62 protein-coding genes and 1 pseudogene (2 of these 63 only partly in view) are annotated in these 54,268 nt (G+C 68.3%); 34 read left to right on the forward strand and 29 right to left on the reverse strand.

Annotated features, from left to right (window positions below; genetic code table 11):
* Positions 1-31, forward strand: the final stretch of a protein-coding gene (locus OVA02_RS17440; protein ID WP_157485248.1) for a hypothetical protein. It extends 563 nt beyond the left edge of the window; 31 of the gene's 594 nt are visible here — the last part of the coding sequence; its start codon lies beyond the left edge, outside the window; its stop codon occupies positions 29-31.
* A gap of 160 nt (positions 32-191) precedes the next feature.
* A complete protein-coding gene (locus tag OVA02_RS17445; protein ID WP_200922565.1) occupies positions 192-521 on the forward strand; it encodes a hypothetical protein in 330 nt (109 codons plus the stop codon).
* Between the two features lie 508 nt (positions 522-1,029).
* Here OVA02_RS17445 and OVA02_RS17450 read toward each other — a convergent pair.
* Positions 1,030-1,593 carry a hypothetical protein gene (locus OVA02_RS17450; protein WP_056044652.1) on the reverse strand — a complete coding sequence of 188 codons (564 nt, stop codon included), beginning with the start codon at positions 1,591-1,593 and terminating at the stop codon, positions 1,030-1,032.
* Positions 1,594-1,686: 93 nt separating this feature from the next.
* Here OVA02_RS17450 and OVA02_RS17455 point away from each other — a divergent pair, with 93 nt between their 5' ends.
* From OVA02_RS17455 to OVA02_RS17480, 6 genes are all read left to right on the forward strand, one after another.
* A complete protein-coding gene (locus OVA02_RS17455) occupies positions 1,687-2,589 on the forward strand; it encodes a phosphotransferase (RefSeq protein WP_157485250.1) in 903 nt (300 codons plus the stop codon).
* A gap of 416 nt (positions 2,590-3,005) precedes the next feature.
* Positions 3,006-3,275: a hypothetical protein gene (locus OVA02_RS17460; RefSeq protein WP_157485252.1), complete on the forward strand. Its 270-nt coding sequence runs from the start codon at positions 3,006-3,008 to the stop codon at positions 3,273-3,275.
* A 70-nt stretch (positions 3,276-3,345) separates the two neighbouring features.
* Positions 3,346-4,527: an IS30 family transposase gene (locus OVA02_RS17465; RefSeq protein WP_056050004.1), complete on the forward strand. Its 1,182-nt coding sequence runs from the start codon at positions 3,346-3,348 to the stop codon at positions 4,525-4,527.
* Positions 4,528-4,588: 61 nt separating this feature from the next.
* On the forward strand, positions 4,589-4,858 hold the full coding sequence (locus OVA02_RS17470; protein ID WP_157485578.1) for a hypothetical protein: 270 nt from the start codon (positions 4,589-4,591) through the stop codon (positions 4,856-4,858).
* Between the two features lie 45 nt (positions 4,859-4,903).
* Positions 4,904-5,200 carry a hypothetical protein gene (locus tag OVA02_RS17475; RefSeq protein ID WP_157485577.1) on the forward strand — a complete coding sequence of 99 codons (297 nt, stop codon included), beginning with the start codon at positions 4,904-4,906 and terminating at the stop codon, positions 5,198-5,200.
* Positions 5,197-5,448, forward strand: a complete 252-nt coding sequence (locus OVA02_RS17480; RefSeq protein WP_056049947.1) for a hypothetical protein — start codon at positions 5,197-5,199, stop codon at positions 5,446-5,448. The genes OVA02_RS17475 and OVA02_RS17480 overlap by 4 nt, the downstream gene beginning before the upstream one ends.
* A 72-nt stretch (positions 5,449-5,520) precedes the next feature.
* On the opposite strand, the gene OVA02_RS17485 is transcribed toward OVA02_RS17480, so the two are convergent.
* The 3 genes from OVA02_RS17485 to OVA02_RS17495 form a co-directional block, all read right to left on the reverse strand.
* Entirely contained in the window at positions 5,521-5,937 is a 417-nt protein-coding gene (locus OVA02_RS17485; protein WP_082460662.1) for an NUDIX domain-containing protein, read from the reverse strand.
* 623 nt (positions 5,938-6,560) lie between these two features.
* Complete coding sequence (locus OVA02_RS17490; protein WP_056049945.1) at positions 6,561-7,169, reverse strand: uridine kinase family protein; 609 nt, start codon at positions 7,167-7,169, stop codon at positions 6,561-6,563.
* Between the two features lie 51 nt (positions 7,170-7,220).
* A complete protein-coding gene (locus tag OVA02_RS17495) occupies positions 7,221-8,123 on the reverse strand; it encodes a hypothetical protein (protein ID WP_157485576.1) in 903 nt (300 codons plus the stop codon).
* Positions 8,124-8,260: 137 nt separating this feature from the next.
* Between OVA02_RS17495 and OVA02_RS17500 the strand changes: the two genes are divergently transcribed.
* From OVA02_RS17500 to OVA02_RS17510, 3 genes are all read left to right on the forward strand, one after another.
* Positions 8,261-8,923 carry a DUF2625 family protein gene (locus OVA02_RS17500; protein ID WP_267658932.1) on the forward strand — a complete coding sequence of 221 codons (663 nt, stop codon included), beginning with the start codon at positions 8,261-8,263 and terminating at the stop codon, positions 8,921-8,923.
* Between the two features lie 574 nt (positions 8,924-9,497).
* Complete coding sequence (locus tag OVA02_RS17505; protein WP_159825157.1) at positions 9,498-9,896, forward strand: hypothetical protein; 399 nt, start codon at positions 9,498-9,500, stop codon at positions 9,894-9,896.
* Positions 9,897-9,982: 86 nt separating this feature from the next.
* Positions 9,983-10,267, forward strand: a complete 285-nt coding sequence (locus OVA02_RS17510; RefSeq protein WP_056049953.1) for a putative quinol monooxygenase — start codon at positions 9,983-9,985, stop codon at positions 10,265-10,267.
* A 506-nt stretch (positions 10,268-10,773) separates the two neighbouring features.
* Here OVA02_RS17510 and OVA02_RS17515 read toward each other — a convergent pair.
* Positions 10,774-11,148: a hypothetical protein gene (locus OVA02_RS17515; protein ID WP_157485575.1), complete on the reverse strand. Its 375-nt coding sequence runs from the start codon at positions 11,146-11,148 to the stop codon at positions 10,774-10,776.
* Between the two features lie 151 nt (positions 11,149-11,299).
* On the opposite strand from OVA02_RS17515, the gene OVA02_RS17520 reads away from it, so the two are divergent.
* From OVA02_RS17520 to OVA02_RS17535, 4 genes are all read left to right on the forward strand, one after another.
* Positions 11,300-11,779 carry a tetratricopeptide repeat protein gene (locus OVA02_RS17520; protein ID WP_056049938.1) on the forward strand — a complete coding sequence of 160 codons (480 nt, stop codon included), beginning with the start codon at positions 11,300-11,302 and terminating at the stop codon, positions 11,777-11,779.
* A 15-nt stretch (positions 11,780-11,794) separates the two neighbouring features.
* A complete protein-coding gene (locus OVA02_RS17525; protein WP_056049935.1) occupies positions 11,795-12,055 on the forward strand; it encodes a hypothetical protein in 261 nt (86 codons plus the stop codon).
* 78 nt (positions 12,056-12,133) lie between these two features.
* Positions 12,134-12,397, forward strand: coding sequence for a hypothetical protein (locus OVA02_RS17530; protein ID WP_157485574.1), 264 nt, complete (start codon positions 12,134-12,136; stop codon positions 12,395-12,397).
* A 317-nt stretch (positions 12,398-12,714) separates the two neighbouring features.
* Positions 12,715-13,104, forward strand: a complete 390-nt coding sequence (locus OVA02_RS17535) for a hypothetical protein (protein ID WP_267658933.1) — start codon at positions 12,715-12,717, stop codon at positions 13,102-13,104.
* A gap of 126 nt (positions 13,105-13,230) precedes the next feature.
* On the opposite strand, the gene OVA02_RS17540 is transcribed toward OVA02_RS17535, so the two are convergent.
* The 3 genes from OVA02_RS17540 to OVA02_RS17550 all read right to left on the reverse strand — a co-directional run bounded on the left by OVA02_RS17540 (position 13,231) and on the right by OVA02_RS17550 (position 15,000).
* Complete coding sequence (locus OVA02_RS17540) at positions 13,231-13,470, reverse strand: hypothetical protein (protein ID WP_056049929.1); 240 nt, start codon at positions 13,468-13,470, stop codon at positions 13,231-13,233.
* A 317-nt stretch (positions 13,471-13,787) separates the two neighbouring features.
* Positions 13,788-14,111 (reverse strand): hypothetical protein, encoded by a 324-nt coding sequence (locus OVA02_RS17545; protein WP_157485573.1) that lies wholly within the window; start codon positions 14,109-14,111, stop codon positions 13,788-13,790.
* A gap of 133 nt (positions 14,112-14,244) precedes the next feature.
* Positions 14,245-15,000, reverse strand: a complete 756-nt coding sequence (locus tag OVA02_RS17550) for a hypothetical protein (protein WP_157485572.1) — start codon at positions 14,998-15,000, stop codon at positions 14,245-14,247.
* A 328-nt stretch (positions 15,001-15,328) separates the two neighbouring features.
* On the opposite strand from OVA02_RS17550, the gene OVA02_RS17555 reads away from it, so the two are divergent.
* Positions 15,329-15,733, forward strand: coding sequence for a hypothetical protein (locus tag OVA02_RS17555; RefSeq protein ID WP_157485571.1), 405 nt, complete (start codon positions 15,329-15,331; stop codon positions 15,731-15,733).
* A gap of 480 nt (positions 15,734-16,213) precedes the next feature.
* Here the strand turns inward: OVA02_RS17555 and OVA02_RS17560 are convergent, their stop codons facing one another.
* The 3 genes from OVA02_RS17560 to OVA02_RS17570 all read right to left on the reverse strand — a co-directional run bounded on the left by OVA02_RS17560 (position 16,214) and on the right by OVA02_RS17570 (position 18,184).
* Positions 16,214-16,546: a transcriptional regulator gene (locus tag OVA02_RS17560; protein WP_056049920.1), complete on the reverse strand. Its 333-nt coding sequence runs from the start codon at positions 16,544-16,546 to the stop codon at positions 16,214-16,216.
* Positions 16,536-16,994 carry a hypothetical protein gene (locus OVA02_RS17565; RefSeq protein ID WP_082460660.1) on the reverse strand — a complete coding sequence of 153 codons (459 nt, stop codon included), beginning with the start codon at positions 16,992-16,994 and terminating at the stop codon, positions 16,536-16,538. Before OVA02_RS17565 ends, OVA02_RS17560 begins: the two co-directional genes overlap by 11 nt.
* Positions 16,995-17,335: 341 nt before the next feature.
* Positions 17,336-18,184, reverse strand: a complete 849-nt coding sequence (locus OVA02_RS17570) for an SDR family oxidoreductase (protein ID WP_043595604.1) — start codon at positions 18,182-18,184, stop codon at positions 17,336-17,338.
* Between the two features lie 65 nt (positions 18,185-18,249).
* Here OVA02_RS17570 and OVA02_RS17575 point away from each other — a divergent pair, with 65 nt between their 5' ends.
* From OVA02_RS17575 to OVA02_RS17590, 4 genes are all read left to right on the forward strand, one after another.
* Positions 18,250-18,603 (forward strand): winged helix-turn-helix transcriptional regulator, encoded by a 354-nt coding sequence (locus OVA02_RS17575; protein ID WP_043595645.1) that lies wholly within the window; start codon positions 18,250-18,252, stop codon positions 18,601-18,603.
* Between the two features lie 84 nt (positions 18,604-18,687).
* Positions 18,688-19,218: a TetR/AcrR family transcriptional regulator gene (locus tag OVA02_RS17580; RefSeq protein WP_157485535.1), complete on the forward strand. Its 531-nt coding sequence runs from the start codon at positions 18,688-18,690 to the stop codon at positions 19,216-19,218.
* A complete protein-coding gene (locus OVA02_RS17585) occupies positions 19,215-19,883 on the forward strand; it encodes a GAP family protein (protein ID WP_043595608.1) in 669 nt (222 codons plus the stop codon). Before OVA02_RS17580 ends, OVA02_RS17585 begins: the two co-directional genes overlap by 4 nt.
* 34 nt (positions 19,884-19,917) lie before the next feature.
* Positions 19,918-20,559 (forward strand): MFS transporter, encoded by a 642-nt coding sequence (locus OVA02_RS17590; RefSeq protein WP_255349709.1) that lies wholly within the window; start codon positions 19,918-19,920, stop codon positions 20,557-20,559.
* Here OVA02_RS17590 and OVA02_RS17595 read toward each other — a convergent pair.
* On the reverse strand, positions 20,546-21,145 hold the full coding sequence (locus OVA02_RS17595) for a TetR family transcriptional regulator (protein ID WP_157485537.1): 600 nt from the start codon (positions 21,143-21,145) through the stop codon (positions 20,546-20,548). The genes OVA02_RS17590 and OVA02_RS17595 overlap by 14 nt on opposite strands.
* A gap of 103 nt (positions 21,146-21,248) precedes the next feature.
* Here OVA02_RS17595 and OVA02_RS17600 point away from each other — a divergent pair, with 103 nt between their 5' ends.
* Positions 21,249-22,163: an SDR family NAD(P)-dependent oxidoreductase gene (locus tag OVA02_RS17600; protein ID WP_056049332.1), complete on the forward strand. Its 915-nt coding sequence runs from the start codon at positions 21,249-21,251 to the stop codon at positions 22,161-22,163.
* A gap of 1,285 nt (positions 22,164-23,448) precedes the next feature.
* Here OVA02_RS17600 and OVA02_RS17605 read toward each other — a convergent pair.
* Both OVA02_RS17605 and OVA02_RS17610 read right to left on the reverse strand, forming a co-directional pair.
* Positions 23,449-24,036, reverse strand: a complete 588-nt coding sequence (locus tag OVA02_RS17605; protein ID WP_267658934.1) for a hypothetical protein — start codon at positions 24,034-24,036, stop codon at positions 23,449-23,451.
* A gap of 205 nt (positions 24,037-24,241) precedes the next feature.
* The gene (locus OVA02_RS17610) at positions 24,242-24,811 is read right to left on the reverse strand and encodes a recombinase family protein (protein WP_056049339.1); all 570 of its coding nucleotides are present in this window, start codon (positions 24,809-24,811) and stop codon (positions 24,242-24,244) included.
* A gap of 362 nt (positions 24,812-25,173) precedes the next feature.
* Between OVA02_RS17610 and OVA02_RS17615 the strand changes: the two genes are divergently transcribed.
* The 4 genes and pseudogenes from OVA02_RS17615 (at position 25,174) to OVA02_RS17630 (ending at position 28,440) form a co-directional block, all read left to right on the forward strand.
* Positions 25,174-26,061 carry a hypothetical protein gene (locus OVA02_RS17615; protein ID WP_267658935.1) on the forward strand — a complete coding sequence of 296 codons (888 nt, stop codon included), beginning with the start codon at positions 25,174-25,176 and terminating at the stop codon, positions 26,059-26,061.
* Positions 26,062-26,278: 217 nt separating this feature from the next.
* Positions 26,279-27,022 carry a hypothetical protein gene (locus tag OVA02_RS17620; RefSeq protein ID WP_267658936.1) on the forward strand — a complete coding sequence of 248 codons (744 nt, stop codon included), beginning with the start codon at positions 26,279-26,281 and terminating at the stop codon, positions 27,020-27,022.
* Between the two features lie 481 nt (positions 27,023-27,503).
* Positions 27,504-28,126, forward strand: a pseudogene (locus OVA02_RS17625) (recombinase family protein).
* A gap of 53 nt (positions 28,127-28,179) precedes the next feature.
* The gene (locus tag OVA02_RS17630; protein WP_267658937.1) at positions 28,180-28,440 is read left to right on the forward strand and encodes a hypothetical protein; all 261 of its coding nucleotides are present in this window, start codon (positions 28,180-28,182) and stop codon (positions 28,438-28,440) included.
* 32 nt (positions 28,441-28,472) lie between these two features.
* On the opposite strand, the gene OVA02_RS17635 is transcribed toward OVA02_RS17630, so the two are convergent.
* Positions 28,473-28,811 (reverse strand): DUF2274 domain-containing protein, encoded by a 339-nt coding sequence (locus OVA02_RS17635; RefSeq protein WP_267658938.1) that lies wholly within the window; start codon positions 28,809-28,811, stop codon positions 28,473-28,475.
* A 154-nt stretch (positions 28,812-28,965) separates the two neighbouring features.
* Positions 28,966-29,796, reverse strand: a complete 831-nt coding sequence (locus tag OVA02_RS17640; protein ID WP_267658939.1) for a cation-transporting ATPase — start codon at positions 29,794-29,796, stop codon at positions 28,966-28,968.
* Positions 29,797-29,971: 175 nt separating this feature from the next.
* On the opposite strand from OVA02_RS17640, the gene OVA02_RS17645 reads away from it, so the two are divergent.
* Positions 29,972-31,027, forward strand: a complete 1,056-nt coding sequence (locus tag OVA02_RS17645) for a hypothetical protein (protein ID WP_056049351.1) — start codon at positions 29,972-29,974, stop codon at positions 31,025-31,027.
* A gap of 38 nt (positions 31,028-31,065) precedes the next feature.
* Complete coding sequence (locus OVA02_RS17650; protein WP_056049353.1) at positions 31,066-31,938, forward strand: endo alpha-1,4 polygalactosaminidase; 873 nt, start codon at positions 31,066-31,068, stop codon at positions 31,936-31,938.
* A 16-nt stretch (positions 31,939-31,954) separates the two neighbouring features.
* Here OVA02_RS17650 and OVA02_RS17655 read toward each other — a convergent pair whose 3' ends face one another.
* Genes OVA02_RS17655 through OVA02_RS17665 form a run of 3 tightly spaced genes read right to left on the reverse strand, consistent with a single transcriptional unit; the run spans position 31,955 to position 35,471 of the window.
* A complete protein-coding gene (locus OVA02_RS17655) occupies positions 31,955-32,800 on the reverse strand; it encodes a transglutaminase family protein (protein WP_056049355.1) in 846 nt (281 codons plus the stop codon).
* Complete coding sequence (locus OVA02_RS17660; RefSeq protein ID WP_056049358.1) at positions 32,797-33,723, reverse strand: alpha-E domain-containing protein; 927 nt, start codon at positions 33,721-33,723, stop codon at positions 32,797-32,799. The genes OVA02_RS17655 and OVA02_RS17660 overlap by 4 nt, the downstream gene beginning before the upstream one ends.
* Entirely contained in the window at positions 33,717-35,471 is a 1,755-nt protein-coding gene (locus tag OVA02_RS17665) for a circularly permuted type 2 ATP-grasp protein (protein WP_056049361.1), read from the reverse strand. Before OVA02_RS17665 ends, OVA02_RS17660 begins: the two co-directional genes overlap by 7 nt.
* Before the next feature lie 196 nt (positions 35,472-35,667).
* Between OVA02_RS17665 and OVA02_RS17670 the strand changes: the two genes are divergently transcribed.
* The 4 genes from OVA02_RS17670 (at position 35,668) to OVA02_RS17685 (ending at position 39,978) form a co-directional block, all read left to right on the forward strand.
* Positions 35,668-35,880: a hypothetical protein gene (locus OVA02_RS17670; RefSeq protein ID WP_056049364.1), complete on the forward strand. Its 213-nt coding sequence runs from the start codon at positions 35,668-35,670 to the stop codon at positions 35,878-35,880.
* Between the two features lie 147 nt (positions 35,881-36,027).
* Entirely contained in the window at positions 36,028-36,297 is a 270-nt protein-coding gene (locus OVA02_RS17675) for a GlsB/YeaQ/YmgE family stress response membrane protein (RefSeq protein WP_043595797.1), read from the forward strand.
* Positions 36,298-36,402: 105 nt separating this feature from the next.
* The gene (locus OVA02_RS17680) at positions 36,403-37,143 is read left to right on the forward strand and encodes an aminoglycoside 3'-phosphotransferase (RefSeq protein WP_267658940.1); all 741 of its coding nucleotides are present in this window, start codon (positions 36,403-36,405) and stop codon (positions 37,141-37,143) included.
* 120 nt (positions 37,144-37,263) lie between these two features.
* Positions 37,264-39,978: a phosphoenolpyruvate carboxylase gene (locus OVA02_RS17685; RefSeq protein ID WP_420709614.1), complete on the forward strand. Its 2,715-nt coding sequence runs from the start codon at positions 37,264-37,266 to the stop codon at positions 39,976-39,978.
* Positions 39,979-40,057: 79 nt separating this feature from the next.
* Here the strand turns inward: OVA02_RS17685 and OVA02_RS17690 are convergent, their stop codons facing one another.
* The 4 genes from OVA02_RS17690 to OVA02_RS17705 form a co-directional block, all read right to left on the reverse strand.
* Entirely contained in the window at positions 40,058-41,020 is a 963-nt protein-coding gene (locus OVA02_RS17690) for an SDR family NAD(P)-dependent oxidoreductase (protein WP_123572107.1), read from the reverse strand.
* A gap of 69 nt (positions 41,021-41,089) precedes the next feature.
* Entirely contained in the window at positions 41,090-41,716 is a 627-nt protein-coding gene (locus OVA02_RS17695; protein ID WP_123572106.1) for a CDP-alcohol phosphatidyltransferase family protein, read from the reverse strand.
* A gap of 174 nt (positions 41,717-41,890) precedes the next feature.
* Positions 41,891-42,325: a DNA methylase gene (locus tag OVA02_RS17700; protein WP_123572105.1), complete on the reverse strand. Its 435-nt coding sequence runs from the start codon at positions 42,323-42,325 to the stop codon at positions 41,891-41,893.
* Between the two features lie 202 nt (positions 42,326-42,527).
* Entirely contained in the window at positions 42,528-43,613 is a 1,086-nt protein-coding gene (locus OVA02_RS17705; RefSeq protein WP_267659722.1) for an alkene reductase, read from the reverse strand.
* A 504-nt stretch (positions 43,614-44,117) separates the two neighbouring features.
* Between OVA02_RS17705 and OVA02_RS17710 the strand changes: the two genes are divergently transcribed.
* Positions 44,118-44,708 carry a TetR/AcrR family transcriptional regulator gene (locus OVA02_RS17710; RefSeq protein ID WP_056049377.1) on the forward strand — a complete coding sequence of 197 codons (591 nt, stop codon included), beginning with the start codon at positions 44,118-44,120 and terminating at the stop codon, positions 44,706-44,708.
* 33 nt (positions 44,709-44,741) lie between these two features.
* Here OVA02_RS17710 and OVA02_RS17715 read toward each other — a convergent pair whose 3' ends face one another.
* On the reverse strand, positions 44,742-45,617 hold the full coding sequence (locus OVA02_RS17715; protein ID WP_200922617.1) for an NAD(P)-dependent oxidoreductase: 876 nt from the start codon (positions 45,615-45,617) through the stop codon (positions 44,742-44,744).
* 39 nt (positions 45,618-45,656) lie between these two features.
* Complete coding sequence (locus OVA02_RS17720; protein ID WP_056049380.1) at positions 45,657-46,406, reverse strand: lysophospholipid acyltransferase family protein; 750 nt, start codon at positions 46,404-46,406, stop codon at positions 45,657-45,659.
* A 404-nt stretch (positions 46,407-46,810) separates the two neighbouring features.
* Between OVA02_RS17720 and OVA02_RS17725 the strand changes: the two genes are divergently transcribed.
* Positions 46,811-47,269, forward strand: a complete 459-nt coding sequence (locus OVA02_RS17725) for a hypothetical protein (protein WP_157485546.1) — start codon at positions 46,811-46,813, stop codon at positions 47,267-47,269.
* Here the strand turns inward: OVA02_RS17725 and recQ are convergent.
* The 4 genes from recQ to OVA02_RS17745 form a co-directional block, all read right to left on the reverse strand.
* Positions 47,230-49,338: a DNA helicase RecQ gene (gene recQ, locus OVA02_RS17730; protein ID WP_082460624.1), complete on the reverse strand. Its 2,109-nt coding sequence runs from the start codon at positions 49,336-49,338 to the stop codon at positions 47,230-47,232. The genes OVA02_RS17725 and recQ overlap by 40 nt on opposite strands.
* A gap of 31 nt (positions 49,339-49,369) precedes the next feature.
* A complete protein-coding gene (locus OVA02_RS17735; protein WP_056049386.1) occupies positions 49,370-50,365 on the reverse strand; it encodes a type II CAAX endopeptidase family protein in 996 nt (331 codons plus the stop codon).
* 145 nt (positions 50,366-50,510) lie between these two features.
* Positions 50,511-52,799 carry a bifunctional metallophosphatase/5'-nucleotidase gene (locus OVA02_RS17740; protein ID WP_056049390.1) on the reverse strand — a complete coding sequence of 763 codons (2,289 nt, stop codon included), beginning with the start codon at positions 52,797-52,799 and terminating at the stop codon, positions 50,511-50,513.
* Between the two features lie 196 nt (positions 52,800-52,995).
* Positions 52,996-53,415 (reverse strand): GNAT family acetyltransferase, encoded by a 420-nt coding sequence (locus OVA02_RS17745; protein WP_056049393.1) that lies wholly within the window; start codon positions 53,413-53,415, stop codon positions 52,996-52,998.
* A 129-nt stretch (positions 53,416-53,544) separates the two neighbouring features.
* On the opposite strand from OVA02_RS17745, the gene OVA02_RS17750 reads away from it, so the two are divergent.
* A protein-coding gene (locus OVA02_RS17750; RefSeq protein ID WP_056049397.1) for a shikimate dehydrogenase crosses the window boundary here: on the forward strand, positions 53,545-54,268 show its 5' portion. The gene runs 152 nt beyond the window's last position; only the first 724 of its 876 coding nucleotides appear in the window; it begins with the start codon at positions 53,545-53,547; the stop codon falls past the right edge of the window.

Genomic DNA, 54,268 nt, shown 5'->3' on the forward strand with positions numbered 1-54,268 from the left:
GGGCAGACCTGACTTCTGGTGGAAGAAGTAGCTGACCGCCCCCGAACACCAACTCCCGTGGAGTCCATGGATGTGCCAGTCAGTGCTTAAGCGACTGCCCGGCCGGCGATCGACTAACGGGCACCAGCTTCGACTCCGCTAACGTGCCGACACGAGCCACGGAAGGAGCACCCTTGAGAGTCACAGTCGAAGTGGGCGATTGGGAGCACGAATGTTGCGGCCCGGCGATCGAACGCAACGATGTAGTCGACCTGGGCTGTCTTCGTTGGCGGGACGCGGACGGACAAGTGCGGTTGATCGAGACCCACCACGACTCCCCCATCGAAACTCGTATCCGCGGTCGGGTCGTGGACATCCTCGTGCTCGCTGAGGATGGCTCCGCGACACCAATTCTTCGCGTTCCCAGCGGCGCGGCCCTGCGCGGATTTGACGACGAGGACGACGGGCACCTCGAGACACCGTGGTCGGGCGAACTCGTCAACGAGCGCAACAGGCGCTTCCTCGTGACAGTGAAGTCGTAGAGGCGAGAAATCACTCTCACTCCACGCCGCACCGCAGGAACGAATCGATCCAATGAACGATCCCCTATCGGGCACTCCGCAGTCTGATTGACGGTGCGAACGCGCTCCGGAGATCCGATTGAATACGCACATGCCCCGGTCGATGTCTCCCTCTGAGCGACGTGCCGTATCAGCCGCCTGGTACCCCTCGCCGCAGGTGCAGCCTTGAACACGTCAGAAACGGCCGCCCTGATAGTCGCGTCGCTGCTAATCGTGGTCGGGCTGCTCCTCGCGATCTTTCACCTGCCCTTTTCGAGACGGGTCAAAAGTGAGCGCGAACGGCTGGGAGTCCACATTGGCTCTGAAAGCCATCCGACCATGATTCTCTGCGTAGGTCTCATATTTGTGGCCATCTCTGTCGTGATCCTGGTCGGCACGTTCACTGACGCGTTCTCCGGGTCACCTCGCGTCTAGGGCAGCCCAGTCACCGATCGTCTATCGGGACGCTGCCCCCAGATCGTGTTCGGCCCTATGGAACGTCTTCTTCAAATGCCAGGAGGGACCAGGGCTCCAGGCCGCGGGTCGCCAGGACCGCTTCAGGGAGCGCCCGGGGCGTGCCAAACTCGCGGGCTGCGTAGTCCAGCAGGTTCGTGCCGAAGACGATGACATCCGTCTGGACGACGGAGAAGACCGGGGCCCCTGGGCCGAACGGCGCGGCCGGCAGATAACGGTGGCCGTACAGAGGTACGAGCTGCGGCCATGTGGTGACCTGTTGCTTCACGACCTCGAAGCGCGCTTCGACGGAGTCGGGGCGTTGACCCCACGACGCCGGCCAGAAGACGTTGTTCTCGACATCGAACAAGACGCCCTCGAAAGGCGCTCGGATCGCATCGCGGACACGCTTGTCTGCCCTCGCCCGCCAGTCGTACCAGCCATCAGCCACGGGCAGCGCGAGGGCGAGGAGCTCGCGGTGATCGGGGGCAAAACGGACGCCGTATCGGCGTTCAGCACGACGCAACTCAGCCTCGGAAAGCCCTGCCTCGAGGGCGACACGTCGTTCTCGAAGGAGCTCGACGACCTCGGCAGCAGACACGTCGTCAGCATAGATGCGACCTGTTCGACAGACGATCCCCTATTGGGCGGTCACGTCCGTGTAAGGGTGGGGCTGCCGCGGAAAGGAATGATCATGGCCAGGACGACATGGGCAGAAGCACCGCACACCTTGCGGCGCGCCGTCGAGGATGCACTCGGCGCCGAGGTCACGGAGGCCGTCAGTCAAACCGGCGGCTTCTCCTCCGGGAGTGCTGATCGCCTAGTCCTTGCCGACGGCCGCCGTGTCTTCGCAAAGTCCGTCGAACGTGCCCGCAACGTCGGCACCTACGAGCTGCATCGGCGGGAAGCAGCAATCGTCCGGGACCTTCCCACGTCGGTGTCCGCACCCCGCCTTGTCGGGACCCTCGAGCAAGACGACTGGATCGTCGTGGCTTACGAGGACATCGACGGCCGCCAGCCAGGGGTGGACGACACCACGCTCGTCCTCGATGCGCTCGGAACGCTGCCCCGCATCGAGACGCCCTCGCAGTTGCCCCGACTCTCGGACGAGCTGACATCGGACGCTGCGAGCTGGAACCGTTTGACCACGTCGGGAGCAGTGAACGAACTCGATCCTTGGGTCGGTGCGCACATCGACCGGCTCCGCCACGTCGCCGCACAACTTCCCAGGGCAGCCGAGGGAGATCACCTCGTGCACCTGGACTGCCGTGCCGACAACCTCCTCATCGACGAAAGATCACGGGTGTGGCTGGTCGACTGGCCCTGGGCCAGTGTCGGAGCATCCTGGTTCGACTCGGTCACATACCTCCTCGATGTCTTGGTCAACGACGGGGACGCAGACGTCGAAAAGCATCTCGATCACCCTTCTCTCCGAGGTGTGCCGGCAGAGGCCGTCGATGCGGTCCTTGCTGGACTTGCTGGCTCATGGGTCGAGCAACTCCAGGTACCGGCACCCGAGGACATGCCGAACCTGAGGGACTTTCAGCGGCAGGAAGCCGATGCAGCTCTCCTATGGTTGAGGCGCCGCTGGGCTTGAGACGCGCCCGCAGCGCGATCCCTTACCGGACATTGCCTAGCGGCAGCCCGACGCTGCGCCTACCCTGATGACGTGCCCAAGGAGAGCTTTTGGCTGCAGCCCGGTCCGGCGAGCAGGTGTGCCAAGGCGGCGGTTGTATGGGGAGTGCTGGCCGCGCTCTTGCTCACACTCGCTGTCTTCGTGCTTGTTTCCGTGGGTGGAGTTTCATGGTGGAACCAGCTCGGCCTAGTCGCACCGCCCGTTCTGACGGCGGCTCTGGCACTCATCTACGGCGTCAGCTACCGAGCGCACCGTGCGCGGCAGTCGCGGGGCGAGTAGCAAGCCGTCTCGAGAGCCCATCGGCTATCGGGACGCAGCTTTTATGCCTCATGGTTGAATCGGGCTATGAACCTTCTCGAAGCCGGGGACCTCTCGCGATGAAGGGGCGTCAGCCATCAAACGCGAAGCCCGACGGTTCCATCGCTGCCGCCGGAAACGTCGTCATCTGCACGGGCATCGTGATCGCGATCCCCATCTACGTACTGACGACTGGCATGCAAGGTACTGACCTGCTCATAGCCGGCGCGGCCTTCGTCATGGGTATTGCGATGCTCGTTGGATTCGTTCGCACTCTGATGAAGCGCAGAGCAACCGCGCAAAAAGATGGCGGCGCCAACAAGCCAGAGAACGAACGCGAGCAGCTCTAGCTCGCGTCCGATAAACAATCCTTGGGTTCAGGTGGTCGTTGCAACACCACCGTGAATCGGAGTGCTGCAGATGGGATCGAGGCTGGAACAACGTGCCCGGGAGGCTTGGTTCTGGGAGCTACTCGGACAGGGCTTGAGCAGGCCGGCTGCTTGCGATGCTGTCGGCGTGCATCCGCGTCAGGGCTACCGATGGTTCAAAGCCGCTCAAGGGAAGAATCCGTTCGAGCGCGCCGCCCGGTCGGGCCGGTACTTGAGCGAGGAGGAACGGCTCAAGATCGCTGACCTCCACCTCGGCGGCGCAGGCGTCCGCCGGATCGCGGCCGAGCTCGGTCGGGCGCCCTCGACGATCAGTAGGGAGCTCACCCGGAACAGCTCACGCGGCGGCGCTTACCGCCCCTACGCCGCCCAGAAGCGATCCCGGGAACGGGCGCGGCGCCCGAAGCCCCGGAAGCTGGACCGGGTCGAGCTTGCCCTGCAGGTCGAGCTTCGGCTGGTGCGGAACTGGTCCCCGGAGCAGATCCGTGATGACCTGGTCAGGTCCTTCCCTGACCGGCCGGAGATGCACGTGTCCCACGAGACGATCTACCAAACCCTGTTCGTCCAGGGGCGCGGGCACCTGCGCGCTGACCTGCATAAACACCTCCGCACCGGCAGGGCGATCCGCCGACACCGGGGCGAGGCCAGGCGGGCGTCGTGGTCGAAGATCCGCGACATGGTCCTGATCAGCGAACGCCCTGCCGAGGTGGAAGACCGCGCCGTTCCCGGGCACTGGGAAGGAGACCTCATCGTCGGCACGAACGCCCGGAGCGCCATCGGAACGTTGGTTGAGCGGACCACCCGTTACGTGATGCTGCTGCACCTGCCAGACGGGCACAGCGCCGACGCCGTCCGCGACGCCATGATCCCCACGATCAAGACCCTGCCCGAACACCTGCGCCGGTCGTTGACCTGGGACCAGGGCACGGAGCTTGCCCGGCACAAAGACATCACCCTCGCCACTGACCTCGCTATCTACTTCTGCGACCCCCACAAGCCCTGGCAGCGCGGCTCGAACGAGAACACCAATGGGCTTCTCCGGCAGTACTTCCCGAAGTCCACCGACCTCACTGTTCACAGCCCGGAACGACTCCTCGAAGTCGCCACAGAACTCAACGGCAGACCCCGCAAAACCCTCGACTTCCGGACACCGGCAGAAGCGTTCCAGGAGCTACTCTCGGACCCGAAACAACCACCCGTTGCAACGACCCCCTGAAACCGCCATCCCCTATCGGGCGGGACGCATAGAGACCCAACCTTCAGCCTATGGTGCCTTTATGTCATCCCGAAGCAGCCAACGGATCTACCTTTTCTGCGCCGTCGGTTTTGCGGTTGGCATACTCCTGCTGGTTCTTGTGGATGGCGCAGCTCTCACCCTTGCAGCACTACCTCTTGGTCTCTCGATCGGTATCGCGCTGCGCACCTGGTGGACGCGCCACGGCTGGAATCCGGGCATCACCATCACGGAAGACGTAGCCGAAGGCGAAGTACTTAGAAACGAGGGCGACAGCGTCGACGGGACTACCCGAAAGCCAAGAGGCCGCTGAGCGATCGGCTATCGGGCATCCCCGGCGACGTCCTAGCCTGATCAAGTGATCAACCCGTCGACACCCGATACGGAACGCCGGTCTGTCTGGACGGTAGGACATCTCTACGCAGCAACCGTCTCCAGATATGAGGAGGTCGCGTTTCCACGTGTGTTCGGTGTCTACTCGACGGAGAAGCTGGCGAACGAGGCAGTTGAACGGGCTCGGCTCCAGCCCGGCTTTGACGGCCATCTTGGGCCGGTAGATTTCGACGAGGGCCTGACCGTGTTCCAGTACGACCTCGACGACGTCGTCTGGCGTGGCGGCTTCTTCTCCTATGACGCCGAGGGCCGAGAAGAATGAAGCTTTTCTCCGTCACACACCTCCGACCCCGCGGACAGCACACCGAATGGCCCTTGGTCGACCTCAAACAGATCGGCTACTTCACCTCGGAGACTGAAGCACGTCGCGCAATCAGGAGCCTCCGCCTCGATCCCGGCTTCCGACGGTTTCTCGACCAGTTCCGCATCGAAATCGTCGACGTGGACGTGGATCTGTACGAAACAGGCTTTAACCACGAGGCCGACCGAGGACTTGTGCCGGTCGACTGACGCCACTGCCGGGACCGCCCGAGGGCCGATCGTCTATCGGGACAGTGGGCGTGCACGATGGCGCGACCCGGATCACCCCTGTCGACGAGAGTCGTCGAGCTCTGCGAGGAACACGCGGTACGAGTCGTGGGCGAGGTCCAGACGCAGAGCGTCCGCAGGCGAGAACCACCTCACTTCGTCATGCTCCTCAGGAGCACAGTTCGTCGGATACCCCTCCCACTCCGTGATCAACCACAGATCAAGCACCATCCCACCCGGAACGTCAGGTCGTTCTCTCACCTGCATGTCTGGCGATCCCCTCACCACAGCCACGACACCGATCTCTTCCCGGAGCTCACGCACAAGCGCATCGGCCGCACGTTCACCAGGCTCGAGATGACCACCCGGGAAATCCCAACAGCTGGGGTACCAAGACTTGTCGGCACGCCTTCGCGCAAGGAGCAGGCCCCTCGGACCCGAAAGGGCCCCCACAGCAACGTGATGCGACATGACGTCGAGACTGCCATGCCCACCGTCCCCACACGGACGCCAAGAAGGGACGCGACACCACTGAGGCCGAACTGTCCCCTCAACGGATGCTTCGTCACGACAACTGGAGCACAGAGATCAACCCCTATCGTCTGAGGACGCGGGCCAGCTGCCAGCCCTAACGAGACGGCGATCCGCTCGAGGACGTTCGTAGCGAAGGAGGAGTACGAGCGCGAACCCCACGCCGGTGATTGCTGCGGCAACAGGGAGCCAGACTGGCAACAACAACTGAGGAACCATGAGCATCCGGACCAACAGCCACGTCACGAATCCACCGGTGATGGCCCCCATCACCAGGCGAAGACGCGGACGAGTGCGCCGAGGGTCCAACGCGCGGACCACGATAAGGCCCGCACAGGTTGCTCCCAACGCGAAAACAGCGCCGACGAGAGCCGTGACTGCTCCTACGAGAAGAAGAATGAGCCCGGGTTCGGGCGAGAGACCACCGCGCAGCGCCGCCGAAACGAGCCACGAAGCGATACCCAAGACGGCCCCCGACGAGGCCGCCTCACCGAGAAGCCAACCCCACGCTTGCCGCATCCGGGCCCTTGGACATCCGCCGAACATGAGCCAGGTTCATCACCCTACGTAACCTCAGTGAACCGCTGACCGATCCCCGAATCAGACGATGCGTACAGCGTCTCTGCGCGCTCTCGCGGCAAGAATTCCTGGGCGAAGTCGCGATCGTTCGGAGCCCAGACGTCGGTCCACAGCGCCTCGTGGCGTCGGCCTAGCTCCCTGTCGCGGGCCATGCCGCGGCCGACGGCGACGTCGAGCTCGACATCGCACCAGACCGTGACGTCGAGGGAAGGCAGGGCCTCAGGGTGGAAAAGGCCGATGAGATCGACGACGAGGATCTCGGCGCGAGGAACCGGCTCCGGAGCGCCGAGGGCCCCTACCGCCCAGTCATACCGTCGGAACTCGCCCTGCTGCTCGCCGCGGAAGGGCTCCAAGACACTCGAAACGAGACGTTGCCGATCCACTCCGTCCCAGTCCGCAGAGCGGAGGTGAGAGCGTGCAGGATCGAGAAAGTCGTCACCGCGCATCCTCACGGCGCCAGGCAGGGCCTCGACCATGCGGTGCGCAAGCGTGGACTTCCCTGACCCGCAGAAGCCCGAGATACCGACCACAATGGGGCAGCCCGCCGACCCGGCCCTGAGTGCGACATGCTCCACGACTTCGCCCTGATCCATGCAACGACCCTACGAGGTCGCCCCGGTGGTCGATCGTCTATCGGGACACCTTCATCCTGCCGGTCCGAGCTCGGCGCACCTGACCGAGTGTTCTGCTGCCAACATAAAGCCGCCGACGGGTACCGGCCCTTCGGACCTTCTCCAGTCCCATGCAGAAGCGCCGGCCGCTCGATGGGATGCGACCACAGCCCGGTCACGGTCCGCGAGCAGCTGACGCCCCTCTGGCGAGCGAGGTGGCATCAGTTCCGCGAGGCGGTAAAGAGCACGTTCATGCTCGACCTCTACGCCCGCCCGCGCGGCGGCAACCCGGGCCGTCGCTCCCCCCGATACCGCGAGGCGGCGCCGGTGACCCCGTGACCACATTGCCAATGCCGATCCCGCAAGCACGAGGAGCATCAACGACCACGTGCCGAGCCACGGCGCGATGTGCTCGTTGACTGCCGTGCCTTCATCGAACACACCGATGACCGCAGACGGCATCGACAGCGCCGCCGCCCCTCCGAGCAGGTATGGCGGCCGCGACCGATCTGCCGCCATGACCCCGATGAAAGCGCCGAGCAGCGCCACCCCAGCCCACGCAGCGGCCCAGATGTCGAGAGGATGCGGGATGGGGGCCGTAATGTTCGAGAACGGGACAGCCCGCGGCTGATACCTGCCACCACTCAGGTTTTCGAAGACCAAGAACGTTGCGAGGAGAGAGACGGCACCGGGAATACCTCGCACATTCAGCCAGCGGACCGAGCGAACGTCTCTGACTTTGTCCGCATCCCCTGGTTGGAGCCGCTGCTCAATGATCCTCGACGTCGTGGTCCCGTACTCGTCGATGACTCCAACAACACGCTGGGACAGATCCGGGTGCTCCGAGAGGACGCTCCGTTCGGCAGCCGCCGCCATCTCGTCCCTGCTACGGAATTTCGATCTCCGCAGCGGGGGCGATTCCTCGGGGACCGTCATGCGTCCATCATCCAGCACACACGCTCGCGAGATGGGACCACGTTCAAGCCATCGAGTAGGCCGGCAGGCGATCCCCTACCGGGCAGATCTTCTGGGTCTGCATCCGGTAAACCCTGGCTATGGCTCAAACTATGACCATGGGGAACACTGGGGACAATGCGTGGGCAGAACTTAGCGACCTCATCTCAGCATCACCCCTTGATGTCGCCGTTCTGCCACGGGACGCAAATGCGCGTACGGCGTCAGCGCTGGAACTTGGGCCGAGCTCATACCTTGGCGCCCTCGCTCGAGAAACATCGGGCCTGCTCATCGATCACGGCTGGTTACGAATCCTCGGCGGCAGCTCCTCAAATGGAGGGCTACCCGGTCTGGATCAAGCCAGCGCCGGCACACCAGGACTCCTCGTCGTTGCCTACGACGTACTCGGCGGAGCATTTGCCCTGGACGGCGGCGCATTCGGCAAAGGCGACGGCTCCGTCCACCACTTCTCAGTGGACAACCTGACCTGGGAAGACCTCGAAATCGGCCACGCGCAGTTCGTGACGACAATGCTCGCAGGGGCTATCACGAAGTTCTACGAGACGCTCCGATGGCCACGATGGCAAGACGACCTCGCCGCCTTGAACCTGGCCGACGGCTTGCATCTCTACCCTCCACCCTTCACCACAGAGGGAAAGGACGTCGCCACCGTCAGTAAGGGGACGGTACCGATGAGGGAACTCATCGGCGTACACAGCACCTTCATGGACCAGCTCGGATCCGGTCAAGGCGTCCCCGACCCATGGTCCGCGGCCACGTGACCGTTCCGACAGGCCATCCCCTACCGGGCGCCGTCCACGAGTCGGTTAAGTCGATCGACCAGTTGTGCCATTCGGGGCGGTCCGAGTCGAAGGACGAGCGACTCAGAGAACCAGCGCATCCAGACCGCCTCGACATCTTGGGTCGTGACGGCGCCGGCCTTAAGAAGAATGCGAACCAGGTCGATTGCCTCCATCTCGTACTCATCCGGCGGAGCACCCTCCGGCGAACCAGGCTCGAGACCATACGGGTCGACATCGCTGAGAACAGCCAAGACACCAGCGAGGGTCTGCCTGTAGGTGACTGTCCCCGCTCTCATGCCCCAATGATGCCTGGGCCGCCTCGACCGGTGACCGATCCCCTATCGGGCACTGCTTCGTGGGCTGGCTCCGTGGAGCAACGCAACGTGAAGCAGACGGTCCCTCCTGGGGTTGACGGATGCTCGAAGCCGGTACGTGCATCGCGGTATGGCACGCTGACCTGGTGCCTCCACTGCGCCCCGCCCGACCACGTGGACCCTTCTTCTTCCGACTACAGCGCTGGGGTCAACTGGCCGCGTATGTCTCTTGCATTGCCTTGGCGGCGTTCTTCATCGTCATCTCCGCATTCGCCGCGCATGATCGAGGTGAGCCCAAGATTTGGGGCACGTTCACGGAGGAGAGACGGGAATTGGCCGGCCGCCGTGGCGGTGACGTCATCATCGGCCGGTGGATTTCCGCTGACGCGCACGTAACGCTTGACGACGTCGTCTTGACAGGTTCCACCGGGCCGGACGGACACGCCTATGCCTACGCCCAGCCCACCGCCTACCTCGGCCCCAACGAAACAGTCAACGATGGCCAGTCCGAATGGGTGGGTTACGTCCTTCCACCGGTGTTCGCAGTGCTGTCGATCGCATTCCTTGTCCTTTTGCTCTGGGCCTGGGGCGACCTCGCTGCCGTGGCGTCTTGGCTCCGAGGGCTTCGACGGACTTAGCCTGCGTCACGGCGGTTGAGGACCCCACGGTTCGTCCTAGATGTCGATCCTCTATCGGACGGTCGAGAGCGCCGTACGGTGTGTACATGACCGAGGTACATCTCAGTGGCCACCTGATCTGCGGGACCGAGGAAGAGGCGCGGATCGTCAGCTTCCACCTGCCGACTCACGTCGAACTCACGCGAGCCGAAGTCGGCTGCCTCGCCTTTGATGTCACGCCGACTATTGACCCTCTGGTCTGGGTTGTTGCGGAGCGATTCGAGGATCAGCACGTCTTCGAGTTGCACCAACAACGAGTCGCAGGCAGTGACTGGGGTCGGGCCACGGTCGGGATCACACGCCGCTACTCGATTGTGGGCCTCTCCCACTGAGCCATCGCCTATCGGGCACCCCGTAACCCACTTGGTAGCTCTGCTTCCGCTAGAAAGAGTGATGCCTGTTCATCCCGTCCAGCGAGACTTCGACTTCACGAGCACCGTCGCTCCCGACGACTTGGCCCGCCGCGTCTCCGATCACTTTCACGGCGCCTCTCGCCAGGCCACGACCAACGGTCACGTCGGTAGCGTGAACCTAGGGTCTCGGCTTGCCTACCGACTCTTTGGCGCCCTCATGAAAGCTGGCAAGAAGCGGCTGCCCGTGATCGTGACCTGGTCGGTCACAGACGATGGTTCCGGTAGTCAGCTACACGTCTCGATGAAGAGCGACGAAGGCGACTACGCCTCTGCCACGCGATGGCACTATCAAGCGTACGAGGCGCGCTTTGCCCAACTCGAGAGAGATGTCCGACGCCGCTTTGCTTAGGGTGCTCCGTCCGGAACTCGTTGGCTTAACAGGCACTCATTCTTCGAGCTGAACACGACGGGGGCGCGTGTCGTCATCAGAACCGCACGGCCCAAAACACGGTCAGTACGGCTGATGCGGCAGCAGGCCAGTAGAGCCCTATTGCACGCATCTTTGTCCGAGCTACCAGCGCAGCGCCAAAGATGAGCAGCGTCAGAAGAGTCATCGTGATCAGGACCACCCTTGGGCGCCATAGCTCAGGAGGGGCGTCATCGGCGCTGATGTTGGGTGTCAGATCCAGCGAATACGGGAACCACATCCACGACGCGAACAACACGCCAAGAGTCCAGACGAGGCACCAGGACAGGGTCATGACGACAACCCAGGCGCTGGGCATCCCGATCGTCGACCTGCGGGAACTGGCTGCCTTGGCCACCGCCGCACTCCCCACCTCGATCGTCGTCTTGCCCACCCCTAAGAGTGGACTGTAGAGGCAATCCAGACGGCCGGACCACGATCCCCTATCGGGACGCCCATTCGAGATCTGCACGCATCGGCAAAAACGGAATGATGGGAGCACGGCGACGACGTCGAGACTTCACGCAAGCAAAGGAGCTGTCCAAGTGATCACGGGCGCCTACGTACTGGACTTCATCAATCTCGGCAACGACGCCATGGACGCGGATGACCTTGCTACCGCCGAGAAGTACTTTCGAGCCGCCGCAGCAGCGGGGAACGGCGACGCCCACTTCAATCTCGGCAACCTCCTCACGCAACAGGGCCAGCTCGAGGGCGCCGCAGAACAACTGAGCCGAGCCTGGGCCATGGGGGTGCTCGACGCAGCGCTGAACCTCGGACTCGTCCTCCAGACGCTCCACCGCAACGACGAAGCGGAGGCTGCCTTCAGAAACGGCTGGAAGGCCGGCGATGAAGGTGCCGGCCACGAACTCGCGTGGTCTCTGCACGAGAAGGGTGACAGGGATGCCGCTCGGCAGGTGTTTCGGAAGATGTCACGCGAGAAGAGCTACCTCGGTCGCCAGGCAGCCGGCGTCCTCGGCACATGGGCCGAGGTGAACGGGAAACGCAACAAGAAGACCCTCTAGCGGCTCAAACGTGGGTTGTGGGCCTACCAGGACGCCGCCCCGGCGCTTGCGGCCATCCTCACGGAACGGGGCGACTTCGAGAAGGCACGTGATCTGCTCGAAGAGCACATCGCCTACTCCCCTCGGGCATCGGTGCGCTTGGGCAATCTCCTGATGGATCACTTCAAAGATTGCCAAGGCGCAGAGGCAGCTTTCCTGATCGGCGTTGCTGCCGGCGATGCCCACGCCAAGGACAACCTGGACAAGCTACGAGCCTCGCCTAACGGCGCCGACTGACTCGAAGAATGTCCTGTCGCCGATCCTCTATCGGAACAATATTCGATGCCGGATCACGTCGTGGGACATGCTCGTCCTATGAGCAACGAAGAAGGACTGCCGCATGCTCGCGCCGTCGACGCAACTGCAGTGACTGAACACCCGACGCCATGGCTGCCGGCAAGAACCGTTCTCCTCAACCTCGTCTTGATCTTCGTCGGCGGTGGGCTCTTCTGGTTCCTCATCGACCGCTTCCAAGCGCCCCTGTGGCTTGCCCTTATCGCCTACGCCGTCATCTTCACAGTGGGATCACTCGCCATGCGCTTCATTCGAAACGCCCGAGTTGATCGCATTCATAAGTAAAGTCGATGGTCAAGCCACGCGATTCGGTGAGCGATCCCCTATCAGGCAGTCAGAAACGATCGTTCATGGAGCAATCAGAAGCATGCTCATCCATAAACCTGCTTGACCGACAATTTTCGTATGTCGATTAATTCTTGGGGCGAGTCGCTTGGGCCTGTCTTCTGATCAGTGTTGCCACCGGAGTCGCTGTACTCGGTCGAGCCATTGATGTCCATGGCTGGCGACACGGTGTCGTGGTGCATGATTGCCAACTAGGCCACAAGCCAAGGGGAGTCATGTCTCGACGCGTTCGACTTGTCGTTGCCCTGCTTGCCTTCGTGGCAAGCACCTTCGGACTGAGCGCGTGCAGTAGGGACACCTTCGAAGAGCGATTTGCCTCACAACTGCTCATTGCGAGTGACATTGGTCTTGACGACTCCGACTCCGTTGCTGCAGTTTCCGGCACGGGAGGCGGCCCAACGCCAACAACTCTGCAGTACTTCCTCGAAGGAACGGACGTGGGAGAAGAAGTAGCTCAGGGCCTCACCGATGCCGGGTTCACGGCAGACGACTCTCTCAACCAGGTCTGGGAACGAGAAAAGGGCGGCTTGCACCAATTAGTCGTTCTAACTCCTTACTCGTCCGGCGAATCCTTCGCGATCGAAAGAGGGACGTCAGATGAGCGCTACGTAGCAAGCGAGGACGGTATCCGCGTCACTATCGCGTAACCCGTTCTGGGGGCAGTAGCCCCCGTCCCAGCTTCCGTAGGGACAACGGGGAATTCGACCTCTGACTTATGGGCGCGTCCGGAAGCTGATCCCCTACCGGGCGATAGGCCGCACGGAACCAGCTCTTCACTCGTCGAGGGGAACCGAGGCATAAGCAAGCAAGCGCAGATAGCTGGAAAGCCTCAGAAGGAAGAGGAAGATGACTACCCCGATTGCAGCTCCACCGAGGAGTATCCACGCTTGCGTGGCGAAGGCCATGACAGTCATGAGTGCCGTCATCAGTCCGGTGCCGTATGCGCACAACAGGGCTATCTCGCGGGGAATCATGCCCCACACCCTCTGGTCCTCGAGGAGGGTGATGCTCACGGTTTTGTCCTTTGGTCGGGAAAGGTCAAGTCTGTCCCGACACTCGCTCGGGGGGCACCGATAGTCCGAATGACGATCGGCTGTTGGGACAGCTGCTCAGTCAGAGTCGGAACGCTCGTGTGGCGCTGCAAGGCCGTCTCGGCGCTCGAGAACACTACGAAGGGGCACGCCCCAGCGCGCTTTTACCCTCGGGTACGGCATGGAGCCAAGGCTGTCACGTCGGCCCCACCGCTTGCCGGCCCACTCGTCCCGATGTATCTCCACCAACAGCTGTGCCTCTAGCCATTGCGCTGCCAAATCAGCGAGAGCCTCAGGACCTAAAAAAGGCCCTCGACGGTAAGGTCACGGTCTGGATCGACGCCGTGAGCATCCCCGACGTAGGCGCGGTCGCCCCATGAACCGTGGAGCCATGGCGCCCGGTCATCTCGGTGGTGACACAACACCCACAGAGTCGTTATGAGCCCCGAGAGACCCGGAACACGAATTGAAACGGCTACCGGGTCGCCCATCGTCTCCACGGAGGTCTGCGACGGTTGAATGTCTGTTGTCCAGGTGCGTGCTGCTGCCCGGAGGCGTTGCAAGTAGGCGGTCGCAAAGGCGTCTTCCAAGAAGAACTCACCCTCGTCGAAGTAGTCGACCATCACAGCTCACCTGCCCCTCCGTGGACCACTTTGGCAGCAACGCCCCCTTCCGATGCCGCCGACACAAGCCAAAAGCTTTGTCCTTCAACCCAGTCTGGCCGGATGGCGATCCCCTATCGGGACAGGCGGAAATTCACGGTTGCCGGAGTGTCGTTCGAGCCGCCACCTGCAGGTCCTCACACCGTGCGAAGACCTGTGAGATGGGCTTCCAAGCCAGGTAATCCTGATCAGTGCAACGAAGATTAAGGCGCACGAGCGACCCCGCACCGAGATCCGCCACGGACCATGAGACCTTAATTGGATCACCACCTCGTTCCCGCGGGCGACGCCTCGACCATCTCCACGGCAGACCGCGGGTACGGCCTCTTGAGGCCTCTGTCGGCAGCAGATCTCGGTCCGGCTGCGGGAAAAGTTTTCCCAACCGACGTTCTGCTTGCCAGGCCGCATGCCCCGTCGAGATCTCGAGCGACGCCTCGACGCTGACGCCACGGGCAGGTGTGCTTCGGTACGACATCTGCGCGGCATGGCTCTCGATGTCCGTCATGGCTCGATCCAGTGCCTCCCTCACTGCAAGATCGGCCACGTGCGGGGCGACCCAGGAGGACATGAGCGCAGGGTCCCGACGCGTCGCGTTGTGAACGGCAGCAGAAAGCCATCGGCATTCGCGAACGGTCACCCGGAACCAAGACTCCTCATGCCCCGGTTCCTCGTCAGCCGCGGCGACGACAGCAGACCAGTCGAGATGGCGAGCTCGAACCAGATCCAGACGCCACAGTGGAGAAGTATCGCGAGGCGAACCTTGCTCGGCCAGAGCCTCCATGTCATTAGCGGCCGCCTCGGCCTCAAGGACTTCGAGCGGCATGACCGATGCGAACTCCCAGTCGTCCATTGCTTCGACTGTGTCCCGCAAGCATGCTGCGCACGCTGCTAGGTCCTGCCGAGAAAATGCAACCAAAAGGTCATCGGAGCGGTCGCCCACGTTCCGGCCAGGCGCAAAACCGCTCAGCATCTCCAGGGCTTCTTCACGACCGACGCTCCGCACGGCTCGAGCATTGCAGCAGAGCACACTAAGAGCCGCCGGCACGCCGTCACTGGCATGGCGGCGTAGCCGTGCTCGCAACAATGTGGCCGGTCGACGACCCCCTATCGGGCACCTCATCACCAACCGCGGCAGTCAGGCCTGATTCGAAGAGACGTCGCTCAATTAGAGTCGGCTCATGCTTCTCTGGCCTGGATCTCGACCGGAACTGCCACTGCCAGCTGGCACGGGTCCTGACCTCTACCGCTTAGCCCACCCGACGTACCCGGGGAAGACCGTCGGATGGTTGTCCGTCAGCCCCTACTGGGAATGGGACCTGGAGGGCCCTTGGTGGAAGCGCAGCTGGGGGTCACCGAGAGTCGTCGGGGACCTGTCCATTGATTACACCGAAGACACTCGCCTCATCTATCCCGATGACCCCGAGGTCTGGACATTTGTCAGCAGCGCCTGGCCGCTTGAGCCCGACGACTTGGCAATGCTCAAGGTAGGGACGTTCTTTTGGCACGACACGACCTTCAGGGCCGAGCTCGTCGACCCCAACGTCGAGAGCGAGACCTGGTCCGACCACTGGTACGTCCCCTGAGCCGGCAATGCTCGCTACTTCGACCCACTGCTAGCCGCTCAAACCAGGACGGCCGCGCGCAGCACGGACCCGGCAGACGATCGTCTATAGGGCACCCTTGGTCAGGGCCAACGCACTACTAGATGCAACATAGCCAGCATCAACTGCCCGAATCGCAGAAGAACTTTTCTGTGGAGTGGCGCTGCGCGCTCTAGCTCTCGGGCCGTCGGCCGCACGAACAACGCAGGAGGCACGCTGTTCCAGCACGTCTCTCGACCAGGGACCTGCTGCGCGTGGTCCTCCTCGTACTGGCACTCCCCACAGGCCACCGGCGCCTCGAGGGTCGAACCCCCGTGCTCTTCCCAGGGGTGCTCGCAGTCCGGGCATGACGTCTCTCGCAGCCGCCGCCGCACGGCACGGCCGGAAACGCCTGCGGGATTGCTCATGGAGCGAGTATGCCCGTCTCGCGATGCGCCCTGGAGCCGATCGGCTATCGGGCAGTCAACGGTCGGTTGCCGTAGCGCTCAGGTCCTTGGCTGATGCGAGGTCCTGCAGGGCAGCGAGGTGCCCGTCGATTGCGACCCGGCCCGCGGGTGTGAGCGAGATGCGGGTGGTTCGACGCGCGTCGCGCCTGGTCGTGGAAGCTTCTTTTGTCGTGCTCATGTATCCGAGTTCCGTGAGCGCGCGGACGGTCTTGGACAGGTTCGCGTCGCTCAGCCCGAGAGTCATGGCGAGGACCGAGAAATCGATGTGGTCGACGGGGCGGAGAAGAGCGCACAGGCGGAGCCTCGTTGGAGCATGGATCGATTCGTCAAATTGTGCGCTAGACGCCACGCCGTAGCTCCTGGCCGTAGAAGTGGTCGTAGACGTATCCGCCCGGGAACATGGTGAGGAAGCTCACCGCGCCGGCCGTCAACGCCCAGGCAGTCGAGTCCGCATGCACGGCGAGGCCGGAAACGAAAACCATCGTGAGCACCACGATGCCCATCACGACGAGGACGATCAACGATCTGGGGCCAGGAACCCTATTGGTGGAGATTCCCGTCGTGAGCACGAAGGCCCGCTCGAGGCCGACGAGCCCGAGGCAAGCGAAAGCTATGACAACGAAGACCCACACGCCTCCAGCAAGGGGAGCCAGGGCTATCGCCGCCGTGAACAGCGCCAGCCCCGGGTAATACCAGCGTGGTGAACGCGTCCTTCGCGCCAGTTCGAGCCTGTCACCCTCGAGACCCCGCAGGGCATCGCGAGCAGAGGCAGGACTCTGACCATGATTGCTTTCCATGTGGACAAGCTATTCACTTAACCACGTGGAAAGCAAGGGTCTGCTTGCGGACCCCCTTGACGCTCTGCCACTTGCCCCCTGACCGATCCTTCACCGGGCACTAGATGCTCGGCCGACATACGGCTACGTTGCGAGGGCAGCCCAGACCCCCGCTGTGAATGGCGGGGTTCCTGGGTTCGCCCGGGTTCCCCGTCATGGATCCCCTATCGGGCATGCAGAAACGATCGTTTGTGACTAGCGCCGACGAACACCACGAGCGGGCCCTGGCCAGATCAGAACCGCTCCCCAACTGAAGATCGCCTTGGTCGGGGAGCAGCCCTTGCTGTCGTACAGCGAACGGGTCAGGCCCGGAGGTCCTTGAGCCACTGCTCGACCGTGCGCGGGCTCAGCCCGAGCTGCTGCTGTGCGCTCGTGGCAGGGTCGATGAGCTCGGAGGGCAGGGTGGCCCGCCACCGGTACGAGGCCACGACAGGGTCCGCTCCGGCTGAGCCGAAGAGGGGCTCGATGACGCGGCCGAAGTCGTCGACGTCCTGCGCCTCGAACCGCACGCTCGTGCCCGAGGCTGCGGCGAAGCCAGCCGCGAGGTCGGAGCCCACGAGGCCGGGCAGCGCACCGACCCCGACGACACCGGTCACGGAGCCGTCCTGCAGCAGTCGCGCGACGACGTCGGCCACGTCGAGGTGCGAGCTCCACGACACGGCGTAGTCGTCACGGATCGGGTAGCGGAGGACGCCCTCCTGCTCCACGCCCGCGGCGACCGGCGGCAGCAGCAGGTTCTCGAGGAAGAGGCGCGGGGCCGCGACGGCGACGGAGACCCCGGTCGCCCGCAGACCGGCAGTGAGGAAGCCGACGGGACTCTCAGCCGCACCGTCGCCCTCCGTCGGGTACCCGCTGGTCGAGACGACCACCCGGGCCGGCCGTGCCTGCTCGACGGCTGCGACGACCGTCCGGGCATGCGCGAGCTGCTGGGCGGCGTCGCCGACCGGAAGGTGCACGAAGACGCCGTCGACGCCCGCGTAGGCCGCCGCGAGGGACGCGACCGACATCAGGTCGACGGCGACGGGCGCGCCGCCTCCCTCATAGGCGGACGGGTCGCGGACCGCCGCGGTGACGGCGGCGCCGGAAGCGAGAAGGGATGCGACGACGGGGGAGCCCTGGGCGCCAGTAGCGCCGTGGATGAGATAGGTCATGAAGCTATCAATGCATCTGGTGCACCATTTACGTCAACTGCACCAATGGCGTACTGTCCATGTTCATGGCTTTCTGTGGGGAGATCTGGCCCGAGTGCGGCATCGCGAAGTTCCTGACACTGCTCGACGGCCCCTGGGCAACGCTCATCGTGCGAGAGCTCCTCGAGGGCCCGGCTCGTTTCACCGAGCTAAAGGAGGCGCTGCCCGGCATCAGTGCGCACACCCTCACCAACCGCCTCCGGAAGTTCGAGACGTCGGGCCTCGTCACCAGGACGGCGTACTCCGAGATCCCGCCGCGCGTCGTCTACGAGCTCACCCCGACGGGGCAGGGGCTCCGGCCCGTGCTTGAGTCGATGAACGCCTGGGCGCTGTCCGTCCCGCCGACACCCGACGCAGAGATCGAGGTGGTTCCTCGGTAGAGGATCGGCTATCGAGACGGTTCTGCCGCGTTCTGTCTGTTCACAAACCGACCGGCCGGTCGGTTTGCCTGTTATGGTGTGGTCATGGATCGCCGCGCACTCGTCCTTGCCGCCGCCCGCGAGCTCGCGCTCGCACGCGGGGTCATTCCGTCGTTAAACGAGACCGCCGCCGCGGCGGGCGTATCCAAGGGCGGGTTGGTGCACCACTTCCCGACGCGTGCGGCGCTGGTGCAGGGGCTGGCGATGGCAGCGCTCGAGGAGGTCGACACGGCCATGACCGCAGCGGCGGGCGAGGGGAGTGCGGCGGAGACCTGGTTGCGCATGTCGGTCCCCACGGGGGAGGACGTCGCGGTCTTCCGAGCGATGGCCATTGCGCACCGGGCGGTCGAGGCGCCGGGTGATGCGGTGGCGACTGCATCCCAGGAGGCCATAGCCCGATGGGAGGCGATGATCCGCGACGAGGTGGGTGACGCCGGCCGCGCACGGGTGATCCGGCTTGTCGGCGACGGCTTGTTCGCCAACGTCATCGCCGGCATCGAGCCGGCACCCACGGCCGCGGAGCTCGACGCTCTCCTCGGTTCTCTCTTGCCCGCGGGTGGGAGGGGCGGGCGGTGACCGCGCAGCTGCTGCTGGCGATCGCGGGCCTCGCTGCGCTTGACTCGCTGAACCCGGCCACGATCGTCGCGGTGACCTTGATCCTTCTCGCCGCCCCGCGGCGTCCCGCGCTCATGGCACTCGTCACGGTGCTTGGGGCGGCACTCACCGTGTTCGCGGTCGGCGCCGCGCTCTTCCTCGGCGCGGGCGCGGCAGCTGGTGCCGTCGACGGGATTGTGCAGGGTATCCGCTACGTCGCCTTCGCCGCCGCGGGCGTCGTCCTGGTCCGCTCCGGGATACGACGCTTCCACACGCGACCCAGGAAGCCGATCGGGTTGCCATCGTGGTTCACACCCTGGACTGCGCTCCCGTTCGGGGCGCTGCTAACCGGGGCCGACCTACCGAATGCGTTCCCGTACTTCATTGCGATCGAGCGCCTCCTAGACGCGCAGGTCACGCCAGCGGAGGGCCTGCTCGTCCTCGCCGGGTACGCGGTGGTCTACTGCGTCCCGTGCCTCGTATTGCTCTTGGTGGGAAGCCTCGCGCGCCGTCGGACGCGTGCGCTGCTCATGCGTGTCACCGCCCGATTCGGTACCGGCGAGGTGAAGGCGTCCCCCTTCGTCGCGGTCGTGTTGATCCTGCTCGGCGCATTGGTCGCGTCGCTGCCGTTCTGGCTCCTGCGCTGACCGACGTCGAGCAGTGGTCCGGCGGAATCTCCTCGTGTGCGCGCTTGGCTCGTTCACGACGATCATTGGCATGACCCTGATTCTGCCGATCCTTCCTCTCTACGTCCGAGACCTTGGCGTTGGGGATCCGGCCGCGGTAACTCTCTGGTCCGGCATCGCCTACGCCGCGACGTTTCTGACCGCGGCCTTGACAGCACCGCTGTGGGGTTATCTCGGGGACCACTTCGGCCGGAAACCGATGCTGATCCGCGCGAGCCTCGTCATGGCGATCGCGATGTCGCTCATCGGGGTCGCCCAAGACGTCACTCAACTCGTACTGCTGCGGCTGCTGGTCGGCCTCCTCGGCGGCTACGCCTCCGGACCAACCATCCTCGTCGCCGCTCAGACCCCTAAAGGCCGCTCCGCTTGGGCGCTGGGCACCCTCTCCTCCGCCATCATGGCCGGCACCATCGCAGGGCCTCTGATCGGTGGAACCCTCGCGCAGACAATTGGCATTCAAGGGCGTTCCTCGCAACCGGCAAACCAACACGCTCGGCTCGCAGTCGAGTGGGCGGGACAGGGTTTTGGTGTGGCGCTTGATTGCGTGGGTACGGCGAATCTCGGCCCTCATCGCGAGAGCCAGCTCGCTGGGAACTCACTAGTCCTGCCCCGTATGGGTGAGATCAGACGGGTTTAATTGCGCCCATGGCCTCGTCGAGCAGCCTTCCAAAGGATCGGCCACGGTCCGTGGTGATCCATACATCCTTCGCGGCGATCACGCAGGTCAGGGCCGCGCCGGCGATCACCGTCGGGCGCGGGTCGGTGACCGCTAAACGGCCCAGGCGCATCCGTACGATTTCGGCGAGATCGCCCTGGACCCGCGAGATACGCTCGAGCTCGCCCGCACTCAGAGCCGGGTTGTCATGGATGATCTTTTCGATCGCGAGGGCGCGTTCAGCGAGTGTCTCGTCCTCGAAGTGCTCGACGACGACGTCGAATGCCCGCCGTAGCGATTCCCACACCGGCTCGTCGACGGGCCGTGCACCGAGTGCCTGGGCGAGCATCTGCGACCACGCGTCGTACTTGCCCAGCATGACGTCCTCTTTCGAGGTGAAGTAGCGAAAGAACGTTCGCCTGGAGATGCCGGCAGCCGAGACCAGGTCATCGATTGTTGTCTGCTCGTATCCCCTAACCGCGAACAGATCCTGGGCCAGCATCGCCAACTCGGTTTGCATGGCTCGTCGAGCTCTTTCACGCACCGGGATAGGAGTGGACTCGCTCACATGTGCCAGCTTACAAGGCAACGGGCATAGGTGGCACTCAGTGGCACATGTGCCCTACAGTGGCATTTGCCAGACATTGACCACGAAACATTGGAGCTGCCACATGACCACGCCATGGACTTTGAACGACATCCCACGCCAGGACGCGCGCGTCGCTGTGATCACCGGAGGCAGTAGTGGACTCGGCTTTGAGACCGCCCTCGCCCTCGCGGATCATGGCGCGGCCGTGGTGCTCGCTGTCCGCGACACCACCAAGGGCAAGGAGGCCGCGTCGAGAATCGCCTCCCATGTGCCCAATGCCAAAGTCTCCGTGCAGAACCTGGACCTGGGTTCACTGGAATCCGTGCGCGCAGCGGCCACAGATCTCAGGTCGGCGCACCCGCGGATTGACCTGCTGATCAACAACGCCGGCGTGATGTACACGCCTCAGCAGAAGACAGCCGACGGTTTCGACCTGCAGTTCGGCGTGAACCACCTCGGTCACTTCGCGCTGACCGGGCTGCTGCTCGATCACCTCCTGCCTGTGCCGGGCTCTCGAGTCGTGACGGTGAGCAGCTACGGTCACCGCATTCGCGCGGCTATCTACTTCGACGACCTGCAGTGGGACCGCAGCTACGACCGGGTTGCCGCCTATGGCCAGGCCAAGCTGGCCAACTTGATGTTCACCTACGAGCTGCAGCGCCGCCTCACGGCGTACGGCAGCACTATGGCCGTCGCCGCGCACCCAGGCAACGCTTCCACCGAGTTGACCCAGAACTTGCCTGCTCTCGCGCGGATCGCGTCGGCCGCCGTCAAGCCTTTGCTTGCCCAAAGCGCTGCTGGAGGCGCACTCCCCACACTGCGTGCCGCAACTGATCCAAGCGTGCTCGGCGGCCAGTACTACGGCCCCGACCGCATACGCGAGACCCGAGGACACCCGCAGTTGGTTACATCCAGCGCCGCCTCATACGACCTGACGACACAGCGCCACCTGTGGTCCGTGTCCGAGGAACTCACCGGCGTTACCTTTCCCGCATAACGACTCAACCCCGGAAAAGAGACGCCCTCTATCCAACGACCATAGGCATTCGTTCCTGCAGAACTCCACCTGGCACACAGCCAGGTGGACGATCGACCACCGCCGCCCGATAGCTAACCGCCTATAGGGCGATTAGCCCGCTCTCCCGAGACCGACACCACTACTCACTGACCCCCCGTCTCAGTGCGCGATCCCCTCTCGGGACACGCGCCTGACACACTCGAGGTTGGAAGTCGTCTCGCAATTTCTGGCATTGGAGCGAACCATCGACGCACACGACCTACCCGCGTCACCCGACTGGTCCTTCACCTTTGGAGGCGAGGGCACTGCTCCTGCTGTAAATATCGCTGCCGACGACGCCTTGGCATGACTGGCCTCAGCAACAGAGGATTTACGCCGCAGGAAGAATCCGGCGGCGAGCTTCCCGCCGAGCTGGGTCGCCCTGATCCGCGAGGCGGCAAACGCGGGAGTCTCGGAAGGAGCCATCGCGATTGCGAGCGGACAAAGCCTGGCGTCTGTTCGGAACATCCTCTCTTAGCTTCTGGGTGAGGCCCCCTGTGCCCGCCAGACGATCCCCTATCGGGACGGGTCCCGTGCTGCAACCAATCACGAGGGTTTGCGACGGAAAACAAGCCTTAGAAACCCCAGCAAGGCAGACAGAGCAGAGAGAACTCCCACGAAGATGAAGAGCTTGTTGCCGTCCGCAATCACGAAGAAGAATGCGGCCAAGATCATGCCGAAGCCGACCATAACTCGCTCGAACCACTTCCTCTAGCCCCGATGCGTCATTCGCTCAGGGTAGCCATTGCTCAGGACTCAAAAAGGATCGGCTATTGCGACGTTGCCGCGGAACCACCGTGCAATGACCACCTCGCGGGAAGATGCAGGATGACTACTTCCGAGTGGCTCCGACTCGCGTACTTCCCCTGCCTATTCGTCGCACTGGGCATGCTCGCTTACGTCGGCGTGAAGTACAGCCAAGGAAAGGAACTGCCACGACGCAAGCAACGTCGTGTGCTGTTCGTCGGGGCTCTTGCTCTGGCCGTCGGAGTCGTTCTCTACGCCACGAGCTGGTTCGTTTAGATCGGCGCGGCCGGTTGTCGATCCCCATCGGGCGCCAAATCGCCCCTGAGTTCTCGATCCAGGCTTGAGCATCATCTTTTGGCCAGCCCGCCGCATCAATCGTCAGTGGGCAAGCTGAACATGCCGTGCGGGCCATCGATCGGCGTGCACATGGCCGTCTCGGTGACGTTCCGTGTCAGGTCGATAACGGACTCCGGCTTCACTAGTGCCTCCTCGACCGTCGAACTTGAGCTGCCGCGAGCTCCTGAACTTCCCGCTCGACGGCGCTGGCGTCCGGCGTGGCCAGAACACGTCCATCCTCGTCTTGCGACCTGAGCAAGTGACGGAGATGGACGACGACCCGCAGCAGCTGGGCCTCGGTGTCGAGCGACACCTCTAGGTTTCGCGTCCCCAGTGCGAACGACGGACTCTGCAGTTGGATCATCTTGACGGCTGTGCTCATGAAAGCAGGGTTGTACCAGTTCAAGAAGCCCGTATACGGAACAATTCGAATTTCACGGAGGACGGCGTAGGGAATAATCCGGGTCGAGAACCAGTCGGTCACGAGCAAGCCGTCCTCGCGGGCGACGATCCCGACACGCATCGATCGCAGGGCCACGATCACAGGGATCAGGGCCACACCGAGGGGAGGCAGAAGGTCGCGCGCGGTCACTTTCGATTCACCGTCGGCCCCCAGGATGCCCAGGATGCACGAAGCGACGATGATCAGCGCAAAGATGGAGGCCAAAGCGCGCGAGGGGTACCCGACCCGCCTCAACGGCCTTGAGAGGGCAGGATTCGTTTTAGTCATGCGTACGCCCCCTCCCTCGTTTGTAGTTTCGGCCCGGTGCCATGACTGTGGGGCGGTGCGTGTATCCAGTCGCCCCGGCCGTGCCCGCAACGCTTGCGCCATGCGGCCTTGAGCGTCCTTTCCATCTAGCCTGAAACTACCTCACGACCTCAGCTACAGGTTGTTTCGTCAATGACTCCCTGACCGCCTCGGCACCGATTACCTGTCACGCTTGTTCCCCGCGCTGGACGGCCCGGTAGACCGTTGAGCGAGCGACGCCGAAGAGCTCAGCAATCTCGCTAGTCGTGTGCTCCCCGGTGCGGTGCAGCTGCACGAGGTGCTTCTCCTGCGAGGCGGTGAGCTTGGGCTTGCGACCGCGGAGCTTGCCGGCGGCCTTGGCGATGGCCATGCCTTCGCGGGTGCGGGCCCGGATGAGGTCGGCTTCGAACTCGGCCACCATGCCGAGGACGTTGAACAGGAGCCGGCCCACGGGGTCGGTGGGGTCGTAGACCGCTCCCCCGAGATTCAGGGCAACGCCCTTCTTCGTCAGCTCGTCCGCGATGTCCGTCGCGTCCCGAAGAGAGCGGGCGAGACGGTCGAGCTTCGTGACGACCAGGACGTCACCCGCGCGGCACGCAGCCAGCGCCTCGCGGAGGCCGGGCCGTGCTCGAGTCGTGCCGGACAGCCCGTGGTCAACATGGACGTGTTGATCGTCAACACCAAGTGCTGCAAGACCGTCGCGTTGTGCTGCGAGATCTTGTCCCGAGGTGGAGGCGCGGGCGTATCCGATGAGCATCCGATGACTGTAGCGTTTATACCCCCTTCATCGGGCATTTTTGCGGGACAGGCATACGCGAATCCGCAGGCCAGACGCCACTTGACCTCCGTCGACCAGAACGGTCACCAGAAGGTGTCCCGATGAACGACCGTCTAACGGGCACCAAACTAACGGTCTTGACCCCGACCGGCTCAGAACCCCGTTTCGTACTGGTCACCGTTTCGGCTTAGCCTCCTGACCCCACGGCCGTGCGCCACTCAGGCCCATCCACTGCTAGCCGGACAACACTGCGGTCCGTAATCTCCGGGACATCGCCCAACGCGGCCGATTCACAGCGTTCCGCATTAGTAACTTCGACGGTTCGGTCCCAGGATTCCTTCATGTTGAGGAAAATCAGATTAGGCTTGGTCGTCGCAGCGGTCATCGCCGTGCTGAAAGTCCTCATCATCACCCCGCTGGTCGACATGTACGTGGCGACAGGTAACTGGGCGATTGACCTGTTGAGTCGAACAGGCTCGTGGCTCATCTCTCCGGTGCCCGACTTCGGCTACCTGTTTCTGGTGACCATGGGGCTGTTGCTAATGGTCATGGCAAACGGCGAGAAGTTCCAGCTAACTGGCACTCTCCTCTTGGTAATAGCCACCCTGTGGCTCTCGGTAACAGTCGGCGGGCTCATTCGTCTTTTCAACCCGCCAACTGGTCATCTGAACGGAGACCCCGGCTCGCTCGTGGTACTCATGGGCTGGGCCATTGCACTCATCATCGTGCCCGTGGCCTCGGTCTATCGATATGCCCTAATTGATCTCCTCGTTCGAGATGTTGACTGGGTCATTGCGGCACGGGGGAAGGGCCGGCAAACGGGAGGCGGGTTAATTCGGGGTCGCGTTGAGTGCACGGACGATGACCCGCATGCTCTGAATTTGGGACCGGGAATACGTGAACGCGAGCTGCGATACGCGCGCCGGCGACCTTTGCTCGTCAGGTGGCGTGGCCGCGGGCCCTATCCCGCAGAGCTACGAGCACCGCACAGTTCCGCAGCGTCTTACGAGGAACAGGCCGGGAAGACGCGCGAGGTGCTTCGAGAGCTTAAGAAGTCGCGGGGATTCTTGCTGGGACAGGACATCGCCAAGATTTCTGTCTGGCCTGACGGTGACCGAGTGTTTGGGCAGGCCCAAAACCAGCGCTGGATGTCAGGCGCAAGACGCAACGCGTTGCGGGAAGCTAAACCTGATGACCTCCCCAGACTCGGGCGAGGCGTTCGATCCTGAGAAAGTGAGGGACCTCGCCCGCAGCGGCATCGGCTGACGCAGATAGCTCAAAGGGCCTTCAGAGCTGCCACGAGTTGGCGGCCTGTCGTCGCTCTGCAGCAAACGCTGATGCCTGGTTCAATCTGAGCGCCCCTGGCACTCCGATAAGCCACCGCCTGGTGGTGTTCTGGATCACGTCTTGATGTCCTGTTTGAGGAATCCTCTTACAATGTGGCCCATGAGGAGATTTACGGCGGGGGTCGCCGTGGGGGCGGTTGCGCTGCTGCTGACCGGGTGTGCCGGGATTAGCAGCGAGATGGGCGGGCCACCGGCCGCGACCGGCACCGCGACGAACGGAACCGGGGTGCCGGACCGGCAAGCCGTCCTCGACGAGCTCGGTGCGCCCCCTACCTCGGGGCCGCCGGACCCAGCCCGCCTCGCCGAACTGCGGCAGAAGGCCACCGACCAGCGTTGGGACCAGGTGACAAAGCAATTCCCCGACGCGGTCCGACCCGAGGTCGCCCTGGTCCACGAGATCGAGGGCGGCGACCTCGACCCGCTCATCGCGTGCCTCCGCGAGGCCGGCCTGCCCGTGGTCGACGACGTCGGGAGAGGTAAGGACGGCTCGACCTCGCAGGGCTATTCGTTCGAGATGCCCGACGGCGGGCCGCAGCGCGAGCAGGCCGAACTCGCCAGCTACCGCTGCAACGTCATGTACCCGAGCCCCGTCGCTGAGACGCTCACGGTCGGGCAAGCGGCGTGGTTGTACGACTACCAGACCATGTTCCAGCTGCCGTGCTTCGAGGCGCTCGGCGCCCCGTCAACCGAGCCGAGCATGACTCGCGAGGAGTTCGCGTCGACCTGGCCCCACCAGGGCTGGTTCCCGAGCGCTGGATCAGCATCCAGTCAAGGGCTGACGGACGCCGAAGCGGAACGAGTCGACAAGACCTGCCCCGCGCCCGACTCGGAAACTTTCGGCTAAGGATGCCGTAGCAGCTAGAGGCAACGCATATTCGAGGCGGCACATCCGGCCACAGAAGATTCGTCCAGCAACTTGCTCCAACAAGTACTAGGAAAGCAGTTGCTCAAATGTCGATTCGCGTAAAGCCCCTTCTCATTGGTTTGGTGAAAATCCTCATCGCAAGCCTCAGTGTTGGCCTGACTGCCATAGGCGTTCTAGGCGGCAATCGAGCACACCCAGGTATGTACATCGGGGCCGAGAAGCGAGATGACTACCGACCCTAATGAGGCGGAGCAGCTTGGCATTGCTGGTTTATCGACTGGTCCATTCGCCCTGAGATGGCTTAGAGGGAGCCCGTAGCCTGCGCTACGAGCTCCCTCTCGCTTCGGCGATCGTTCATCGGACGTTCTGCGGCTGCGACCACTCCCCCGGACCTCCGGGCGTATTGCTGTCTCAGATAGGCCGTCCGAAATAGGTTCCGGTGACGGCACCCTCTGTGAGACTGAAGACCACCGGGACCCTCATCGGCTACGCCCGCGTCTCCATCGACACCCAGGACCTCACCGCGCAGCGGGACGCCGCCTGCGCGCTGGGAGTGCCGCCGGAACCGATCTACAGCGACCGCGGCCTGACAGGGACTAATAGGGAGCAGCCGGGGCTCCGAGAGGCTCTGGCGGCCTGCCGGCAGGGCGACACCCTGGGCCTGACGAAGCTCGTTCGCCTCGCGCGATCGCTGCGAGACGCAACCGACATCGCTGAAGAGCTGACGCACCGGCAGGTGCGGCTGACCCTCGGAGGGTCGGTCTACGACCCGACCGACCCCGTCGGGCGATTGCTCTTTGTCGTCCTGGGGATGGTGGCCGAGTTCGAGTCCGACCTGATCCGAGCGCGCACGCGCGAGGGCATGGCCACGGCGAAGGTGCGGGGGAAGCTCAAAGGGCGAAAGCCCAAGCTCTCTCTCCCGCGCAAGAGCGGCACATGGTGGCGATCCACCGCGCCGGTGACCACACGGTCGCCGAACTGGTGGAACTGCTCGGCGTGGGGCGGGCGACGGTCTACCGGGCGCTCGAGCGGCACCCGGCCGCGGTCGATTCAGCCGTGACACTCCCCCGCGCCGACGCCTGATCTCACAGCCGTGTTCCATGAACGAGGGCCGGCGAGGCCGTACTGTGCTGGCCATGACCTCGCTGGCTGAAAGTGCCTATATCTACCGTGACCTCCCGGTCGGATCGTCCAGCGGGGTCGGTGCATGGCTCTTGACTCTCGCACCGGAAACCGGCGAGTCCACCACTGTCATCTTGCCGACCCGCGATCTCCACCACGACCCCGTCCCAGAAGCAGACGAGCGCCTGAGAGACGAGGGTTACCGGGCCGTCGAGTGGCGCTCGAGCGGCGCAGAGCGCTGGGTCACGGACCTTGAAGGACTGGGCGGCCAGTAGCTTAAATCCGTAATTTCTGAACTACGGACGATCTAGTCGTCGAGCTGCGCGCGGACGCGGCGGGCGATGGCCCCTTGCAGCTCGTCGTTTTCCAGCAGCTCTGCAACGAGGGCACGGGTAACGTGCACGTGCGCGACACGCACTCGGCCCTGAGCCTCTGCGAGGCCTGCGGCGTAGTCGATGAGGCCTCGGTAGACCTGGGGAGACAGGTCGGCGGTGATGCGTACGGGCTTGGCTCGAACGACGTTCGGCCGGGGTGCTGGCGTCGCCTCGGCGGCGGGCGCTCCTGGCTGGTTCTGCTCGGGCGTCGTCGGCGCGGCTCCTTGCGTCGCGCGGGCGGCTCGTGCTCGCAGCTCTTCCGCTTTGGTCATCGTCCTGCTCCCAGCGTCTCGTCGGCGGCGTCGGCGTACTTGCCGAGTTCGGTGACCGGGCCGGACCCCCCGCGCGCGGGAGGTCTCGGCGAGTTCCTGGGGTCTCAGGGCGCGAGCCGCGTGGAAGCGAGCCGCGCCGCCGCGGGCCGCGCGGTCAGCGGTCGAAGAGGTTGCCGAGGCCGGGGATCTGGAAGCCCTCGCCGAGGTTGCCGAGCTGGTCGCCCAGCCCACCGACCTGCTCGCCGAGTCCGCCGAGGTACTCCTCGCCGCCCGCGGTCAGGCCGTCCAGCCCCTCGAAGCCGGAGCCGTTGGTCAGCTGGTCGAAGTCGATGCCCGACGTCACGGCGTCGGACAGCAGGGGCAGGGCGACGCTGCTGACGGCGGCCGCCCCGGCCACGGCGACCGCGAGGCCCGCGACCCCCGCCACTCCGGCGCCGACCGCGGCACCTGCCGCGACCTTGCCCCCCGTGCTGCCGAGCACGCGCTTCATCAGGCCGGGGTGTGCGGTCTCGCCCCGGGTCGCCGCCCGGGCGAGGTCGGCCGGGGCGCTCGACGCGGGACGCTCGCCCGCGGGCACCTCGGCGCTCAGGCGGGTGAGCACCTGCTGACGCTGCTCGGGGGTGAGGCGCTCGAAGGCGTCGCGATGGACCTGCTCGAGCTGCTGCGGCGGGGCGGTCTGCAGCAGGTAGTCGTACTTGGCGAGGGCCGCGCGGTCCGCGGCGGACCCCTGGGGGGCGTGGCCCCCGGTGGCCGGGCGCCCGACACCCCGCTGCGGCGCCCCGTACCCGTCGCGCTGGGGCTGGCGGCCGCCCTGCTGCGGCTGCCCGCCCTGGCGGTCGTCGCCGGTCACCTTGTCGGAGACCTTGCGCACCACGTCACGCCAGTCGGTGGAACCGCCGGACGCGCCACCGCGGCCGGACGAAGAAGAAGAGGAGTTGCCGAGCGCACGCGCGGCGGCACCCAGGAGACGGTCGAAGTTGGCCATGCGAGCGATCATCCCGGGCCCGCATCCGAGTAGCCCCCGCAGGAGCCGAGCATCGCCCGGGAACGGCGCGTCCACCGCTGCGGGTTACGGTCGAGCCCTCCTCCGGGTTACATTCGCAGGGGACGTCCGCGCGGGCCCGACCCGCGACGCGCGCTCCATCCTCAGGAGGTGTCGCATGGGCAAGGCAGCAGTCACGGGCTGGGTCGCCCTCGCGATGCTGGTCTCGGGCGCGGCGCTCGTCCTCGCCGCCACCTTCCGCCTGGCCACGGTCGGGCTCTTCGCCGGCGGTTTCCTGCCCATCGGCGACCTCGACTTCGTCACCATCGCGATCTGGCTGCTCGGTGCCGCCCTCGTCGTCGGCGGCGTGGCCCTCGCCCTCGTCGGGCTGACCGACCGGGTGCTCGGTGCCCTGCCGCGCGACGAGCCGGAGCACCCTCTCGAGCACGAGGCCGTCCGCGAGACGACGCCGGCCCCCGTCCGACCGACCACCCAGGAGGCGCGGGTCCTGTCCGCAGGACGGCCGACGGCCGCCCCCGTGGTCGCGTCCGCCCCCGTCCTCGCCGCCACGCCGACGCCGGCGATCGCCTCCGCCACGGGCACGCCCGTCGAGACCGCGTCCACCCGCTCCGCCGTGCCCGAGCAGGCTCCCGCCGGGCCGACCCTCGCCGAACGCCTGCGTCCCGTGCTGTCGTCCGCCGCCACCCGGGTCGCGGCCGCCGTGCGCGCCACGGGTGACGCCCTGGCCCGGGCCGGTCGGGCCACGGCACGGGCCGTCCGTCGCGCCTCCCGGGCCGTGGTCGCATGGGTCCGACGCACCACCCCGGTCGTCGTCGCCTGGTTCCGCACGACCGGCACCACCGTCGCGACGCGCACCCGACCGGCCGCCCGCTCGACCTGGGACGGCGTGCGTCACGGCAGCCGGGCCACCGCGGCCGGTGCCGTCGTCGCCGCCCGGGCCACGGGGGCGACCGCACGACGCGCCTCCTCCGCCGCCGCAGCCAGGGCCCGTGAGAACGCGCGCAGCCTGGCGGACGCCCGCGCCGCCGCCCGACAGGCGGAGCACGACCGCGAACTGGCCCGCGAAGCGGCGCGCCTCGACTTCCTGACCTCGCGCCGCACCCCCGCCGCGCCAGCCACGTCGCCCACCGCCACGGTGGTCACCGCGGGGGCCACCCCCGCCGAGGCCGCGGTCGGCGAGCGCGAGTCCGCGCCGCTGTCGCACACCGCCTGACGGTCGGCCCGGTCGCTCGACTCACCTAGGCTCGCCGCATGCGCACACGCCTCGGACTCGTCGGACTCGTCGGCATCGCGCTGGTCGTGACGGGCTGCACGGGCGTCGACGCCGGGGCCGGTGAACGACCCGAGCGCGCCTCCACGTCCGCGGTGGTGGCCTCGGGGGCCGCGTCGGCCGACGGCGTCGTGCTGCCGCCCGAGGGCGCCCGCTTCGACTACCAACTGGGAGGCGCGTCGCCGGTCCCCGACGGAGCCACGGTCGTCGCCCGCGACAGCACCGACGACCCCGCCGACGACGTCTACGGCATCTGCTACGTCAACGGGTTCCAGACCCAACCGGGCGTCGAGTGGCCGGACGAAGTGCTCGTGCGTACGCCCGACGGCGAACCGCTGGTCGACCCCGGCTGGCCGGACGAGCACCTGTTCGACCTGTCCTCGGAGGCGAACCGGCAGGCCGTGGCGGAGCGCCAGGCGTCGACGATCGACGGCTGCGCCGCCTCGGGCTACCAGGCGGTCGAGTTCGACAACCTCGACTCGTGGACGCGGTCGGACGACGCCTTCGGTGAGGACGACGCGGTCGCCTTCGCGACGCTGCTCGTCGCACGGGCCCACGCGGCCGGGCTGGCCACGGCGCAGAAGAACACCGCCGACCTCGGCGCCCGGGGCCGCGACGAGGTCGGCTACGACTTCGCCGTCACCGAGGAGTGCGACCGCTACGACGAGTGCGGCGCCTTCACGGACGTCTACGGCGGGCTCGTGTTCGACGTCGAGTACACCGACGACCTGCGCGGCTCGGTCGCCGACGTGTGCGCCCGCGTCACCGGACTCGACCCGGCCCCCTCGACCATCGTGCGCGACCACGACCTGGTGCCGGCCGACGACCCGGCCCACGCCTACACGGCCTGCTGACCCGCGCCGGGCGGGCCTAGGCCTCGCGGGTGATCTCGACCGTGACGAAGAGCTCGCTGTTCGACGACCCCGCGTAGACCCCGCGCAGCGGCGGCACGTCGCGGTAGTCGCGGCCCTGGCCGACGACCACGTGCCTTTCGCCGATGTCGATCAGGTTGGTGGGGTCGTAGCCGTGCCAGGTGCCGCAGAAGAACTCCACCCAGGCGTGGGACTCCCCCGTGACGGTCTCGCGCAGCTCGGCCGAGGGCTTCGGGTGCAGGTAGCCGCTGACGTAGCGCGCCGGGATGCCCGCCGCCCGCAGCGCACCGACCGTGACGTGGGCGATGTCCTGGCAGACGCCGGCCCGGGCGGCCCACGACTCGGCGGCCGTGGTCTTCACGTTCGTGACGCCGGGCAGGTACCGGACCGCGCCTCCGACCGTCTCGCAGATCGCCATCGCGGCGGCGCACGGATCGGCGTGGGTCGCCCGAGCCTCGGTTCCGACCGCGGCCAGGTCGGCCGGAGGCGCGGTGAGGGGCGTCTGCTCGAGGTGTTCGACGAACGACGTGCTGGCCCCCGCGACCGCCGCCAGGTCGTCCCACGAGATCGTCTCGGACGGATGCGCCTGCGGCCGCACCTCGACGAGCGAGGTCGCGGTCAGGGAGAGCTGCCGGTGCGGCAGCAGCACCTCGAACGACGACACCCGCGTGCCCCAGTAGTCGACGTACTCGTGCGAGGCGGCGACCGGCTCGATGCGCAGGTGCGACGAGAGCACGAACTGGCCCTCGGTGTGCGCCGGCAGCATGCGTGCCTCGTTGTAGCTCGCGACGGCCTCGCCCTGGTACGAGAAGCCCGTGACGTGCCGGATGCGCAGGCGGCTCACGAGCGCTCCCCCACCCAGGTGGGCGCGGCGCTCGTCGGGAAGTACCGCTGCCTGATCGCCTCGGAGGCGGCGCTCGTCGCGGCCTGCACGGTGTCCATCTGCCCGGGCAGGTCGTCGAGGATGTCGCCGATCGGCCGGAACTCGAGCTCGCTGCGCATCTGCCCGAGGATGCGCACCCCGCTGTCGGAGGCCGCGACCCGGTGGGTCGTCGGCTCGACCTCGCGCAGACAGGCCTCGGCCCGGCTGATCGCGAAGAGCACGCTGCGCGGGAACAGCCGGTCGAGCAGGAGGAACTCGGCCGCGTTGCGGGCGCTCGGCACGCCCCGGTAGGTGCGCAGGTAGGCCTCGTACGCGCCGCACGACCGCAGGATCGTCGTCCACGACGGGCCCGACGCCTCGGTGAGCGTGCGGGTCGCGAGCAGGCGCGCGGTCATGTCGGCCCGCTCGATCGACCGGCCGAGGGTGAAGAACTGCCACACCTCGTCGCGGCTCGTCGCGCTCTCGATGATCCCGACGGCGAGCGCGCTCCGTTCGCGCACCCAGGCGAAGAACTCGTGCACCTTGTCGTCGGCGACCTTGCGCGGCATGCGGGCACGCGTCGTGTTGAGGCACTCCCACAGCTCGGTCGACACGATCTCGCGGGCCCGGCGGGCGTTCTCGCGGGCGGCGCCGAGCGAGTAGGCGATCGACGCCGGGTTGTGCCGGTCGACCGCGAGCATCGACAGGACGTCGCTGCGGGCAAGATCGCCCTCGGGGGCGTCGCTGCCCATCACGGCGAGCAGGCTGCGACAGGCGACGTCCTCCTCGATCCAGGGGTCCTCGAGCAGCAGCTGCAGGTGCACGTCGAGGATGCGGGCCGTGCCGTCCGACCGCTCGATGTAGCGGCCGATCCAGAACAGGCTCTCGGCGATGCGGCTCAGCATGATGGCCCTTCGGTCGGGGTCGTCCCGTGGTCGGGAACGCGGGACGCAGGAGGCGCGGGTCGGCTTCGTGACCCGGCCCGCCCCTCCTTCGTCTGTTGCTGTTGCGCCTGCTGGTCGTTGCGGGGGTCGTCCTGGGGCGCGTGGTCGGGACTGTGGTCGGCCGCCGAGGCCGCGGCCGCGGCGACCTGCTCGGGGGTGATGATCGGGAGCGACTGCGTCGGGGTCGTCTGCTCGGCGATCAGGGCGCTGACGTCGTGACCGGCCCAGGCGTTGACGTCGCCGCCGACGATCCAGGTGTCCTTCGAGCCGCCGCCCTGGCTGCTGTTGACGACGAGCTGGCCCTCGGGCAGCGCGACCCGGGTCAGGCCGCCGGGCAGCACCCAGACGTCGTCGCCGTCGTGCACGGCGAAGGGCCGCAGGTCGGCGTGCCGGGGGCGGAGTCCGTCGTCGACCAGGGTCGGGATCGTGCTGAGCTGCACCACGGGTTGCGCGATCCAGCCGCGGGGGTCGCGTCGCAGCTGGGTGCGCAGGTCGTCGAGCTCGCGGCGGCTGGCGGCCGGGCCGACGACGAGGCCCTTGCCGCCCGAGCCGTCCACGGGCTTCACGACGAGCTCGTCGAGCCGGTCGAGCACCTCGTCGAGGGCCCCGGGGTCCTCGAGCCGCCAGGTGTGCACGTTCGGCAGCAGGGCGTCCTCGCCCAGGTAGTAACGGATCAGCTCGGGCAGGTAGGTGTAGACGAGCTTGTCGTCGGCGACGCCGTTGCCCACCGCGTTCGCGATCGTCACCGTGCCGAGACGGGCGGCCATCAGGAGGCCCGGCGAGCCGAGCACCGAGTCGGCCCGGAACTGCAGCGGATCGAGGAACTCGTCGTCGACGCGGCGGTAGATCACGTCGACGCGTTCGGGTCCGCCGGTGGTCCGCATGAAGACCCGGCCGCCGGAGCAGTAGAGGTCGCGGCCCTCGACCAGCTCGACGCCCATCAGGCGGGCCAGCAGCGTGTGCTCGTAGTAGGCCGAGTTGAACACCCCGGGGGTCAGCACGACGACGGTCGGTTCGTCGACTCCCGAGGGGGCGCTCTTCTTCAGGGCGGCGAGCAGCCGGTTGGGATAATCGCCCACCGGCCGCACGCGCATCGAGACGAACAGCTCGGGCAGCGTCTGCGCCATGACGCGACGGTTCGAGATGACGTAGCTGACGCCGCTCGGGACGCGCACGTTGTCCTCGAGCACGCGCCAGGCTCCGGCCTCGTCCCGGACCAGGTCGATGCCGCTGACCTGGATGCGCACGCCGTTGGCCGGGTCGATGCCGCTCGCCTGCCGGTGGAAGTGGCTCGAGCTCGTGATGAGGCTCGCGGGGATGACCCCGTCGGCGATGGCGGTCTGCGGGCCGTAGACGTCGGCGAGGAACGCCTCGAGGGCCTTGACCCGCTGCTTGATGCCGCGCTCGACGGTGGTCCACTCGGCGTGCTCGACGACCCGGGGTACGGCGTCGAGCGGGAACGGCCGCTCCTCGCCGGCGAAGTCGAAGGTGACGCCCTGCGCCAGGTACGAGTCGGCCAGCGCCGCGGTGCGGCCGCGCAGGTCGTCCTGCGTCATGCCCTCGAGGGTCGCGTGGATCTCGTGGTACGCCCGACGGGGCGTGCCGTCGCGCTCGAACATCTCGTCCCACGCGGCGGCCGGCGGGCGGGCGCCGGTCGCCCGGGCCGCGGCACCCGTGGTGGTCGCGTATCCCTCGAAGAGCTCACCCATGGCTCGACGCTAGCCAGGAGGTGTTGCCGGGGTGTTTCCGTCGTGCGGCGGGGGTGTGTCGGGGTGGAGCCCGGCGAGGGAGGGGACAAAAGCGAACACCGGGAACTTCCCACCAATCCGATTTGTAACAGAGAACTCCCAGGAGGAATAGCGTCACCCCCGAACGACAAGAACGTCCCACCGGGAGGACCACCACATGCGCTTCAAGTACCTCGTCATCGCTCTCATCGCGTTCCTCGCGTACACCTACGGCGCCAAGGCCGGAAAGGGCCGCTACAAGGAGATCAGCAACTTCTTCGGCTCGTTCTGGAACGACCCCAAGGTGAAGAAGGCGCGTGCCCAGGCCAAGAAGGACGTCACCAAGGCCCGCAAGGCCGCGGTGAAGAAGGCCCGCAAGGCCGCGCACTAGTCCTCTCGACCGCTGGGGCCCGAGAGGACGACCTTCTCACGGGCCTCTTCGCATGCGGTCGTCACCCAGACCCCGCTGACACGCACCCGACCCCGACCGTCTCAGCAGCACCCGCGCACTCCGCGCACCAACGAAAAGGACCACATCATGGGCTTCCTCGCCTTCATCCTCCTCGGCCTCATCGCCGGCGCCATCGCCAAGCTCATCCTCCCCGGCCGTCAGGGCGGCGGCTGGATCGCCACCCTGATCCTCGGTGTCATCGGCGCCCTCATCGGTGGCTGGATCGGCGGAGCCGTCTTCAACGTCGGCTACGACGGCTTCTTCAGCATCCAGAGCTGGATCATCGCGATCCTCGGTGCGCTCGTCGTCCTCGTCATCTGGGGCTTCATCACCGGTCGCAAGGGCAGCCGCGCGTAAGCAGCTCCCCCGCACCACGACAGAGCGGGCCGTCCCTCCGGGGGCGGCCCGCTCCGTCGTGCCCGGGGCGGGTGCGGGTGCCGTGGCGGGTGCGAGACTCGGGGCATGTGGACGCAGAACCGGCCCGACCCCGACGCCGAGGTGCCGGAGGCGGTGGTCACGGCCGCGCGCGGCGACGCCATCACCGCGGTGTGGCGCAACGAGGCCGGCGGCACCACCTACCGCCTGGGCGAGGGCCCGACCCGGCGCTTCGTGAAGTGGGCCCCGCACGGCAGCGGCCTCGACCTGCACGCCGAGGAGATGCGGCTGCGGTGGGTCGTCGACTTCACCCCCGCCCCCCGCGTGCTCGAGATCGGCGGTGACGACGAGGGCGAGTACCTCGTCACGGCGGGCGTGCCCGGGCACAGCGCCGTCGACCTGCTCCGGGCCGCGGACCCGGCGACCGCCGTGCGCGAGGCGGGACGGGGGCTGAGGCGACTGCACGACGCGTTGCCGGTCGACGAGTGCCCGTTCAGCTGGTCGGTGGACGACCGGATCGCGACCAGCGAGAAGGCGCGCGCCGTGCCTCCTGACCTCGGCGACCCGCCGCCCGTCGACCTCCTCGTCGTGTGCCACGGCGACCCGTGCGTGCCCAACACGCTGATCGGCGACGACGGCCTCTGGTCGGGGCACGTCGACTTCGACGCCCTCGGCGTCGCCGACCGCTGGGCCGACCTCGCCGTCGCGACGATGAGCCTCGGCTGGAACCACGGCCCCGGCTTCGAGCAGACCTTCCTCGACGCGTACGGCGTCGCCGACGACCCCGTCCGCACGGCGTACTACCGGGCGCTCTGGGCCGCGACGTGAGCCGGATCGCGCCGTGTCGCGGGTCACGACGCCACGATGTGGGCACCGCGCCACGATTAAACATGGCGGCGTGACCACATCGTGGCGTCATGGAGCGCCCGGGTCGTCCAAGATGGTGCGGTGACCGACATCGAGACCACACGACGACACGACGGCAGCCGTGACGACATCAGCGGCGCCGTCGACGGCAGCCTCCGTCAGGACGTCAGCTACCTCGGCAGCCTGCTCGGCCGGGTGCTGCGCGAATCCGGCGGCGACGAACTCTTCCAGGCCGTCGAGGACGTCCGGGCCGCCGTCATCGCCGCCTACGAGGGAGCCGACGACGCGAGCCTCGACGACGCCCAGCGCCTCGTCGACGCCCTCGACCAGGGGCTCGCCGAGCAGGTCGCCCGCGCCTTCACCTGCTACTTCCACCTCAGCAACCTCGCGGAAGAACACCACCGCGTCCGCGTGCTGCGCCGCCGCGGCAGCGAGGCGAGCGCCGCGGGCGACTCGGTCTCGGCCACGCTGCGCCAGCTCACCGAGGAGGTCGGGGCCGAGGAGGCCTCCAAACGGCTCGACGCGCTGCGCTTCCACCCCGTGCTCACCGCGCACCCGACCGAGGCCCGCCGCCGTGCGGTCGCGTCGAGCATCCGTCGGATCAGCGACCTGATGACCGACCGCGACCGGCTCGAGAACGACGTGGCCGTGGCCGAGGCCGAACGCCGCCTCCTCGAGGAGGTCGACACGCTCTGGCGCACCTCGCCGATCCGTACCACGCGGCCGACCCCGCTCGACGAGGTCCGCACGGCCATGAGCATCTTCGACCAGACGCTCTTCGAGATCGTGCCGCAGGTCTACCGCCTGCTCGACGACCGCCTGCTCGGGGACGCCGCCGGCCGCGAACCCGCCGTCGCCCCCGCCTTCATGCGCCTCGGCACCTGGATCGGCGGAGACCGCGACGGCAACCCGCACGTGACCGCCGAGGTCACCCGGGCCGCCGCAGACATCGCCGCCGAGCACGTGCTGCTGGGGCTGCACCGCGCGACCACCCGCATCGGCGGCACCCTGACCCTCGACGAGGCCGAGACCCCGGCCTCCGCCGAGCTGGTGTCCCTCGCGGAGGCGCAGCGCCGGATGGACGCGGACGTCGCGTCCCGCATCGGCGTGCGCTCGCCCCACGAGCTGCACCGCCGGGTGCTCATGTTCGTCGCGGCCCGCATCGACGCCACCCGTCGCGAAGGGGCCCCGCTCGCCTACGGCCACCCCGACGAGCTGCTCGCCGACCTGCGGGTCGTGCAGCAGTCGCTGCGCGCGGCCGGCGCCCACCGCAGCGCCAACGGCGACCTGCAGGGCCTCGTCTGGCAGGTCGAGACCTTCGGGTTCCACCTCGCCGAGCTCGAGGTGCGCCAGCACTCGCAGGTGCACCGGACGGCCCTCGCCGAGCTGCGGGCGGCCGATCCCGTGGCCGGCGGGGCGCAGGCGCCCGGCGGCGACGCCGGGTCCGACACCGCGCCTCCTGCACGCAGCGAGACGACCGACGAGGTGCTCGCGGTGTTCCGCACGATCGCCGACCTGCAGAAGCGCTACGGCGTGCGCGCCGCGTCGCGCTACATCGTGTCGTTCACGCAGTCGTCGGCCGACCTGGCCACCGTCTACGAGCTCGCCGAGCGCGCGATGGGCGACGAGCCCGCACCCGTGCTCGACGTGATCCCGCTGTTCGAGACGTTCGCCGACCTCGAGGCCAGCACGCGCATCCTCGACGAGGCCCTGCAGACCGAGGCGGTGCAGAAGCGCCTCGCGGCGACCGGTCGCCGCCTCGAGGTCATGCTGGGCTACTCGGACTCGTCGAAGGACGTCGGGCCCGTCTCGGCGACCTTCGCGCTCTACTCCGCCCAGGCCCGCATCGCCGACTGGGCCGCCGAGAACGACATCGAGCTGACGCTGTTCCACGGTCGCGGCGGCGCCCTCGGCCGCGGCGGCGGACCGGCGAACGAGGCCGTGCTGGCTCAGCCGCCGGCATCGGTCGACGGTCGCTTCAAGATCACCGAGCAGGGCGAGGTCATCTTCGCCCAGTACGGCAACAAGACCATCGCCGCCCGGCACGTCGAGCAGATGGCCGCGGCCACCCTGCTGGCCTCGAGCCCGTCGAACGAACAGGCCAACGCGACGGCCGCCACCCGGTTCGCCGAGGTCGCCTCCACGATGGACGTCGCCTCACGCGAGGCGTTCTTCGGCCTCGTCAAGGCCGACGGCTTCGCCTCGTGGTTCGCGGCCGTCACCCCGATGGAGGAGGTCGGACTGCTCGCGCTGGGTTCCCGTCCCGCCCGTCGAGGCCTCTCGGTCGAGTCCCTCGAGGACCTCCGGGCGATCCCCTGGGTCTTCGCCTGGACGCAGGCCCGCATCAACCTCGCCGGCTGGTACGGCCTGGGGTCGGCCCTCGAGGCCGTGGGCGACCTCGACCTGCTCCGTGAGGCCTACGCGACCTGGCCGCTCTTCTCGGCGATGATCAAGAACGTCGAGATGTCGCTCGCCAAGACCGACGAGCACATCGCCCGCGAGTACCTGGCGCTGGCCGACCGCGACGACCTCGCCGGACGCGTCCTCGACGAGATGGCCCGCACGCGCAAGTGGGTGCTCGCGGTCAGCGGCCACGGCGAGGTGCTCGACGGCCGCCCGGTGCTCAGCCGCGCGGTGCGTCTGCGGTCGCCCTACGTCGACGCGCTCTCGCTGCTGCAGCTGCGCGCCCTGCGGGCGATCCGCGTCGCGGGCGGAGGCGACCCGGCGGACGCCGACCACCGCCTGCTGCTGCTGAGCGTCAACGGGATCGCCGCCGGGCTGCAGAACACGGGCTGACGCCCGGAGGCAGGACGCAGGAGGCGCGGGCGGGGTCGTCGACCCGGCCCGCGCCGCCTGCGTCCTGCGCCTGCGCCGGTCAGGCGAGCAGCTGCTCGCTGAGCGCCCAGAGGCGGTCGGACTGCTCGGGGTCGAGGGCGTAGTCCTTGACGCCGCGACCGCGGGCGTCCTCGCGGAACGGCTCGGCCTCGGCGACGTCCTCGAAGTAGCGGGCCCCGACGCCCTCGGCGAGGGGGTGGACGGCCACGAAGACCGACGTCGCGGCCCCCTGCTGCGTCGACTTGAACGCCGGGTTGGGGGTGCCGTCCTCGTCGATCCAGCCGCGGTCGAGCATCTCCTGCTTGGGCAGGTGGCGCTGCAGCGGCGTCATGATGCCGCCCGGGTGCACGGCGTTGGCGAGCACGCCGTCGTCGGCCCAGCGCTGCGTGACGCCGACCGCGAAGAGCGAGTTCGCGGTCTTCGACTGGCCGTAGGCCGACCACGGGTCGTACTCGCGACGCTCGAACATCACGTCGTCGAACACGACGGGCGAGAAGTGGTGGCCGGTCGAGCTGAGCGACACGAGTCGCGACGGGGTGCCCGAGGCCTGGGCGCCCTCGACCAGGGCTCCTCGGAGCGCGTTCGCGAGGGCGAAGTGACCGAGGTGGTTGTTGCTGAACTGGAGTTCCCACCCCTCGGGGGTGCGGGTCTCGGGCGTGGCCATGATGCCGGCGTTGTCGATGAGCACGTCGAGCGGGCCCTGCCACGCGTCGGCGAAGGCCTGCAGGGTGTCGCGCTTCTCGAGGTCGAGGATCGCGGCACGGACGGTGCCGCCGCCGTCGCCGGTGCTCTCGCGGATGTCGGCGACGGCCTGCTCTCCCTGTTCGGGGCGGCGCACGGCGAGGGTCACGTCGGCGCCGGCGGCGACGAGGGAGCGGGCGGTCTCGATGCCGATGCCGGACGCGGCGCCGGTCACGACGATGCGCCTGCCGGTCAGGTCGAGGCCGTCGACGACCTCGTCCGCGGTGGTGGCGGCGCTGAAGGGGGTGGTGATGCGAGTCATGGGGTCGACGCTACGCCCGGGCCCCGGGCGGGCGGTCAGTCCCCGGACGGGCGGTCGGGCCCCGGACCGTCAGGCGGTACGGCGGGCGCGACGGGTGCGGACGAGTGCCGCGGCGTAGAGGACGGCGGCGACCCAGTGGCCGACGAGTCCGGCCCAGAGCACCACGAGGCCGATCGTGCGGGCGACGGCACCGGCGTCGGCGAGCGGGGCCGACGACGCGCCTCCCGATCCGCCGAACTGGTCCACGACCGCGGCCGCGACCAGCACGAGCAGCAGCCCGACGAAGATGAGCGCGGTGCGGATCTTGCCGACCCACGTCACCGGGAACGAGGCCCCGGCCAGCACGAACAGGGCGTAGGCGCTCAGCAGCAGATCGGGCACGAGCAGCAGCGGCAGGACCGGCCACGGCACGAGACCGCCCGCGACGAACGCGATGACGACGACGATCACGGTGATGCGGTCCGCCACCGGGTCGAGCCACCGGCCGAGCTCGGAGGTGGTGTTCGTCCGGCGGGCGATGAACCCGTCGAGGAAGTCGGTCACGAAGACGACCGCGATGACGACCATCGCCGACCAGTAGTGCTGCCCCACGATCAACACGAGGAACACCGGCAGCAGCAGCAGCCGGGCCGCCGAGATGGCGTTGGGCACGGTGCGCCATTCGTCCTGTCGGAACAGCTTGTCGACGAGCGTCACGGGGCCCCCTCTGCACGATCGCGCGGACCGTCGGTGCCGGTCGCACCGATCACACCCGAGGAGGCGCGGGTCGCGCCCCCGAGATCGCCTCGAGTCTACGGGTGCCCCGCTCCCGACCCGAGGACGCCTTCGCCGTCCGGCGGTGCCGTCAGGCGGCGCCGCCAGACGGTGCCGTCAGGCGGTGCCGTAGAGGGCGACGGGCAGCTCCCGCGTGAAGATCTCGGCCGTCTTCGGGCCGACGCCCTTCAGGTCGGTGAGGCGGCGGGTCAGCTCGGCACGGTCGGCCGACGACCGCACGAGGTGGTTCACCGACCCCCAGTCGGAGTCGATGCGCCCCATGACCTCGTGCAGCTCGTCGCTCATCACGTGGTCGATGCGGGCGTAGCCGGCCTCGTCGAGCAGCCGGCGCAGCCCCTCGTGGTCGTGCTCGGCGAAGCGTGCGGGGCTCGTCAGCCCGTGGTCGACGAGCACCTGGTAGGTCTCGGCGGCCACGCTCTGCTGCACGGGCCGGCCGAACAACACGCTCGCGAGCAGCCAGCGGTACAGCTGCTGCGGCGAGCCCTCGCTCACGTCGATCCCGAGGTCGGACGGGTGCTTCACGTCGGTCATGCCGTCCTGTCTACGCCGGGTGCGCGGCGCGGGTGACGCGACCCGCGCCTCCTCGGCTCGCCGTGCGCCGGCGGCCGCGCGGACCGGCCGCGCGGGTCGGCCGCACGGGCCGGCCGCACGACGACGGACCCCGCCCCGGGCGACCGACCACGGGAGGACGTGGTGGGTCGCCCGGGACGGGGTCCGCGGTGCGGGCGCCGGACTAGCGCGCGGCGTGCTCCAGCGTCGGGTAGTCCGTGTAGCCCTCGGCACCCTCGGCGTAGAACGTGGCGGGGTTCGGCTCGTTGACCTCGTGGTCACCCTGCCACCGCTCGACCAGGTCGGGGTTGGCGATGGCGAAACGGCCCACGGCCACGGCGTCGGCTTGGCCGTCGGCGACCTCGGCGATGGCCTCGTCGCGCGTGGTGATCTGACCGAAGCCGCTGTTGACGATGAAGGCACCACCGAAGCGCGTGCGGAGGTCCTGGACGAGCTCGCCGCGCAGGTCGGCCTGCAGCACGCTGAGGTAGGCGAGGCCGAGCGGCGCGAGGCCCTCGACGAGCGCACGGTAGACGGCCGTCACGTCGGCGACGTCGGTCTCGACGACGTCCTGGATGTTGTGCATGGGCGACAGCCGGATGCCGACGCGGCCGGCACCGATCGCCTCGGCCACGGCGGTCGCGGTCTCGATCGCGAGGCGGGCGCGGTTCTCGGGGGTTCCGCCGTACTCGTCGGTGCGGACGTTCGAGACGGGCGAGAGGAACTCGTGCAGCAGGTAGCCGTTGGCGCTGTGGATCTCGACGCCGTCGAGCCCGGCCTCGAGCACGGCGCGCTTCGACGCGGCGACGATGTCGGCCGTGACCTGGTGGACCTCGTCGGTCGTGAGGGCGTGCGGCACGGGGAAGTCGACCTTGCCGGTGGCGGTGTGCACCTGGCCGTCGATGGCGATAGCGCTGGGGGCGACGATGCGGTCGGTGCGCGTGATGTCGGTGTGCGAGACGCGGCCACCGTGCATGACCTGCATGACGATCTGGCCGCCCTCGGCGTGGACGGCCTCGGCGACGCGCTTCCAGCCGGCGACCTGCTCGTCGGTGACGATGCCGGGCTGACCGTCGTAGGCCTTGGACTCCTGCGAGGGCCAGGTGCCCTCGGTCGTGATCAGACCGAAGGAGGCGCGCTGACGGTAGTGCTCCACCACGACGTCGCCCGGAACGCCGTCGTCGCCGGAGCGGAGACGGGTGAGGGGCGCCATGACGACGCGGTTGCGCAGCTCGAGCTGGCCGAAGGTGGCGGGAGAGAAGAGGTCCAAGGGTGGTCCTTCCGAACGGTGAGGCGCCCTCGGGCGGGGGCGCTCGTGGGACAACGCCCCCGTTGCACGATGCATTCCCCGGCCCACGAGGCCCGGGAGCGCCGCGAGGAGGGCGCCGAGGGCTGCCACGGCGAGGGCCACGCCGTAGCCGCCGGTCCCGACGAGCGCGCCCAGGACGACGGCCCCCACGGCCTGGCCCAGCACCAACAGCACGAAGAGCAGGGCCGTCCCGCTCGCGGCCCGCTCGGCGTCGATCTCGGCCGTCCAGGCGATCAGCGCACCCGTCGCCGCCGTGTAGGCCCAGCCGAAGGCCGCGCAGGCCACGAACGCCACCGGCACGACGCCCGGCAGGGTCGCCAACCCGGCCGTGCCCGCCGCCATCGCGACCAGCGTGAGCGTCCAGACCGTCCCGGGGGCCAGGCCCGCCAGCGGTCGGGCGGTGGCGATGACGGCGGTGCCGCCCGCGCCGAGGCAGACCCAGGCCCCGACCGACAGCTCGGCCGCATGCCCCTGCGCCCGGCCAGCGAGAAGAAGATCCTCGACGCCGCCGACGACCTGTTCTTCACGAACGGCATCGCCGCGACGCCCGTCGACGCCGTCCTCGCCCGCGCCGGCGTCTCGGCCGCGACGATGTACCGCGGCTACCGCAGCAAGGAGGCGCTGGTCGCCGCAGCGCTGACCCGTCGCCACCACGACTGGCTCGCCACCTGGGACGCCGCCGTCGCCCGGTGCGACGAGGCCGGCCCGCGCCTCCTCGCGGTCTTCGACGCGTTGGACGACTTCCGGTCCCGCCCGACGGGGGCACGCTGGTGTGCGTTCCTGGCCTCGGCGGCCGAGTACGTCGATCCGCCCGCCGACGTCGCCGAGGCCGTGCGGCTCGACACCGAGACGCTGCGGACGCGACTCACCGACCTGGCACGCCCGCTCGTCGGCCCCGAGGCCGAGGGGCTCGCCGAACGCCTGCTGCTGGTGGTCACCGGCGACCTCGCCATGCGACTCCGCGAGCCCGACCGCGACACGACGACGGGCCGGGCCGTCGCGGCGTCGCTCATCTACGCCGCCGGCGCCACCGGCGCCCCGAGCCCCGGCCGCTGAGACCCTCCTGCGCGCACGAGGGTCTCGGCGGTCCTAGCGGGTCTCGGCGGAACCGTCCCGGTCGAAGCCGGTGCGGACCGCGGCGATGTCGTCGCCGCCGTGCCCCCGGTCGGCCGCCGTCGCGTAGACGCCGGACAGCGCCTCGAGCAGACCGGTGTCGAAGCCGGTGCCCTGGGCGGCCTCCTGCATGAGGTCGAGGTCCTTGCGGATGCCGTCGAGCGCGAACTGGGCCGGGTAGTCGCCGGCGATCATCGTCGCGCCCTTGAGGTGCGCGTACGGGGTGTCCGACTGGCCCCCGTCGATGGCGTCGAGGAAGAGCTGCGGGTCGAGGCCCAGGGCCTCCGTCAGTGCGAGCGACTGGGCCGTGGCGGCGGTGATCGTGGCGATCCACGCGTTGGCGGCGAGCTTCAGCGCCGTGCCCTGTCCGACCGTGTCGCCCGCGACGATCGTCTTGGAGCCCATGGCGTCGAGGACCGGACGCACGGCGTCGAGCAGGGCGTCGTCGCCGGCGGCCAGCATGACGAGCTTCCCCGTCGCGGCCGGCTTCTTCGTGCCGAGCATCATCGCCTCGACGAGCCGGAGCCCGTGCCCGTCGGCCGTCCGGACGACGCGGGCCGTGTCGGCCTCGCCGATGGTGCTGGCCTGCACCCACACGGTGTCGGCACCGCTCGCGTCGGCGGCCTCGTCGAGGACCTCGAGCACGGCGTCGCCGTCGAACAGCACGGTGACGACCACGTCGGCGCCCTCGACCGCCTGCCACGCCGTGTCGGCGACCGCGGCACCGTCGGCGGCGAGCGGCTCGGCCTTCGACCTCGTGCGGTTCCAGACCGTGACGTCGAACCCCTCGCGCAGCAGTGTCCCCGCCACGCCCTGACCCATGATGCCCGTCCCGAGCACTGCGACCTTCATGGCTCAGACGCTACGCCCGGGACGCGCGAGCAGCGCGGCTCAGTCGAGCGGATCGGGCCCGACGGGGTCGGGCCGCATCGCACGCCGCACCCGCGCGACGACCGACGGCGCGGGCGGATCGTTGTACGCGCCCGCCTCGACCTGGCCGCTGAGACGCTGGACGGCCGCCATCACCTCGTCGGTGGCGTGGCGACGAGCCCGACCCGACTTCGCCTCCCCGTGGTGCGAGAGGTCGATGGGCTCGCCGAACTCGACGGTGACCTTCCGGAGGCGCGGGAGGCGCGTGCCCACCGGCTGCAGTTCCTGCGTCCCCGTCAGGGCGACCGGCACGACCGGGGCCCCGCTCGTGAGCGCGAGCCAGGCGACGCCCGTCCGGCCGCGGTAGAGCCGCCCGTCGAGGGAGCGCGTCCCTTCGGGGTAGATCGCGAACGCGTCACCGTCCGTCAGCTTGCCGAGGCCCAGGTCGAGGGCGTGCTGCGCGGCGGACCCGGCCCCTCGCTCGACGCCGATCGCACCGATGCCGGTGAAGAAGGCCCGCGACGCCCGACCTTTGAGACCCGAGCCGGTGAAGTAGGCGTTCTTCGCGAGGAACGAGACCTGACGGGGTGCCATGAGGGTGATCACGACGCTGTCCATGAACGAGAGATGGTTGCTGGCCAGGATGACGGCGCCGCGCCGCGGGACGTTGCGGCGCCCGATCACCCGGGGGCGCCAGACCGCGCGCACCAGGGGTGACAGGACCGAACGGCTGAGGGTTGTGAGCACGCTCCACTGTGCCCGACGCCACATTCCCCGAGGCGCATGGCTCGCCTGTGCGCCTCACCCGGGGGCCCTCGGCACCCACCCGCACCACCCGATTCGGGGAACAACGGGTGTCCCCCTCAGGGAGGATTGCCGCCGCCGGAGCCGCGGCCTATCGTCGGAGACCGACCGAAACGGGACGCTCGTCCGGTTCACGACCCTCCGACGAGTCCTCGTCGGGGGATCGACCCGAGACCCGGGGCGAGCGCCGCGACGCACCGCCCGTCCCCGTGGGCCGTGGTCCGGCCGGGCGGACGGCCCCCCGCGCTCCGGCTCCGACAGCCGGGGACGACCCCGGACGGCCCGAGGCGCCCCGAGTCCCCCGAGCGCCCCGCCGCATCCCCCGACGACAGCCCCGACGACCCGAGAGGACCGCCTTGGACGACGAGACCATGACCACCCGCCCTTCGCGCCTGCCGGTCGTCTTCGGCGCCACCGCGCTGATCTCCACCTACTTCGCCGTCGCCAGCATCGTCGGCGCGGGCACCTCGGTCGGCGTCGGTCTCACCGCGACGGTCGTGGCGACCGGGCTCTACGTGCTGTCGGCGGTCGTCTGGCTCGCGCTCGTCGTCGTGGCGGTCTCGTCGGTCCGCCGGACGCGACGGGGCGCTGCGCTCGACCGGACGAGCATGCGCTTCATCGGGTTGGCACCCCCGGCGGGCGGGGCCGTGCTGCTCGCGGCGGCCTACGTCGCCCGCATGAACGGACAGCCCTTCTTGGGCGGGTTCTCGGCCATGGTGATCACGACGGTCGCGCTGGTCGTCCTGTCGCAGGCGTTCCCGCTGCTCGGCTTCGGCCCGTCGACCCCGGGTCAGCGCCAGTCGTCGGGCGGCGGCGGGGCGTCGTCGTAGGGGTCGTAGGGAGCGTCGGCCGGCACGTCGTAGAGATCGTCGGCCGGCACCTCGGGCACCTCGTCGACGGCGGGCGGCGCGGCACGGCGGGCACCACGAGCGGGGGCGGTCGAGGTCGCCCGGGACGAGCGGGGCGTCGTGCCGGCCGGCGCCGACGCCGTCGTGGACGACCCGACGGCCGCCGCCTCGGCCGGTGCGGTGCCGCCCACGACGGCGAGCACCTGCTGACCGTAGGTGTCGAGTTTCTTCTGGCCGACACCGCTGATGCCCGCGAGCTGATCGAGCGAGGTGGGCCGTTCGGATGCGATGCCCCGCAGGGTGACGTCGCCGAACACCACGTAGGCCGGGACGCCCTGCGCCCGGGCCACGCCGGCACGCCACTCGCGCAGCGTCTCGAACAGGGCGGCGTCGTCACCCGTCAGCTCGGCGGCACCCCGCGAGGAGCCGCGGCCCGACGAACCCGACCCGCTCCGCGCTCGGGCCGAGCGCGCCGGACGGTCGGGCTCGCGCCGCAACCGGACGGTGCGACCGCCCGAGAGCACCTCGCCCGCCGCGTCGGTGAGCAGCAGGGTGCCGTAGCCGTCGGGCGAGACCGCCAACACCCCCTGGGCCAGCAGCTGCCGGACGACGCCCCGCCACTCGACGTCGTTCAGCTCGGTGCCGATGCCGAAGGTGGACAGCTGCTCGTGGCGGTTCTGGAGGACCTTGGGGGTCGACTTGCCGACGAGGATGTCGACGATCTGGCCCGCGCCGAACTGCTGGTTGCGCTCTCGCTTCAGCCGGACGACCGTCGAGAGGAGCTTCTGGGCGGGCACCGTGCCGTCGAGCGACTCGGGCGGCGAGAGGCAGGTGTCGCAGTTGCCGCAGGCGGTGCTCGCCTGACCGAAGTAGCCGAGCAGCTGCACCCGTCGGCACTCGACCGTCTCGCACAGGGCGAGCATGGCGTCGAGGTGGGCGCCGAGCTTGCGGCGGTGCTCGGCGTCGCCCTCGGACTGGTCGATCATGCGCCGCTGCTGCACGACGTCTTGCAGGCCGTAGGCCAACCAGGCCGTCGAGGGCAGGCCGTCGCGGCCGGCCCGGCCGGTCTCCTGGTAGTAGCCCTCGACCGACTTGGGCAGGTCGAGGTGCGCGACGAAACGGACGTCGGGCTTGTCGATGCCCATGCCGAAGGCGATGGTGGCGACCATCACGATACCCTCGTCGCGCAGGAAGCGCGCCTGGTTGCGTGCCCGGGTCTGCGCCTCGAGGCCCGCATGGTACGGCAGCGCCGGGATGCCCTGCTTGACCAGGAACTCGGCCGTGCTCTCGACCGACTTGCGGGACAGGCAGTACACGATGCCGGCGTCGCCGTCGTGCTCGGTGCGGATGAACCGCAGCAGCTGCTGCTGCGGGCCGTCTTTCGCCTCGATGCGGTACTGGATGTTGGGCCGGTCGAAGTCGGCGACGAAGTGCTTCGCGTCGTCGAGCTCGAGGCGGCGTGAGATCTCGCGGTGGGTGGTCTCGGTGGCCGTCGCCGTCAGCGCGATGCGCGGGACGTCGGGCCAGCGCTCGTGCAACACCGACAGCTCGAGGTAGTCGGGACGGAAGTCGTGCCCCCACTGCGCCACGCAGTGGGCCTCGTCGATGGCGAAGAGCGAGACGTGGCCCCGGTCGAGCAGCGACTTCGTGGACTCGAGCTTGAGCCGCTCGGGCGCGAGGTAGAGCATGTCGAGCTCGCCCGCGACGAACGCCTGCTCGACCGCACGACGACGGTCGGGGTCTTGCGTCGAGTTGAGGAACGCCGCCCGGACGCCGACGGCCTCGAGGGCGTCGACCTGGTCTTGCATCAGCGCGATGAGCGGCGAGACGACGATGCCCGTGCCGTCGCGGACGAGGGCGGGCACCTGGTAGCAGAGCGACTTGCCGCCACCCGTGGGCATGAGCACGAGGGCGTCGCCGCCCTGGACCACCTGGTCGATGATCTGCGCCTGCTGTCCACGGAACTCGTCGTAGCCGAACACCCGGTGCAGCACGTCGACGGCTGCGGTGGGAGCGTCGGGAGCCAGGGCGGGCGAGGCGGTGGTGGTCACGCGTCGAGTCTACGAGCGGCCGCCGACGCGGTCAGTCGACCCGCGCCTCCTGGGGACGGTCGTCGGTCGGACGGGCACCGGGGACGAGGGGTTCGCCCGGCGCGGGAGCGCCGGGCACGAGAGGAGCGCTGCGGACCGTCACGAGCCCGGCGCGTCGGGCCGCCCGCAGCACGAGCCACACGTAGAGCGGCGTCGAGACCAGCGTCACCGCCAGGGCGAGGGGGCTGCCGTCGCTCGACTCGACGCCCGCGAAGGGGGCCGACAACAGGAAGAGCACGGTGTTGTTGAGCACGTGCGCGACGATCGCCGCCTCGAGCCCGCCGGTGCGCCAGGTCAGGTAGGCCGCGGCCACGCCGAACACGGCGACGTCGAGCATGCCCCACGCGTTGTAGTCGTGGCCGAACGCGAACCCGACCGTGGGCAGGACGATCGCCGCGATCGGGTACCTCGACCACGAGCCGATCGTCTGCAGGGCGAGCCCGCGGAACGCGTACTCCTCGGCCGTCGCCTGGAGCGGCGTGACCACGAGGATGACCACGACCGCCCAGACGAGGGTGTCGGCCGGCGTGGTGACCGGGCCGGTGCCGATCGGTTCGCCCGACAGCGGGGGCACCACGACGTAGCTGAGCCCCACCGTCAGGGCCATGAACGCGAGGGCGGGCACGAGGCATCGCACGAGCCACCGCCAGCGCAGCCGCCCGGCGACGCTCGAGAGGCTGCCGACCGCGCCGGGGCCGACGATCAGCGTGCCCAGCATGATGGCCGGCAGCATGACCGCGATCGAGGCGAGCGTCGTGAAGAGCACGAGCGGGTCGGCGGCGGCCAGGGCGTCGCCCTCGATGCCGCGCTGCAGACGTTCGGCGGCGGCGGTGCCGCCCACGGCCGTGGTCACCCCGAGGACTGCCACGTAGACCACGACCGACGCGAGCAGGTACGTGACGGCCGCCACGACGGCCGCCAGCAGCGGTTTCCACCACCGGTACGAGGGCAGGGAACGGAAGAGGCGGTGGTACGCGAACGTCGTCACCCGACGAGCGTACGGGAGGCGCGGTGCCGGTCGGTCGTGCCGCCGTCGCCTCCGCGCCGCCGCGCGATGGTCGCACCACGAACGGAACGTCGCACCACGGGATTCCGTGGTGCGACGTCCGGTCGGTGGTGCGATGTCGGGGGCGTCAGCCCTCGGTGGGCGTCACCGTCGCGCGGAGGCGACGGCGGCGGGCGACGACCAGCGCCGAGCCGCCGGCCAGCATCAGGGCGAGCCCGGCGAGGGCCGCGAGACCCAGGCCGTCCTGGCCGGTGAAGGCCAGCGAGCCGTCGGCGTTGCGGACCGTGCCGGCGGGCGTGGTGCCCGGACCCGAGCCGGGGGTGGTGCCGGGCACGGTGCCGCCGGGGGTCGTGACCGGAGGCGTGGTGCCGGGGTCGGTCGGCGGGACGACCACGGGAGCGGCCGCCGCGGCGAAGACGACCGGGACGGACGCCGTCGTGCCGGTGCCGGCGACCGAGAGCACGACCTGACGCGTGACCGGTCCGGCAGCGGGAGCGGTGATGCCCTCGGGGACGACGAAGGTCACCGTGGCACGACCCTGTTCGTCCGAGTTGTCGAGGATGGTCTCGTCGATCGGGGCCGAGGCGAGCTCGACGCCGTCGAGCGTCGCGGTCACGGTGCCCGACGCGTCCGCGGCGGCCTGCTGCAGGACGAGCGACGACAGGGTCATCGACACGGTGTCACCGGCGGCGAACCCGCCGACGGGCGCAGCGGTCAGCCCCGAGACGCCGACCGAACGCGAGGCGAAGTCGGGGTCGGACGGGTCGCCGGCCTGGGCGTCGAAGTACTCGAGCTGGCTCTGCAGGTCGACCTTGCCGCTGTCGGCGTGGGCGCGACCGTTGGCGAAGGCGGTGAACCCGTCGCCACCCGAGGCGAGGAACGAGTTGACCGTCACCTTGTAGATCGTGGCGTCGTCGACGGCCACGCCGTCGAGCGAGACGGCCGCGATGCGCGAGCCCGCCGCCGCGGTGGGGTCGTACGTGTAGGTCAGACCCTCGGACGTGCCGAGCTTCAGGGTGCTGGTACGGCCGGCGGTCGGCCACTGCTGTTCGAGCACCTGGCGGATCTCGGCGCCGGTCATGTCGACCACGACGAGCGTGTTGGCGAAGGGCTGCACGGCCGCGGCGGCCTTGTACGTCACGTCGCCGTCCGGCGCCACGAAGGGCAGGTCGTCCCGCAGGCCGCCCGGGTTCATGAAGGCGAGCTGGGCACCGCTCGCCGTCGTCGACGACAGCTGGATGTCGGCGACGAAGTTGCCGAGCGTCGACTCACCGGCCCGGTTCGAGACGGGGAGGCCGTTGGCGTCCGGGTTGGCGTTGTAGGCCCGGTTGAAGGAGTCGCTGATCGAACCGATGACCTCGGCCCCCCGCTCGGCGGCGACGTCGACGGCCGAGGCGACGATGGCCTGGACGGTGGGGTCGGGCGTGAAGGCACCGTAGAGCGGCACCAGACGGTGCGAGGCGATGGTCACGCGGTCACGGAAGGCGGTGGCGGCGGGGTCGACCGTCATGGTCACCCGGGCGAGGTTCGTCCCGTAGCTGCCCGTCTGCACGACGGCACGCTGCGGGCCGCCGTCGGACGGCGAGACGAGGTAGTCGTAGCCCTGGTGGGTGTGTCCCGAGAAGATGGCCGACACGTCGCCCGAGACGCCGCGGGCGATCTCGCCGAACGCGTTGTCGCCGGTGACGGAGTCGAGGCTGCCGGTCTCGGCGCCCTCGTGCAGCAGCAGGACGATGGCGTCGGCCGCGTCGGCCGCGACGATGTCGTCCGCGACGGCGTTGACCGACTCGACGACGGGGGCGAAGGTGAGCCCCTCGATGCCGGCCGGGCTGACGAGCGTCGGCATGGTCTCGGTCAGCGCGCCGATGAACGCGACGCGGACGCCGCCGATCTCCTCGACGACGTAGGGGTCGTAGGCGGGCGTCCCGTCGCTCCGGAGGATGTTCGCGTTCACGTAGGGGAACTCGCTGTTCGCCCGGACGCGGCCGTTGAAGTCGTCCTGGCCCTTGTCGAACTCGTGGTTGCCCGGCGTGCTGACGTCGAGGCCCATGGCGTTCAGGGCGTCGAGGGTCGGCTCGTCGTCCTGGATGAACGAGGTGAACGTCGAGGCGCCGATGTTGTCGCCCGCCGAGACGAAGAGCGTGTTGGGGTTCTGCGCCTCGACCGACTTGACGGCGCCCGCGAGGACGGCCGCGCCGGCGATGGAGGCGCGAGCACCGGGGGCGTCGGCCTCGAGTCGACCGTGGAAGTCGTTGATGCCGACGAGGTCGATCGTGACCGGGACGGCCTGGGCCGGTGCCGCGGCGACCAGGCCGAGCAGCAGGGTGCCGGTGGCGACGGACGCGAGGGCCGCACCGCGGACTCGCCGCCGGCCTCCCGTCGGGACGGACTCGGATGACGGGGGGCTGATGCGCATGGGCGTCGGTGCTCCTGGAGAAGACGGTTCGGGCGGGACGGCACCCCCCGACAGGGGGCACACCACACGACCCTAAGTTCTCGCTGGGTGCCCGACAAGAGTCCGCCGAAGATCGTCACATGTTGTTCATCCGACGCCGCGAGGCCGAGCGACGGGCCCGCCGAGGGGCTCCACCGGAGCCTCCGGACACCGCGCCTCAGTCGGCGATCAGCCGCTTGCCCATGCCGAACGCGTCGTCGACCGAGTACCCCAGGTGTTCGTACAACGCCCGTACCCGCTCGTTGCCGGTGCGCACCTGGAAATTGGCCTTCGGGCATCCCAGCGCCTCGAGCGACCGCTCGACCTCGGCCATGAGCTGCCGGCCGAACCCCTCCCCCTGGCGATCGGGCTCGACCGCGACGTAGTACACCCAGCCGCGATGGCCGTCGTACCCGGCCATCGCGGTCGCGACCAGCGCCTCCTCGTCGTCGACGCCGACCAGGAACAGCTCGCGCTGCACGGTCAGCTTGCGTTCGATGTCGCGTCGCGGGTCGTTCCACGGGCGGGTCAGCCCGCAGCGCTCCCAGAGCGCCACGACGGTCTCGGTGTCGGCCTCGTCGAAGGGTCGGATCTGCATGCACCGACCCTGCCAGACCCGACGGGACGAGGAGGCGCGGTGCCGGTCGCCACCACCCCGCACCCCCTCAGGGCCCTCGCGTTAGGGTGGGTCGTCGTCCGAGCCGCGGGCGCAGGGAGGGGCCCACCCGTGACCGATGCTCGCCGACGTCTCGCCGTCCTGGGGTCGCCGATCGAGCACTCGCTGTCACCGGTGCTGCACCGCACGGCGTACGAGCACCTCGGCCTGCCCTTCGACTACGACCGGGTCGAGGTTGCCTCGGGCGGGCTCGCCGACTTCGTCGGGGGCCTCGACGCGAGCTGGCGCGGCCTGAGCCTGACGATGCCGCTCAAGCGCGAGGTGCTGCCCCTGCTCGACACCGTCTCTCCGCTCGCCCGACGTCTCGGGGTCGCCAACACCGTCGTCCTCGACGACCACGGTCGCCGCCACGGGCACAACACCGACGTGGACGGCATCGTCCGCAGCGTCGAGGGATTCCACGACGCCCGGCCCGCCGCGGCCACCATCCTCGGCGGGGGCGCCACCGCCCTGTCCGCGATGGCCGCCGCGTGGGATCTCGGCGCCCGGTCGTTCTCGATCCACCTGCGCAACCCCATGCGCGCCGGCGAGCTGACGTCCCTGGCCGCCGAGCTGGGCGCCGACGTCATGGTCGCCCCGCTCACCGAGCTGCCCTCGCTCGGCCCGTTGGACTTCGTCATCAGCACCTTGCCCGGAGGCGCGGCGGACGACCTCCACCTGCGTCCGGCCGGTGGCTCGTCCGTCCTCTTCGACGTCGCCTACGAGCCCTGGCCGACGCGCCTCGCGTCGCGCTGGTCGGCCGACGGGGGCATCGTCTTCAACGGCCTCGACATGC

Source organism: Frigoribacterium sp. SL97 (assembly GCF_026625765.1).
In the GTDB taxonomy this organism is placed as follows: Bacteria; Actinomycetota; Actinomycetes; order Actinomycetales; family Microbacteriaceae; genus Frigoribacterium.

What these genes read in the sequence shown, in the direction of transcription:
- OVA02_RS17455 (WP_157485250.1), top strand. Translation starts at nt 1,687, where the DNA reads ATGGCCAGGACGACATGGGCAGAAGCACCGCACACCTTGCGGCGCGCC.
- OVA02_RS17460 (WP_157485252.1), top strand. Translation starts at nt 3,006, where the DNA reads ATGAAGGGGCGTCAGCCATCAAACGCGAAGCCCGACGGTTCCATCGCT.
- OVA02_RS17465 (WP_056050004.1), top strand. Translation starts at nt 3,346, where the DNA reads ATGGGATCGAGGCTGGAACAACGTGCCCGGGAGGCTTGGTTCTGGGAG.
- OVA02_RS17470 (WP_157485578.1), top strand. Translation starts at nt 4,589, where the DNA reads ATGTCATCCCGAAGCAGCCAACGGATCTACCTTTTCTGCGCCGTCGGT.
- OVA02_RS17480 (WP_056049947.1), top strand. Translation starts at nt 5,197, where the DNA reads ATGAAGCTTTTCTCCGTCACACACCTCCGACCCCGCGGACAGCACACC.
- OVA02_RS17485 (WP_082460662.1), bottom strand. Translation starts at nt 5,937, where the DNA reads ATGTCGCATCACGTTGCTGTGGGGGCCCTTTCGGGTCCGAGGGGCCTG.
- OVA02_RS17490 (WP_056049945.1), bottom strand. Translation starts at nt 7,169, where the DNA reads ATGGATCAGGGCGAAGTCGTGGAGCATGTCGCACTCAGGGCCGGGTCG.
- OVA02_RS17495 (WP_157485576.1), bottom strand. Translation starts at nt 8,123, where the DNA reads ATGACGGTCCCCGAGGAATCGCCCCCGCTGCGGAGATCGAAATTCCGT.
- OVA02_RS17500 (WP_267658932.1), top strand. Translation starts at nt 8,261, where the DNA reads ATGGGGAACACTGGGGACAATGCGTGGGCAGAACTTAGCGACCTCATC.
- OVA02_RS17510 (WP_056049953.1), top strand. Translation starts at nt 9,983, where the DNA reads ATGACCGAGGTACATCTCAGTGGCCACCTGATCTGCGGGACCGAGGAA.
- OVA02_RS17530 (WP_157485574.1), top strand. Translation starts at nt 12,134, where the DNA reads ATGAGCAACGAAGAAGGACTGCCGCATGCTCGCGCCGTCGACGCAACT.
- OVA02_RS17545 (WP_157485573.1), bottom strand. Translation starts at nt 14,111, where the DNA reads ATGGTCGACTACTTCGACGAGGGTGAGTTCTTCTTGGAAGACGCCTTT.
- OVA02_RS17550 (WP_157485572.1), bottom strand. Translation starts at nt 15,000, where the DNA reads ATGGACGACTGGGAGTTCGCATCGGTCATGCCGCTCGAAGTCCTTGAG.
- OVA02_RS17555 (WP_157485571.1), top strand. Translation starts at nt 15,329, where the DNA reads ATGCTTCTCTGGCCTGGATCTCGACCGGAACTGCCACTGCCAGCTGGC.
- OVA02_RS17565 (WP_082460660.1), bottom strand. Translation starts at nt 16,994, where the DNA reads ATGGAAAGCAATCATGGTCAGAGTCCTGCCTCTGCTCGCGATGCCCTG.
- OVA02_RS17570 (WP_043595604.1), bottom strand. Translation starts at nt 18,184, where the DNA reads ATGACCTATCTCATCCACGGCGCTACTGGCGCCCAGGGCTCCCCCGTC.
- OVA02_RS17575 (WP_043595645.1), top strand. Translation starts at nt 18,250, where the DNA reads ATGGCTTTCTGTGGGGAGATCTGGCCCGAGTGCGGCATCGCGAAGTTC.
- OVA02_RS17580 (WP_157485535.1), top strand. Translation starts at nt 18,688, where the DNA reads ATGGATCGCCGCGCACTCGTCCTTGCCGCCGCCCGCGAGCTCGCGCTC.
- OVA02_RS17600 (WP_056049332.1), top strand. Translation starts at nt 21,249, where the DNA reads ATGACCACGCCATGGACTTTGAACGACATCCCACGCCAGGACGCGCGC.
- OVA02_RS17605 (WP_267658934.1), bottom strand. Translation starts at nt 24,036, where the DNA reads ATGACTAAAACGAATCCTGCCCTCTCAAGGCCGTTGAGGCGGGTCGGG.
- OVA02_RS17610 (WP_056049339.1), bottom strand. Translation starts at nt 24,811, where the DNA reads ATGCTCATCGGATACGCCCGCGCCTCCACCTCGGGACAAGATCTCGCA.
- OVA02_RS17615 (WP_267658935.1), top strand. Translation starts at nt 25,174, where the DNA reads ATGTTGAGGAAAATCAGATTAGGCTTGGTCGTCGCAGCGGTCATCGCC.
- OVA02_RS17620 (WP_267658936.1), top strand. Translation starts at nt 26,279, where the DNA reads ATGAGGAGATTTACGGCGGGGGTCGCCGTGGGGGCGGTTGCGCTGCTG.
- OVA02_RS17630 (WP_267658937.1), top strand. Translation starts at nt 28,180, where the DNA reads ATGACCTCGCTGGCTGAAAGTGCCTATATCTACCGTGACCTCCCGGTC.
- OVA02_RS17635 (WP_267658938.1), bottom strand. Translation starts at nt 28,811, where the DNA reads ATGACCAAAGCGGAAGAGCTGCGAGCACGAGCCGCCCGCGCGACGCAA.
- OVA02_RS17640 (WP_267658939.1), bottom strand. Translation starts at nt 29,796, where the DNA reads ATGGCCAACTTCGACCGTCTCCTGGGTGCCGCCGCGCGTGCGCTCGGC.
- OVA02_RS17645 (WP_056049351.1), top strand. Translation starts at nt 29,972, where the DNA reads ATGGGCAAGGCAGCAGTCACGGGCTGGGTCGCCCTCGCGATGCTGGTC.
- OVA02_RS17650 (WP_056049353.1), top strand. Translation starts at nt 31,066, where the DNA reads ATGCGCACACGCCTCGGACTCGTCGGACTCGTCGGCATCGCGCTGGTC.
- OVA02_RS17660 (WP_056049358.1), bottom strand. Translation starts at nt 33,723, where the DNA reads ATGCTGAGCCGCATCGCCGAGAGCCTGTTCTGGATCGGCCGCTACATC.
- OVA02_RS17665 (WP_056049361.1), bottom strand. Translation starts at nt 35,471, where the DNA reads ATGGGTGAGCTCTTCGAGGGATACGCGACCACCACGGGTGCCGCGGCC.
- OVA02_RS17670 (WP_056049364.1), top strand. Translation starts at nt 35,668, where the DNA reads ATGCGCTTCAAGTACCTCGTCATCGCTCTCATCGCGTTCCTCGCGTAC.
- OVA02_RS17675 (WP_043595797.1), top strand. Translation starts at nt 36,028, where the DNA reads ATGGGCTTCCTCGCCTTCATCCTCCTCGGCCTCATCGCCGGCGCCATC.
- OVA02_RS17680 (WP_267658940.1), top strand. Translation starts at nt 36,403, where the DNA reads ATGTGGACGCAGAACCGGCCCGACCCCGACGCCGAGGTGCCGGAGGCG.
- OVA02_RS17690 (WP_123572107.1), bottom strand. Translation starts at nt 41,020, where the DNA reads ATGACTCGCATCACCACCCCCTTCAGCGCCGCCACCACCGCGGACGAG.
- OVA02_RS17700 (WP_123572105.1), bottom strand. Translation starts at nt 42,325, where the DNA reads ATGACCGACGTGAAGCACCCGTCCGACCTCGGGATCGACGTGAGCGAG.
- OVA02_RS17710 (WP_056049377.1), top strand. Translation starts at nt 44,118, where the DNA reads ATGCCCCTGCGCCCGGCCAGCGAGAAGAAGATCCTCGACGCCGCCGAC.
- OVA02_RS17715 (WP_200922617.1), bottom strand. Translation starts at nt 45,617, where the DNA reads ATGAAGGTCGCAGTGCTCGGGACGGGCATCATGGGTCAGGGCGTGGCG.
- OVA02_RS17720 (WP_056049380.1), bottom strand. Translation starts at nt 46,406, where the DNA reads ATGTGGCGTCGGGCACAGTGGAGCGTGCTCACAACCCTCAGCCGTTCG.
- OVA02_RS17725 (WP_157485546.1), top strand. Translation starts at nt 46,811, where the DNA reads ATGACCACCCGCCCTTCGCGCCTGCCGGTCGTCTTCGGCGCCACCGCG.
- OVA02_RS17740 (WP_056049390.1), bottom strand. Translation starts at nt 52,799, where the DNA reads ATGCGCATCAGCCCCCCGTCATCCGAGTCCGTCCCGACGGGAGGCCGG.
- OVA02_RS17745 (WP_056049393.1), bottom strand. Translation starts at nt 53,415, where the DNA reads ATGCAGATCCGACCCTTCGACGAGGCCGACACCGAGACCGTCGTGGCG.